52 protein-coding genes (2 of these 52 only partly in view) are annotated in these 56,742 nt (G+C 74.4%); 22 read left to right on the top strand and 30 right to left on the bottom strand.

Going from position 1 to position 56,742, the window contains the following annotated elements; translation table 11 throughout:
* The 5 genes from proC to ABEA04_RS06555 all read right to left on the bottom strand — a co-directional run.
* Nucleotides 1–59, bottom strand: the 5' end (the start) of a protein-coding gene (gene proC / locus ABEA04_RS06575) for a pyrroline-5-carboxylate reductase (protein WP_345455952.1). 742 nt of this gene lie to the left of the window's left edge; only the first 59 of its 801 coding nucleotides appear in the window; the start codon lies at nt 57–59; its stop codon lies off the left edge, out of view.
* 42 nt (nt 60–101) lie between these two features.
* Nucleotides 102–1,049, bottom strand: coding sequence for a proline dehydrogenase family protein (locus ABEA04_RS06570; protein WP_425576989.1), 948 nt, complete (start codon nt 1,047–1,049; stop codon nt 102–104).
* A gap of 51 nt (nt 1,050–1,100) precedes the next feature.
* The gene (locus ABEA04_RS06565; protein WP_345455950.1) at nt 1,101–2,321 is read right to left on the bottom strand and encodes a hypothetical protein; all 1,221 of its coding nucleotides are present in this window, start codon (nt 2,319–2,321) and stop codon (nt 1,101–1,103) included.
* A gap of 76 nt (nt 2,322–2,397) precedes the next feature.
* Nucleotides 2,398–3,198, bottom strand: coding sequence for a sugar phosphate isomerase/epimerase family protein (locus ABEA04_RS06560; RefSeq protein ID WP_345455947.1), 801 nt, complete (start codon nt 3,196–3,198; stop codon nt 2,398–2,400).
* Entirely contained in the window at nt 3,195–4,130 is a 936-nt protein-coding gene (locus ABEA04_RS06555) for a Ppx/GppA family phosphatase (RefSeq protein ID WP_345455944.1), read from the bottom strand. The genes ABEA04_RS06560 and ABEA04_RS06555 overlap by 4 nt, the downstream gene beginning before the upstream one ends.
* Nucleotides 4,131–4,316: 186 nt before the next feature.
* Here ABEA04_RS06555 and ABEA04_RS06550 point away from each other — a divergent pair, with 186 nt between their 5' ends.
* From ABEA04_RS06550 to ABEA04_RS06535, 4 genes are all read left to right on the top strand, one after another.
* On the top strand, nt 4,317–5,093 hold the full coding sequence (locus tag ABEA04_RS06550; RefSeq protein WP_345455941.1) for a DUF3109 family protein: 777 nt from the start codon (nt 4,317–4,319) through the stop codon (nt 5,091–5,093).
* A 164-nt stretch (nt 5,094–5,257) separates the two neighbouring features.
* Entirely contained in the window at nt 5,258–7,276 is a 2,019-nt protein-coding gene (locus ABEA04_RS06545; RefSeq protein WP_345455938.1) for a GTP-binding protein, read from the top strand.
* 69 nt (nt 7,277–7,345) lie between these two features.
* Nucleotides 7,346–7,984: a VOC family protein gene (locus ABEA04_RS06540; protein WP_345455935.1), complete on the top strand. Its 639-nt coding sequence runs from the start codon at nt 7,346–7,348 to the stop codon at nt 7,982–7,984.
* A 40-nt stretch (nt 7,985–8,024) separates the two neighbouring features.
* Entirely contained in the window at nt 8,025–8,735 is a 711-nt protein-coding gene (locus ABEA04_RS06535; RefSeq protein ID WP_345455930.1) for a class I SAM-dependent methyltransferase, read from the top strand.
* Here the strand turns inward: ABEA04_RS06535 and ABEA04_RS06530 are convergent, their stop codons facing one another.
* A complete protein-coding gene (locus ABEA04_RS06530; RefSeq protein ID WP_345455927.1) occupies nt 8,736–9,776 on the bottom strand; it encodes a LacI family DNA-binding transcriptional regulator in 1,041 nt (346 codons plus the stop codon).
* Between the two features lie 135 nt (nt 9,777–9,911).
* Here ABEA04_RS06530 and radA point away from each other — a divergent pair, with 135 nt between their 5' ends.
* Both radA and disA read left to right on the top strand, forming a co-directional pair.
* On the top strand, nt 9,912–11,360 hold the full coding sequence (gene radA / locus ABEA04_RS06525; protein ID WP_345455923.1) for a DNA repair protein RadA: 1,449 nt from the start codon (nt 9,912–9,914) through the stop codon (nt 11,358–11,360).
* An 82-nt stretch (nt 11,361–11,442) separates the two neighbouring features.
* Nucleotides 11,443–12,519: a DNA integrity scanning diadenylate cyclase DisA gene (gene disA / locus ABEA04_RS06520; protein WP_345455920.1), complete on the top strand. Its 1,077-nt coding sequence runs from the start codon at nt 11,443–11,445 to the stop codon at nt 12,517–12,519.
* A 144-nt stretch (nt 12,520–12,663) separates the two neighbouring features.
* Here the strand turns inward: disA and ABEA04_RS06515 are convergent, their stop codons facing one another.
* Complete coding sequence (locus tag ABEA04_RS06515; protein ID WP_345455917.1) at nt 12,664–13,446, bottom strand: hypothetical protein; 783 nt, start codon at nt 13,444–13,446, stop codon at nt 12,664–12,666.
* A gap of 85 nt (nt 13,447–13,531) precedes the next feature.
* On the opposite strand from ABEA04_RS06515, the gene ABEA04_RS06510 reads away from it, so the two are divergent.
* Nucleotides 13,532–14,404, top strand: coding sequence for an HhH-GPD family protein (locus ABEA04_RS06510; RefSeq protein WP_345455914.1), 873 nt, complete (start codon nt 13,532–13,534; stop codon nt 14,402–14,404).
* A gap of 165 nt (nt 14,405–14,569) precedes the next feature.
* On the opposite strand, the gene ABEA04_RS06505 is transcribed toward ABEA04_RS06510, so the two are convergent.
* From ABEA04_RS06505 to ABEA04_RS06460, 10 genes are all read right to left on the bottom strand, one after another.
* Complete coding sequence (locus ABEA04_RS06505; RefSeq protein ID WP_345455911.1) at nt 14,570–17,170, bottom strand: ATP-dependent Clp protease ATP-binding subunit; 2,601 nt, start codon at nt 17,168–17,170, stop codon at nt 14,570–14,572.
* Nucleotides 17,171–17,314: 144 nt separating this feature from the next.
* Complete coding sequence (locus tag ABEA04_RS06500; protein WP_345455908.1) at nt 17,315–17,932, bottom strand: hypothetical protein; 618 nt, start codon at nt 17,930–17,932, stop codon at nt 17,315–17,317.
* A 524-nt stretch (nt 17,933–18,456) separates the two neighbouring features.
* Complete coding sequence (locus ABEA04_RS06495; RefSeq protein ID WP_345455905.1) at nt 18,457–18,810, bottom strand: histone-like nucleoid-structuring protein Lsr2; 354 nt, start codon at nt 18,808–18,810, stop codon at nt 18,457–18,459.
* A gap of 106 nt (nt 18,811–18,916) precedes the next feature.
* The gene (locus ABEA04_RS06490; RefSeq protein WP_345455902.1) at nt 18,917–19,687 is read right to left on the bottom strand and encodes a type III pantothenate kinase; all 771 of its coding nucleotides are present in this window, start codon (nt 19,685–19,687) and stop codon (nt 18,917–18,919) included.
* A gap of 4 nt (nt 19,688–19,691) precedes the next feature.
* A complete protein-coding gene (gene nadC, locus ABEA04_RS06485) occupies nt 19,692–20,609 on the bottom strand; it encodes a carboxylating nicotinate-nucleotide diphosphorylase (RefSeq protein ID WP_345455899.1) in 918 nt (305 codons plus the stop codon).
* Nucleotides 20,606–22,264, bottom strand: coding sequence for an L-aspartate oxidase (locus ABEA04_RS06480; RefSeq protein WP_345455896.1), 1,659 nt, complete (start codon nt 22,262–22,264; stop codon nt 20,606–20,608). The genes nadC and ABEA04_RS06480 overlap by 4 nt, the downstream gene beginning before the upstream one ends.
* A gap of 9 nt (nt 22,265–22,273) precedes the next feature.
* Nucleotides 22,274–23,131, bottom strand: coding sequence for a pantoate--beta-alanine ligase (gene panC, locus ABEA04_RS06475; RefSeq protein ID WP_345455893.1), 858 nt, complete (start codon nt 23,129–23,131; stop codon nt 22,274–22,276).
* 5 nt (nt 23,132–23,136) lie between these two features.
* Nucleotides 23,137–24,054: a Rossmann-like and DUF2520 domain-containing protein gene (locus ABEA04_RS06470; protein WP_345455891.1), complete on the bottom strand. Its 918-nt coding sequence runs from the start codon at nt 24,052–24,054 to the stop codon at nt 23,137–23,139.
* 338 nt (nt 24,055–24,392) lie between these two features.
* Nucleotides 24,393–25,343, bottom strand: a complete 951-nt coding sequence (locus tag ABEA04_RS06465) for a glycosyltransferase family protein (protein WP_345455889.1) — start codon at nt 25,341–25,343, stop codon at nt 24,393–24,395.
* Nucleotides 25,340–26,485 (bottom strand): sulfotransferase family protein, encoded by a 1,146-nt coding sequence (locus ABEA04_RS06460; RefSeq protein WP_345455887.1) that lies wholly within the window; start codon nt 26,483–26,485, stop codon nt 25,340–25,342. The genes ABEA04_RS06465 and ABEA04_RS06460 overlap by 4 nt, the downstream gene beginning before the upstream one ends.
* 35 nt (nt 26,486–26,520) lie before the next feature.
* On the opposite strand from ABEA04_RS06460, the gene ABEA04_RS06455 reads away from it, so the two are divergent.
* A complete protein-coding gene (locus ABEA04_RS06455) occupies nt 26,521–27,645 on the top strand; it encodes a glycosyltransferase family 2 protein (protein ID WP_345455885.1) in 1,125 nt (374 codons plus the stop codon).
* 159 nt (nt 27,646–27,804) lie between these two features.
* Here the strand turns inward: ABEA04_RS06455 and ABEA04_RS06450 are convergent, their stop codons facing one another.
* The 3 genes from ABEA04_RS06450 to ABEA04_RS06440 all read right to left on the bottom strand — a co-directional run bounded on the left by ABEA04_RS06450 (nt 27,805) and on the right by ABEA04_RS06440 (nt 30,576).
* On the bottom strand, nt 27,805–28,857 hold the full coding sequence (locus tag ABEA04_RS06450; protein WP_345455883.1) for an ABC transporter substrate-binding protein: 1,053 nt from the start codon (nt 28,855–28,857) through the stop codon (nt 27,805–27,807).
* Nucleotides 28,858–28,945: 88 nt separating this feature from the next.
* The gene (locus ABEA04_RS06445; protein ID WP_345455880.1) at nt 28,946–29,806 is read right to left on the bottom strand and encodes an ABC transporter permease; all 861 of its coding nucleotides are present in this window, start codon (nt 29,804–29,806) and stop codon (nt 28,946–28,948) included.
* Nucleotides 29,803–30,576 (bottom strand): ABC transporter permease, encoded by a 774-nt coding sequence (locus ABEA04_RS06440; protein WP_345455877.1) that lies wholly within the window; start codon nt 30,574–30,576, stop codon nt 29,803–29,805. Before ABEA04_RS06440 ends, ABEA04_RS06445 begins: the two co-directional genes overlap by 4 nt.
* Before the next feature lie 3 nt (nt 30,577–30,579).
* Between ABEA04_RS06440 and ABEA04_RS06435 the strand changes: the two genes are divergently transcribed.
* Nucleotides 30,580–31,593: an ABC transporter ATP-binding protein gene (locus tag ABEA04_RS06435; protein ID WP_425576988.1), complete on the top strand. Its 1,014-nt coding sequence runs from the start codon at nt 30,580–30,582 to the stop codon at nt 31,591–31,593.
* A 267-nt stretch (nt 31,594–31,860) separates the two neighbouring features.
* On the opposite strand, the gene ABEA04_RS06430 is transcribed toward ABEA04_RS06435, so the two are convergent.
* Nucleotides 31,861–32,961, bottom strand: a complete 1,101-nt coding sequence (locus tag ABEA04_RS06430; RefSeq protein WP_345455874.1) for a GNAT family N-acetyltransferase — start codon at nt 32,959–32,961, stop codon at nt 31,861–31,863.
* 184 nt (nt 32,962–33,145) lie between these two features.
* On the opposite strand from ABEA04_RS06430, the gene ABEA04_RS06425 reads away from it, so the two are divergent.
* From ABEA04_RS06425 to ABEA04_RS06400, 6 genes are read left to right on the top strand one after another with little or no spacing between them, the layout of a single operon-like run.
* The gene (locus ABEA04_RS06425) at nt 33,146–33,697 is read left to right on the top strand and encodes a SigE family RNA polymerase sigma factor (protein ID WP_345455872.1); all 552 of its coding nucleotides are present in this window, start codon (nt 33,146–33,148) and stop codon (nt 33,695–33,697) included.
* Complete coding sequence (locus ABEA04_RS06420; protein WP_345455869.1) at nt 33,694–35,799, top strand: beta-propeller domain-containing protein; 2,106 nt, start codon at nt 33,694–33,696, stop codon at nt 35,797–35,799. Before ABEA04_RS06425 ends, ABEA04_RS06420 begins: the two co-directional genes overlap by 4 nt.
* Before the next feature lie 29 nt (nt 35,800–35,828).
* A complete protein-coding gene (locus ABEA04_RS06415) occupies nt 35,829–36,425 on the top strand; it encodes a hypothetical protein (RefSeq protein ID WP_345455866.1) in 597 nt (198 codons plus the stop codon).
* Nucleotides 36,426–36,479: 54 nt separating this feature from the next.
* Complete coding sequence (locus tag ABEA04_RS06410) at nt 36,480–37,118, top strand: hypothetical protein (RefSeq protein WP_345455863.1); 639 nt, start codon at nt 36,480–36,482, stop codon at nt 37,116–37,118.
* A gap of 24 nt (nt 37,119–37,142) precedes the next feature.
* Entirely contained in the window at nt 37,143–37,412 is a 270-nt protein-coding gene (locus ABEA04_RS06405; protein WP_345455860.1) for a DUF2277 domain-containing protein, read from the top strand.
* Nucleotides 37,409–38,338 carry an NAD-dependent protein deacetylase gene (locus ABEA04_RS06400; protein ID WP_345455857.1) on the top strand — a complete coding sequence of 310 codons (930 nt, stop codon included), beginning with the start codon at nt 37,409–37,411 and terminating at the stop codon, nt 38,336–38,338. The genes ABEA04_RS06405 and ABEA04_RS06400 overlap by 4 nt, the downstream gene beginning before the upstream one ends.
* 49 nt (nt 38,339–38,387) lie before the next feature.
* Here the strand turns inward: ABEA04_RS06400 and ABEA04_RS06395 are convergent, their stop codons facing one another.
* A complete protein-coding gene (locus ABEA04_RS06395) occupies nt 38,388–39,074 on the bottom strand; it encodes an iron-dependent transcriptional repressor DtxR (RefSeq protein ID WP_345455854.1) in 687 nt (228 codons plus the stop codon).
* Nucleotides 39,075–39,141: 67 nt separating this feature from the next.
* On the opposite strand from ABEA04_RS06395, the gene ABEA04_RS06390 reads away from it, so the two are divergent.
* Genes ABEA04_RS06390 through ABEA04_RS06380 form a run of 3 tightly spaced genes read left to right on the top strand, consistent with a single transcriptional unit; the run spans nt 39,142 to nt 42,810 of the window.
* On the top strand, nt 39,142–40,479 hold the full coding sequence (locus ABEA04_RS06390) for a cryptochrome/photolyase family protein (protein WP_345455851.1): 1,338 nt from the start codon (nt 39,142–39,144) through the stop codon (nt 40,477–40,479).
* Nucleotides 40,480–40,489: 10 nt separating this feature from the next.
* Nucleotides 40,490–41,209 (top strand): hypothetical protein, encoded by a 720-nt coding sequence (locus ABEA04_RS06385; protein WP_345455848.1) that lies wholly within the window; start codon nt 40,490–40,492, stop codon nt 41,207–41,209.
* On the top strand, nt 41,206–42,810 hold the full coding sequence (locus ABEA04_RS06380; protein ID WP_345455846.1) for a glycoside hydrolase family 13 protein: 1,605 nt from the start codon (nt 41,206–41,208) through the stop codon (nt 42,808–42,810). The genes ABEA04_RS06385 and ABEA04_RS06380 overlap by 4 nt, the downstream gene beginning before the upstream one ends.
* A 172-nt stretch (nt 42,811–42,982) precedes the next feature.
* Here the strand turns inward: ABEA04_RS06380 and ABEA04_RS06375 are convergent, their stop codons facing one another.
* Both ABEA04_RS06375 and ABEA04_RS06370 read right to left on the bottom strand, forming a co-directional pair.
* On the bottom strand, nt 42,983–43,426 hold the full coding sequence (locus ABEA04_RS06375) for a MarR family winged helix-turn-helix transcriptional regulator (protein WP_345455843.1): 444 nt from the start codon (nt 43,424–43,426) through the stop codon (nt 42,983–42,985).
* 10 nt (nt 43,427–43,436) lie between these two features.
* Entirely contained in the window at nt 43,437–45,056 is a 1,620-nt protein-coding gene (locus tag ABEA04_RS06370; RefSeq protein ID WP_345455841.1) for an MDR family MFS transporter, read from the bottom strand.
* 512 nt (nt 45,057–45,568) lie between these two features.
* On the opposite strand from ABEA04_RS06370, the gene ABEA04_RS06365 reads away from it, so the two are divergent.
* Complete coding sequence (locus ABEA04_RS06365) at nt 45,569–47,218, top strand: PKD domain-containing protein (protein ID WP_345455839.1); 1,650 nt, start codon at nt 45,569–45,571, stop codon at nt 47,216–47,218.
* On the opposite strand, the gene ABEA04_RS06360 is transcribed toward ABEA04_RS06365, so the two are convergent.
* Genes ABEA04_RS06360 through pdxH form a run of 4 tightly spaced genes read right to left on the bottom strand, consistent with a single transcriptional unit; the run spans nt 47,202 to nt 52,266 of the window.
* Nucleotides 47,202–49,187 carry an ABC transporter ATP-binding protein gene (locus tag ABEA04_RS06360; RefSeq protein ID WP_345455836.1) on the bottom strand — a complete coding sequence of 662 codons (1,986 nt, stop codon included), beginning with the start codon at nt 49,185–49,187 and terminating at the stop codon, nt 47,202–47,204. The two genes, ABEA04_RS06365 and ABEA04_RS06360, sit on opposite strands and share 17 nt — an antisense overlap.
* Complete coding sequence (locus ABEA04_RS06355; protein ID WP_345455833.1) at nt 49,184–50,923, bottom strand: ABC transporter ATP-binding protein; 1,740 nt, start codon at nt 50,921–50,923, stop codon at nt 49,184–49,186. The genes ABEA04_RS06360 and ABEA04_RS06355 overlap by 4 nt, the downstream gene beginning before the upstream one ends.
* A complete protein-coding gene (locus ABEA04_RS06350; RefSeq protein WP_345455830.1) occupies nt 50,923–51,534 on the bottom strand; it encodes a TetR/AcrR family transcriptional regulator in 612 nt (203 codons plus the stop codon). The genes ABEA04_RS06355 and ABEA04_RS06350 overlap by 1 nt, the downstream gene beginning before the upstream one ends.
* A 57-nt stretch (nt 51,535–51,591) precedes the next feature.
* Nucleotides 51,592–52,266, bottom strand: a complete 675-nt coding sequence (pdxH, locus tag ABEA04_RS06345; protein WP_345455827.1) for a pyridoxamine 5'-phosphate oxidase — start codon at nt 52,264–52,266, stop codon at nt 51,592–51,594.
* 72 nt (nt 52,267–52,338) lie between these two features.
* Here pdxH and ABEA04_RS06340 point away from each other — a divergent pair, with 72 nt between their 5' ends.
* Nucleotides 52,339–53,442 (top strand): citrate synthase 2, encoded by a 1,104-nt coding sequence (locus ABEA04_RS06340; RefSeq protein ID WP_345455824.1) that lies wholly within the window; start codon nt 52,339–52,341, stop codon nt 53,440–53,442.
* On the top strand, nt 53,430–54,488 hold the full coding sequence (locus tag ABEA04_RS06335; RefSeq protein ID WP_345455821.1) for a GNAT family N-acetyltransferase: 1,059 nt from the start codon (nt 53,430–53,432) through the stop codon (nt 54,486–54,488). The genes ABEA04_RS06340 and ABEA04_RS06335 overlap by 13 nt, the downstream gene beginning before the upstream one ends.
* A 12-nt stretch (nt 54,489–54,500) precedes the next feature.
* Here ABEA04_RS06335 and ABEA04_RS06330 read toward each other — a convergent pair whose 3' ends face one another.
* Both ABEA04_RS06330 and ABEA04_RS06325 read right to left on the bottom strand, forming a co-directional pair.
* On the bottom strand, nt 54,501–55,121 hold the full coding sequence (locus ABEA04_RS06330) for a VldE C-terminal domain-containing protein (RefSeq protein WP_345455819.1): 621 nt from the start codon (nt 55,119–55,121) through the stop codon (nt 54,501–54,503).
* Between the two features lie 128 nt (nt 55,122–55,249).
* Nucleotides 55,250–55,753 (bottom strand): GNAT family N-acetyltransferase, encoded by a 504-nt coding sequence (locus ABEA04_RS06325; protein ID WP_345455817.1) that lies wholly within the window; start codon nt 55,751–55,753, stop codon nt 55,250–55,252.
* A 46-nt stretch (nt 55,754–55,799) separates the two neighbouring features.
* Here ABEA04_RS06325 and serC point away from each other — a divergent pair, with 46 nt between their 5' ends.
* Nucleotides 55,800–56,742, top strand: partial view of a phosphoserine transaminase gene (serC, locus tag ABEA04_RS06320; RefSeq protein ID WP_345455813.1) — the 5' portion only. The gene runs 185 nt beyond the window's last position; the window shows 943 of its 1,128 coding nt (coding positions 1–943); the start codon lies at nt 55,800–55,802; its stop codon lies off the right edge, out of view.

The following is a 56,742-nucleotide window of genomic DNA, read 5'->3' as shown; positions in this document are numbered from 1 at the left end:
ACCAGGCCCGAGAGCAGGGTCTCGCCCATGACGCCGGCCCCGATGATCGCTGTGCTCATGGGGCGAAACTACGCGCCCGGCGCCGCCGGGTCGCGCGCGTCCTACTTCTTCGAGACCAGCGAGCGCAGGAAGAAGGTGAGGTTCTGCGGACGCTCGGCGAGGCGGCGCATCAGGTAGCCGTACCACTCCTCGCCGTAGGGCACGTAGACCCGCACCGTCTCGCCGGACGCCGCCAGCCGGCGCTGCTCCTCGGGCCGGATGCCGTAGAGCATCTGGAACTCGTAGCTGCCGGCCGCGCGGCCGAAGCGGCTCGCCAGCGAGGAGGCGATGGCGATCATGCGGGGGTCGTGGGTGGCCACCATCGGGTAGCCCTGGCCGCCCATGAGCACCTTGAGGCAGCGCACGTAGGAGCGGTCGACCTCGAGGCGGTCGGTGAAGGCGACGTCCTCGGGCTCGTTGTAGGCGCCCTTGCACAGCCGCACCCGCGAGCCCTCGTGGGCGAGGGCCCGGCAGTCGGCCTCGGTGCGGCGCAGGTAGGCCTGCAGCACCGCGCCGGTCTCGGGGAAGTCCTTGCGCAGGTCGCGCAGCGTCGCGAGCGTGCGGTCGGTGGTGGTGTGGTCCTCCATGTCGAGGGTCACCGTGGTGCCGGCGTTGCGGGCGGCGCGGCAGATCGTGCGCGCGTTCTCCAGCGCGATCTTGTCGGCCTGCGCCTCGGTGCTGTCGGGCAGCGCCTGCCCGACCGCCGACAGCTTGACCGAGACCTCCGCGCGGCGCGCGAGCCCGCGGCGTCCGAGCTGGCGCAGCACGTCGACGTAGGCGGCGACGGTGGCGTCGGCCTGCTCGACGTCGAGGGTGTCCTCGCCGAGGAAGTCGAGCGTGACGTGCAGTCCGTCGTCGACGAGTCCGACGGCGGCCTCGACGACGGACTCGGTGGTCTCGCCGGGCACGTAGCCGGTGACGATGCCCGACGTCACCGGCAGCGTGCTGACGAGCCGCTTGACGCCCTCGCTACGCGAGAGCAGCAGGATCGGCTGGCGGAGCAGGGACATGCCGCCAGGCTATGCCTGGGACGTGCGCCCGGCCGAGTCCCGGGCGCAGGATCACCCGGCGGCCGGCAGGGAGCCGAAGGTGGCCGTCCGCTGGCCCGGACCGACCGGGCCGGGGACGCCGGGCTCGCCGGGAACGCCCTCGCCCGGCGTGCCCTGGCCCTTCCCGAGGAAGGGCAGGACGGCCTCGGTGGTGAGGATGACGCCCTCGCTGCGCTTGAACCCCTCGGTCTGCGGGACGAACTCCACCGTGAAGGTGCACGACGAGCCGGGCTCGACGGTCACCGGTCCGTCACCGGCGCAGGTGAAGCGGCGGGTCCCGAAGCCGGTGAAGGTGAAGTCGCGCTCGTTCTGGAGGAAGCCGGTGAACACCTGCGCCTCGGTCTCGCCGTCGTTGACCACGCGGTAGGTGAAGGCGTCGGCGTCCCCGACGGCCACCTGTCCCGTCTCGCCCCCGAACTCGTGCCGCAGCGGGACGACGCGCAGCGGCGGCGTGAGCGCGACCTCGAGCACCGAGCCGCGCAGGCCGCGGACGACGAGCTCGGCGGTGCCGCCCGGGTTGCCCTCGGCGGTGCGCGAGACGTCGACGGTGCAGCTCTGGCCGGCGGCGAGCGAGGCGCCGCAGGTGGTGGCGTCGACCTCGTAGTCCAGCGACGGCGCGCGCCGCAGCGAGCGGATCTCACCACCTCGCCGCACGGGGACGAAGCCGAAGGACCGGACGGAGGTCTGCAGCGGGCCGCTGCGGGCCTGGCCGGTGTTGACGACCCTGATGCGCACCGACGACGTCTCGGGCACGACGACGCCGGGCGTCGGCGAGGTCAGGTCGGACGGCAGGATCGTGACGTCGGCCCGCTTCGAGATCGAGCAGTCGGCGCCGGGCAGGCGCGTGTAGCAGACCCGGGTGCGGTAGTCGCCCTCGACGATGCGCGGTCCGACGACCTGGTTGCGGAAGAAGGTGCGGGTCTCGCCGGGGGCGAGGGCGGGCACGGAGGCGCTGCCGAGCAGGCGCTGGGTGCCGCCGTCCGCGGAGACGAGGAAGAACTTGGCGCGGCGAGGCTGGGTGCGGCCGCTGGCGGTGTTCTCGAGCTGGAACGACACCCCGACGCGGGTGCCACCTCGGGTGGGCTGCCAGCCGGCGGTGACGTTCGAGACCTTCACCTTCGTCTCGGCGATCGCGGCGCCGGCGTGGTCGGCGCCCAGGCCGGTGACGGCGGCGACGGGGAGCAGGGCGGTCAGGGCAAGGGTGGCCGTGGCGGCACGGGAGCGGATGCGCACGGTCGCAGCAGAGCACCGCAGCGGGTCGGCGTCCGGCGAACGACCGATCCGGCCGGACCGGTCTGGACCAGTCGGGTCAGGTGGCGGGGACGGTGAAGTGCTCGCGGGCGAACTCGAGCGACTCGCGCAGGTCGGCCTCGCGCTCCTCGCGGGTGTCGCAGCGGCGGGTGTTGATCTCGACCACGATGTCGCCGGCGAAGCCGGTGGTCGCGAGGTGGTTCAGCAGCGCGGCGGCGCCGGTGGCGCCGCGGCCCGGCACGAGGTGCTCGTCCTTGGCCGTGCCGCTGCCGTCGGTGAGGTGCACGTGGCTCAACCGGGTGCCGAGCCGCTCGGCCAGCGCGATCGGGTCGGTGCGCGCCGTCGCGGCGTGGGAGAGGTCGAGGGTGGTGTGGGCGTAGGACTCCTCGGAGGGGTCCCAGCCCGGCAGGTACATCTCGGCGCCGCGCCGCTTCGTGGCCCGCCAGGGGTACATGTTCTCGACGGCGAAGCGGATGCCGGTGCTGCTCTCGAGCGCCACGATGCCGTCGACGAACTCGCGGGCGTAGTCGCGCTGCCACCGGAACGGCGGGTGGACGACGACCAGGTCGCAGCCGACCTCGTGCGCCATCTCGGCCGAGCGCTCGAGCTTGCCCCACGGCTCGGTGCCCCAGACCCGCTGGGTGAACAGCAGGCACGGCGAGTGCACCGAGCAGATCGGCAGGCCGTGGTGCTCGGAGAGCTGCTTGACCGCCGAGACCTGCTGGCTGAGCGCGTCGATGCCCACCATCACCTCGACGGCGTCGTAGCCGAGGGCGGCCGCGTAGGCGAAGGCGTGCGCGGTCGACTCGGGGTAGACCGACGACGTGGAGAGGCCGAAGCGGGTCGGGCGGCGGGTCACGCGAGCAGACCGCCGAGCCCGTCGATGCGCTCGAGGATGACGCCCTCGCGCAGCGCCCACGGGCAGATCTCGAGCTCGGCGAGGTCGAAGATGTCCATGCAGGCCTCGGCGACGAGCGCCCCCGGCACGATCTGGTGGGTGCGGCTCGGCGAGACGCCGGGCAGCGAGGCCAGCTCGTCGGCGCGCATCTCGACCAGCTTCGGGATCCAGGTGCGCAGCTCGGCCAGGGGCAGGCTGCGTGGCGCGAGCGGCCCCTCCCCCGACGGCGCCGCGCCGCAGATGCGGGCCAGCGAGCGGAAGGTCTTGGACGTCGCCGCCGCCCGGTGCGGCGTGCCGGCCCGCAGCAGGTTGCCGGCGTCGCGGGCGATCTCGGTGCGGATGCGCTTGCGGACGGCCTTGAGGCCGGCCTCGTCGGGTGCCGTGGCGAAGTGGCTGCGGGCCAGCCGGGCGGCCCCCAGCGGGAGCGACCAGGCGACGTCCGGGCGCTCGTCGCCGCCGCCGGCGATCTCGAGCGAGCCGCCGCCGATGTCGAAGACGGCCAGCCGCCCGGCCGACCAGCCGAACCAGCGCCGCACGGCCAGGAAGGTCAGGCGGGCCTCGTCCTCGCCGGAGAGCACCGCGATCGCGACGCCCGTGCGCTCCTGCACCGCGGCCAGGACGTCGTCGGCGTTGGCGCTCTCGCGCACCGCCGAGGTCGCGAACGGCAGCATCGCCTCGCAGCCCTTGTCGTCGGCCACCACGAGCGCCTGGGCGGTGAAGGCGGCCAGCGCGTCGATGCCGGCGGCCGTCACCGCACCGTCGCCGTCGAGGTGCTCGGCGAGCCGCAGCGGCTGCTTGTAGCTGAACGCCGGCAGCGGCGCGGCCCCGCCGTGGGCGTCGACCACCAGCAGATGACCGGTGTTCGAGCCGATGTCGAGGACGCCGAGGCGCATGGGTCCCACGCTACCGGTGCCACCCGGACCCTCCCGGGTGGTTCGGTGGGCGGGCGGCGGCAGGAGTCACCGGTGATCCGGTGACTCCTGTCGTTCTCGGCCGTTGCACCGGCCGAGAAGGTCAGGAGCCGGCTGAGAAGGCCGGGGCGAGACGCGCGGCACGAGCACGGCCGTACGCTGGCGGGCGTGCCCGAGGTCGACCTGGTCTTCCCCCGCGCCTACGTGGAGTTCGCGAACCCGGCCGACGACGGCGAGGTGATGCGCTGCGACCTCACCTGGCTCACCAGCAGCTACACCTGCATCTTCGGCAACGGCTGCCAGGGCATCTACGCCGACGCCCCCGACACCGGCTGCTGCACCCTCGGCGCGCACTTCGCCGACGAGGACGACGAGAAGCGGGTCGCCGGGTACGTCGAGATGCTCGACCCCGACCTGTGGCAGTTCCACCCCGGGCGCACCGTCAAGAAGAAGGACTGGATCGAGACCGACGCCGACGGCGAGCGCAAGACCCGGGTGCTCGACGTCGACGGCCAGAGCGCCTGCGTCTTCCACAACCGGGTCGACTTCGCGCCCGAGGGCGGCGAGGGCGGCGCCGGCTGCGCCCTCCACTCGCTCGCGCTCGTGCTCGGCCGCAACCCGCTCGAGACCAAGCCCGACGTGTGCTGGCAGCTGCCGATCCGCCGCACCTTCCGCGACGTCGAGCGGCAGGACGGGACGTCGTACACCGAGGTGAGCATCGGCGAGTACGACCGGCGCGGCTGGGGTCCCGGCGGCCACGACCTCGACTGGTACTGCTCGGGCAACACCGAGGCCCACGTGGCCCCCGAGCCGGTCTACCTCACCCACGAGCCCGAGCTCGTCGCGCTGATGGGCCGCGCCGCCTACGACGCCCTCGTGCCGCACTGCGAGGAGCACCTGCGCAAGCGGTCGCTGCTGACCCTGCACCCTGCGTCGCGTCCCTGACGGACCCTGAGCCCGTCGAAGGGCCCGCCGTCCACGCAAAACCCCTCGCCCGACGTCCACCCGCCGTGCCAGCCTGCCGGGGACCGACCCCGATCGAGGAGATCCCGGCATGCGCGCAGCTCCCACCGCTCAGACGACCGTCCGTCCAGCGCTGGAGCCCCGCCGTGTCCCTCGACCGCACCCCCGCACGTCCCGATGCACCTGCTGACCCCGACCCCGACCGGCTGAACCTGGGCGTCGTCGCCCACGTCGACGCCGGCAAGACCAGCCTCACCGAGCGCCTGCTGTACGACGCCGGCGCCGTCGCGACCCTCGGCAGCGTCGACGCCGGCACCACCCGCACCGACGCGCTCGACCTCGAGCGCCGACGCGGCATCACCATCCGCGCCGCCGTCACGTCGTTCGCCCTCGACGGCGTGACGGTCTCGATCCTCGACACCCCCGGCCACCCCGACTTCGTGGCCGAGGTCGAGCGGTCGCTGGCGGTGCTGGACGCCGCCGTGCTCGTGCTCAGCGCGGTCGAGGGCGTGCAGCCGCAGACCGTCGCTCTCTGGCGGGCGCTGCGCCGGCTCGGCCTGCCGACGCTGCTTTTCGTCAACAAGCTCGACCGCGCCGGCGCCGACCTCGACCGGGTGGTGGCGCAGGTGCGCACCCGCCTGGACGCCGACGCCGTCCCGCTCGTGCGCGCCCGCGGCCAGGGCGCCCGCGGGGTGGCCGTCGAGTCGCTGCCCCTGACCGACGACGCCGTCGTCGCCGCCGTCGCCGAGCACGACGACCGGCTGCTGCGCCGGTGGGTCGACGGACGGGCGCGCGCGGGCGACGTCCGGCGGGCGGTACGGGCGCGGCTGCGGCCCGACGGCGTCGTCCCGGTGCTGGCCGGGTCGGCGATCACCGGGGCCGGTCTCGACGAGCTGCGGGCGGCGCTCACCGGCCTGGTGCGCCGGCCGCGGCCACGCACCCCCGAGCTCGCCGCGACCGTCTTCGCCGTCGACCGCGACGACGCCGGACGGCGCGCCTGGGTGCGGGTCTGGTCGGGCGAGCTCGCCCGGCGCGACCGCCTGGCTCTCGGCGACGGCGTCCCCACCCCGGTCACCGCCGTCGAGGTCAGCGAGCCGGCCGGCCTCGTGCCGCGCTCGCGGGCGCGGGCCGGCGAGGTGGCCGTCGTGCGCGGCCCCGCCGCCCGCGTCGGCGACACCGTCGGCCGACCGCCGCGCCGGCCGACCCACCGGTTCCCGCCCGCGACGCTGCAGGCGCTGGTCGAGCCGGTCGACCCGCGGCGGCGTGGCGCGCTGTTCACCGCGCTCACCGAGCTGGCCGACGAGGACCCGCTCATCGACCTGCGGCTCGACGAGCACGACGGCGAGGCCGCGGTCAGCCTGCACGGCACCGTGCAGCAGGAGGTGGTCGCGGCGCTGCTGGCCGAGCGGTACGGCGTCGGGGCGCGGTTCCGCGACCTGTCGGTGGTGCACCTCGAGCGCGTCGTGGGCACCGGCGCGGCGTCGGAGGCGATCCGGCGCCGGGGCAACCCCTACCTGGCCGGCGTCGGGCTGCGCGTCGAGGCGGCGCCGGTCGGGCACGGCGTCGCGTTCTCGCCCGGCGTCGAGCGCGGCAACCTGCCGCCGGCGTTCGTCACCGCCACCGAGGAGGGCGTGCGGCGGGCGCTGCGGCAGGGCCGGCACGGGTGGCCGGTCACCGACTGCACGGTGACGATGACGTCGTCGGACTACTGGCCGCGGCAGAGCAAGCCGCACCAGGTCTTCGACAAGTCGATCTCGAGCGTGGCGGCCGACTTCCGGCTGCTCGCGCCCGTGGTGCTGATGGCGGCGCTCGAGCAGGCCGGCACCCGGGTCTGCGAGCCGGTCGAGCGGTTCGAGCTGTCGGTGCCGGACGACGTCCTCGGCCCGGTCGCGGCGCTGCTCGGCCGGCTGCGCGGGGCCGCGGACGACGCCGTCGCGGAGTCGCAGCGGGCCGGCGCGGGCCGCACCGTGCTGCGCGGCTGCCTGCCGACGGCGTCGGTGCCCGACCTCGCCGCCCGGCTGCCCGACCTCACCAGCGGCGAGGCGGTGCTGTGGCACGAGCTCGACCACCACGCACCGGTCGGCGGCACCCGCCCGCCGTCGCGCCGCCGCACCGACCTCGACCCGCGCGAGCGCGAGGCCTGGTTCCGGGGCAAGCCCCGGTGAGGTGCCTCGACGTCAAGACAAGGCGACCCCGGTTTTCCGCCTCACCCCTCCGATGTCGACAATGAGGTCATGCGCCTCGACCACCTCTCCTACGCCGCCGGACCCGACGGTCTCGACGCGACCGCCGAACGCCTCGGCGCGCTGCTCGGCCGGGAGTTCGACGACGGCGGCGTCCACCCGAGGTTCGGCACGCGCAACCGCACGCTGGCCATGGCCGAGCACACCTACCTCGAGGTCGTCGAGGCGCTCGACCACCCGGCGTCCGACAAGGCGCCGTTCGGCCAGGCCGTCAAGGCCCGCTCCGCCCTCGGCGGCGGCTGGCTGGGCTGGGTCGTCGCGGTCGACGACATCTCCATCGTCGAGCAGCGCCTGGGCCGCGCCGCCGTGCCCGGCAACCGGCACCGCCCCGACGGCACCGAGCTGCGCTGGAAGCAGATCGGCGTCAACGGCCTGATCTCCGACCCGCAGCTGCCGTTCTTCCTGCAGTGGGACGTCCCGGCCGAGCTGCACCCCTCCGCCGGCGCCGACGGCACCGTCTCGCTGGCCTGCCTCGAGATCGCCGGTGACCCGCAGCGGGTCAGCGAGTGGCTCGGCGAGACCGTCGAGGCCCCGCTCGAGGACGTCAAGGTCGAGTGGGTCGCCCCCCACGGCACCCCCGGCATCCTGGCCGCGCAGGTCCAGACCCCGAACGGCCTCGTCCGCATCTGAGGTCGATGTGGTCGACCCGACGCGTGGTCGGGGCCCTCGCATGAGGTCGGCGTTGAAGGGCGCGGTGCCCAGCCCGAACATCTGGCAGCACACCGCCACCTACGAGGTCGAGAACCGAGCCGTCGACCCCGACGGCCGCCTGTGGACGACGCTCGCCGGGCTGGCCGGTCCCGACGGCTGGCGCGGGCGCCGGGTGCTCGACCTCGGCTGCGGCACCGGGTTCCACCTCCCGCTGTTCGCGGAGACGGCCGGGCAGGTCGTCGGCGTCGAGCCGCACCACGACCTGCTGGCCCTCGCGGCCCGCCGCACCCGTCGGCTGCCCCACGTGACCACGCTCGCCGGCACGGCGCAGGCGGTGCCGCTGCCCGACCGGTCGGTCGACGTCGTCCACGCGCGGTGGGCCTACTTCTTCGGTCCCGGCTGCGAGCCCGGGCTCGCCGAGCTCGACCGGGTGGTCGCGCCGGGCGGCGTCGCGCTGGTCGTCGACAACGACGGGTCGCGCTCGACGTTCGGCGCGTGGTTCCGCCGCGGCTACCCGCACCTGCCGGCACCGTCCGAGATCGAGCGGTTCTGGGCCACCCGCGGCTGGACGCGCACGCCGGTCGACATGGGCTGGCGGTTCGAGAGCCGCGCCGACCTCGAGGCCGTCGTCCGCATCGAGTTCAACGCCACCGTGGCCGAGGAGGTCCTGCGCCACCACGAGGGCCTCGAGGTCGACTACGCGGTCAACGTGTGGTCGCGGCGCTACTGATCACGCGGTGCCGCGGACCACGAGGGTCGGGCTGAGCAGCAGGCCGTCGGCGACCTGCGAGGGCGTGGCCAGCAGGTCCTCCAGGGAGCGGACGACGGCGATCGCGACCTCCTCGAGCGGCTGCCGCACCGAGGTGAGCCCGGGGTGGACGAGCTGGGCGACCTGGGAGTCGTCGAAGCCGACGACCGCGACGTCGCGGCCGGGGTGCAGGCCGCGGTCGGCCAGGGTGTGCAGCACCCCCATGGCCAGGGTGTCGGAGGCGCAGACGAACGCCGAGGGCTGCGCCTCGTCGAGCAGGTGGGCGCTGGCGTCGCGGCCGCTGCCGAGGGAGTCCTCGACCCGGGAGGCCAGGCCGGTGGTCGACAGGCCCCGCTCGTGCATCGCGCGGCTCCAGCCGGAGCGGCGGTCCTCGCCGATGCGGGAGTCCTTGCGCCAGCCGATCCAGGCGACCTTGGTGTGCCCCCGGTCGAGCAGGTGGCGGGTGGCGAGCTCGGTGCCGGCGGCGCCGTCGACGTCGACCCACGGGTGGCGGGCCTCGACGTCGTCCCACGGGCGGCCGAAGGCCACGAAGGGCGCGCGCCGCTCGCGCAGCCACACCGCCTGCGGGTTGCCGAGGTAGGTGTCGGTGACGACGAAGGCGTCGACGGCGGTGGAGCGCAGCAGGTCGTCGTAGCCCTCGAGCGGGTCGGGACCCTCGCCCGAGAACAGCAGCACGTGGTAGCCGGCCTCGCGCGAGGTCCACACCAGCGAGTGCACGAAGCGGTCCATGACGGTGGTGGCGACGCCCTCGAGCACCGGGCTCATGCGCAGGCCGACGAGGTGGCTGGCCCGCGTGCGCAGGTTGCGGGCGGCGCGGTTGGGCACGTAGCCGAGCTCGCCGATGGCGCGCTGCACCCGCAGCAGGGTGTCGGAGCGCAGCAGGTCGGGGTTGTTGACGGCGTTCGAGACCGTCTGCCGCGAGACCCCGGCACGCTCGGCGACGTCGGCCAGCGTGGGGGCGTTGACAGGGATGCGGGTGACGGTGCGGCTGCGGCTGTCCACGGCCCCTCCCCTCTCGCCGAGCGGTTCCTCTGGATCGATCCAAGTCCGGGTGTGGCCGGAGTCTACGACGGCCGGATCCGGCTCGCCGACCCTGCGAGCAGGTGAATGTCGGTGGCCTCGCCTAGCGTTCGCGCCATGGCCTCCTCCACCCTCGGCGCCCGCTCGGGCCGGTCCCAGCGCCCCCACTACCGGTGCGCCGAGTGCGGGTGGCAGACGGCCAAGTGGGTGGGCCGCTGCGGCGAGTGCCAGGCGTGGGGCTCGGTCGCCGAGGCGGCCGCGCCCACGGTGCGCGCCGCCCCCGCCCCCGTCACCTCGGCGGCCGTGCCCATCGGGCAGGTCTCGGGCTCCGAGGCGGCCTTCCGGCGCAGCGGCGTGGCCGAGCTCGACCGGGTGCTCGGTGGCGGGCTGGTGCCCGGCGCCGCCGTCCTGCTGGCCGGCGAGCCGGGGGTCGGCAAGAGCACGCTGCTGCTCGAGGTGGCCGCCCAGACCGCGCGCGAGGGGCGCCGCGTGCTCTACGTGACCGGTGAGGAGTCGGCCGGTCAGGTGCGGCTGCGCGCCGACCGCACCGGCGGCGTCCACGACGAGCTCTACCTGGCCGCCGAGACCGACCTGGGCGCCGTGCTCACCCACGTCGAGCAGGTGCGGCCCGACCTGCTGGTCGTCGACTCGGTGCAGACCATCGGCGCCGCCGGGGTCGAGGGCGTGCCCGGCGGGGTCACCCAGGTCAAGGAGGTCTCGGCCGCGCTGGTGCGCGTCGCCAAGACCCGCGGCATCGCCACCGTGCTCGTCGGCCACGTCACCAAGGACGGCGGCATCGCCGGCCCCCGCGTGCTCGAGCACCTCGTCGACGTCGTGCTGCACTTCGAGGGCGACCGCAGCTCGCGCTTCCGCATGCTGCGTGCGGTCAAGAACCGGTTCGGCCCGGTCGACGAGGTGGGCTGCTTCGACCTCGGCGCCGACGGCATCAGCGCGGTCGCCGACCCGAGCGGGCTGTTCGTCGAGCACGTCGGCGGGCGGGTGCCGGGCACCTCGGTGGCCGTCACGATGGAGGGACGCCGCCCGCTGCTGGCCGAGGTGCAGGCGCTGGTGGCGCCGTCCGCGGCCGAGCGTCCGCGCCGCACCGTCTCGGGGCTCGACGGCTCGCGCCTGGCGATGGTGCTCGCCGTCCTGCAGCAGCACTGCGGCATCCGGCTGCACGGCCACGACGTCTTCGCCTCCACCGTCGGTGGGGCGCGACTGTCCGAGCCGGCCAGTGACCTCGCCGTGGCGGTCGCGGTCGCCTCGGCCACCTACCTCACGCCGCCGCCCGTGGGCGTGGTCGCGCTGGGCGAGATCGGCCTGGCCGGCGAGCTGCGCCGGGTGCGCGACCTGCCGCAGCGGCTCGCCGAGGCGGCGCGGCTCGGCTTCTCGATGGCCGTGGTGCCCGCCGGCCGGCAGAGCCCCGACGGGCCGCGCTCGGCCGGGTCCGACCGCACGGTCGAGGGCCTGCGGGTCGTCGAGGCGCGCGACGTCCTCTCCGCGCTGCGGCTGCTGCAGGTCGGCTCGCGCCAGAAGCCGTCGCTCGAGGTGGTCGAACCCCAGTGAGTCCGCGCGTGAGTCCGCGCGGCGGGCGGCCCATCACGGATAAGGTGCACTCGCCCGTCGATTCCCGGGAGGAGGGGCGCACGTGAGTGATGGCCGCGGCGACGAGCAGCTGCGCGCGACGTTGGCGCGCACCGCTCCCGGCACCGCCCTGCGCGACGGCCTCGAGCGCATCCTGCGCGGCCGCACCGGCGCGCTCGTCGTGCTGGGGCACGACCGCACCGTCGAGTCGATCGCCACGGGCGGGTTCGTGCTCGACGTCCCCTTCACCGCCACCGGCCTGCGCGAGCTGGCCAAGATGGACGGCGCGATCATCGTCGACCACAACCTCACCCGCATCATCCGGGCCGCGGTGCACCTGATGCCCGACCACACGATCCCCTCGGAGGAGACCGGCACCCGCCACCGCACCGCCGACCGGGTCGCCAAGCAGACCGGGTTCCCGGTGATCTCGGTGTCGCAGTCGATGCAGATCATCGCCGCCTACGTCGGCGCGACCCGGCACGTGCTCGAGGACTCCGGCCAGATCCTCTCGCGCGCCAACCAGGCCCTCGCCACGCTCGAGCGCTACAAGCTGCGCCTCGACGAGGTCTCCAGCACGCTCTCGGCGCTCGAGGTGGAAGACCTCGTCACGGTCCGCGACGTCGCCGTCGTGGCCCAGCGGCTCGAGATGGTCACCCGCATCGCCCGCGAGATCGAGGACTACGTGCTCGAGCTCGGCACCGACGGCCGGCTGCTCTCGCTGCAGCTCGAAGAGCTCGTCACCGGCGTCGACACCGAGCGCGAGCTCGTCATCCGCGACTATGTCCCGCCCGGACGCCGCAGCAAGAGCCCCGAGGTGCTCCTCGGCCGGCTCGAGGCGCTCTCCCCCACCGAGCTGGTCGATCCCGCCTCGGCGGCGAAGGTGCTGGGCCTCGGCACCGCCGAGCATCTCGACGGCGCGGTCGCGCCGCGCGGCTACCGGCTGCTGACCAAGGTCCCGCGGCTGCCCCCCGCCGTGGTCGACCGGCTGGTCGAGCACTTCGGCACGCTGCAGAAGCTGCTCTCGGCCGGGGTCGAGGACCTCCAGGCCGTCGACGGCGTCGGCGAGCTGCGGGCCCGCAGCGTCCGCGAGGGCCTGTCCCGCCTCGCCGAGTCCACCATCCTCGAGCGCTACGTCTGATCCTGACGGCCCGGTACGAGCGAGGCGCGAGCTCGTGCCGGACGCCGGCGGGTCGAGCAAGCCGTCACGGGCTGAGCCTGCGAAGCCCGTGAGCCGGCGTGACGAGACCTCGTGACGCGACGACCACCTGGCCCCGGGCCAGAACTAGTCCCGCAGCGACCAGAACGACTGCGCGTGAGCCCCGTCGTCCTCAGGATCCGGCTCGGGCTCGGGCTCCTCGGGCACCACGGCCGGGTCGATGAGGGTGAAGGTGACCGGGTCGGACGGCTCGCCGCCGAGCGCGGCGGTGCGCACGCTGTAGTCGCCGGGGCCGACCGCCGGGGCACCGCGCCGGCAGTCGGGCAGCGACGCGCGGCCGTCCCACACGACGTCCACGGTGGCGGGCTGGTCGCGGCGGGCCACGACGTCGACCGACGGCAGCTGCTTGCCGCACACGCTGCTCGACCAGACCTCCTGCCCGGCGTCGCTGATGGCGAGGGCGAGGCTGCTGCGCTCGAGGGTCCAGTAGCACGCCGGCGTCTCCAGCGTGCCGACCAGGAGCCGGAAGGTCACCGGGCCGCCGGCCACGGCAACCGGCGCGGACGGCGTCACCACGACGTCGCGCGGCTCGCAGGGGCCGCTGGGCTCGGCGGGCGGCTCGGGCTCGGGCGTGGGCGTGGGGGTCGGCGTGGGACGCGGGGCGCGGGGGCCCGGCCGCTGGCCGCCGCGGCCCGGACGACCTGCGTCGGTCGGGGCCGTGGACGGCGTCGCCGACGGCGCGGTCGCGGACTCGCCGGCGAGCCGGGCGGCGTCGTCGGCGGGGGCGTCGTCCCCGCCGCCGCGCACCAGATTCACCGCCAGCAGCACCAGGGCGGCGACGGTGCCGAGCACGAACAGCCGGCGCCGCCAGTAGACCCCGGAGGGCAGCGGTGGACGGCGGTTCGACACGGGTCACGACGCTAGCCAGCCGAGCGCCCGCGGTGGCGGTGCCACTCCGTGCGCGGCCCGACCCGACGCGCGAGAGACTGTCCGCGTGCCCGACTCGACCCTCCACGAGCCGGTGCTGGCCTGGTACGCCGAGCACCAGCGCGACCTGCCGTGGCGCCGGCCGGAGGCCTCGGCGTGGTCGGTGCTGGTCTCCGAGCTGATGCTGCAGCAGACGCCGGTGGCGCGGGTGCTGCCGGTGCACGAGGCGTGGCTGGAGCGCTGGCCGACGCCGGCCGACCTGGCCGCGGAGCCGACCGGCGAGGCGGTGCGCGCCTGGGGGCGTCTCGGCTACCCGCGGCGTGCGCTGCGGCTGCACGCGGCCGCCGTCGCCATCGTCGAGCGGCACGACGGTGTGGTGCCCGACGCCTACGACGACCTGCTGGCGCTGCCCGGCGTCGGCGACTACACCGCCGCGGCGGTGGCGAGCTTCGCCTACGGACGTCGTCACGTCGTCCTCGACACGAACGTGCGGCGCGTGATCGCCCGCGTGGTGGGCGGCGTCGAGCACCCGCCGGCCTCCCTCACCCGGGCCGAGCGCGACCGGGCCGCCGCGCTCGTGCCGGACGACGACGCCACCGCCGCCACCTGGGCCGTCGCCGTCATGGAGCTCGGCGCGCTGGTGTGCACCGCGGCGAACCCGCGCTGCCCCGCCTGCCCGCTGGCGTCGGCGTGCGCCTGGCGCGCGGCCGGCTGCCCGCCGCACGACGGCCCACCCCGCCGCGGCCAGGCGTGGGCCGGCACCGACCGGCAGTGCCGCGGGCGCCTGCTCGCCGTCCTGCGCGAGGCCGACGGCGCCGTCCACCGCAGCAGCCTCGAGGCCGTCTGGGACGACGTCCCCCAGCGCGAGCGCTGCCTGGCCGCCCTCGTCACCGACGGCCTCGCCACTCGCACCGGCCCCGACACCTACGCCCTCCCCTGACGCCGACCCGTCAGACATGTCCGACGGGTCAGCGTGAGATCCGCGTCGACCCGTCAGACATGTCTGACGGGTCAGCGTGGGATCACACTTGGCCTGCCATCGCCGGTCGCCTGAAAAACGACGCTGACCCGTCGCTTACAAGCGACGGGTCAGCGTGGGGATCGATCAGGCGGTGCCGGTGGCGCCACCCTCGCCCTCGGCGGGCGGGGCCTTCTTGATGTCGACCGGGCCGTCGTCGGTCGACTGACCGAGGTCGACGCCGCCGACCTCGGCGGTCTCGAACGGCGGCAGGTCGGGCAGCTCGCCGACCTTCTGGCCCTCGAAGGTGAAGGTCGCCGTGGGGCCCTCGCCCTCGACGCCCACGAGCACGATCTGGCCGGGGCCGACCTCGCCGTAGAGCATCTTCTCGGCCAGGACGTCCTCGATCTCGCGCTGCACCGTGCGCCGCAGCGGACGGGCGCCGAGCACCGGGTCGAAACCACGCTCGGCCAGCAGGTTCTTGGCGTCCTGCGTGAGCTCGATGCGCATGTCGCGGTCGCGCATGCGCAGCTCGACCGAGGCGATCATGTTGTCGACCATGTGCACGATCTGCTCGCGCGAGAGCGGCGGGAAGACGATGACCTCGTCGACACGGTTGAGGAACTCGGGCCGGAAGTGCTGCTTGAGCTCGTCCTGCACCTTGTTCTTCATGCGCTCGTAGGAGCCCGCCGCGTCGCCGCTCTGGTTGAAGCCCAGGTGCACCGACTTGGCGATGTCGCGGGTGCCGAGGTTGGTGGTCATGATGATGACGGTGTTCTTGAAGTCGACCACCCGGCCCTGGCTGTCGGTCAGGCGCCCCTCCTCCAGGATCTGCAGGAGGCTGTTGAAGATGTCGGGGTGGGCCTTCTCGACCTCGTCGAAGAGCACGACGGAGAACGGCTTGCGGCGCACCTTCTCGGTGAGCTGGCCGCCCTCCTCGTAGCCGACGTAGCCCGGGGGCGAGCCGAAGAGCCGCGAGACGGTGTGCTTCTCGCTGAACTCCGACATGTCGAGCTGGATGAGGGAGTCCTCGTCGCCGAACAGGAAGTCGGCGAGCGTCTTCGACAGCCACGTCTTGCCGACGCCTGAGGGCCCGGCGAAGATGAACGACCCGCCGGGACGCTTGGGGTCCTTCAGACCGGCGCGGGTACGTCGGATCGCCCGCGACAGCGCGGCCACGGCGTGGTCCTGACCGATGACCCGCTTGTGCAGCTCGTCCTCCATCTTGAGCAGCCGGGTCGACTCCTCCTCGGAGAGCTTCACGATCGGGATGCCGGTGGCGACGGCGAGGACCTCGGCGATGAGCTCCTCGTCGACCTCGGCGACCTCGTCCATGTCACCCGCGCGCCACTGCTTCTCGCGCTCGGCCTTGCGCAGCGTGAGCTGCTTCTCCTCGTCGCGCAGCCGGGCGGCGGCCTCGAAGTCCTGACCGTCGATGGCGGCCTCCTTGCGCGAGCGGACGTCGGCGATCTTGTCGTCGTACTCGCGCAGGTCGGCGGGGGCGGTCATGCGGCGGATGCGCAGCCGCGAGCCGGCCTCGTCGATGAGGTCGATGGCCTTGTCGGGCAGGAAACGGTCGGAGATGTAGCGGTCGGCCAGCGTCGCCGCCGAGACCAGCGCCTCGTCGGTGATGGTGACGCGGTGGTGCGCCTCGTAGCGGTCGCGCAGGCCCTTGAGCATCTCGATGGTGTGCGCGATCGAGGGCTCGGCGACCTGGATCGGCTGGAAGCGGCGCTCGAGCGCGGCGTCCTTCTCGAGGTACTTGCGGTACTCGTCGAGGGTGGTGGCGCCGATGGTCTGCAGCTCGCCGCGGGCCAGCATCGGCTTGAGGATGCTGGCGGCGTCGATGGCGCCCTCGGCCGCACCGGCGCCGACGAGGGTGTGGATCTCGTCGATGAACAGCACGATGTCGCCGCGGGTGCGGATCTCCTTGAGCACCTTCTTCAGGCGCTCCTCGAAGTCACCGCGGTAGCGGCTGCCGGCCACCAGCGCGCCGAGGTCGAGGGTGTAGATCTGCTTGTCCTTCAGCGTCTCGGGCACGTTGCCCTTGACGATGTCCTGGGCCAGGCCCTCGACGATCGTGGTCTTGCCGACGCCGGGCTCGCCGATGAGCACCGGGTTGTTCTTCGTGCGGCGCGAGAGGATCTGCATGACCCGCTCGATCTCCTGCCCACGACCGATGACCGGGTCGAGCTTGCCCTCGCGGGCGTCCTGGGTCAGGTTGCGGCCGAACTGGTCGAGCACGAGCGAGGACGACGGCGCGTCGCCGCCGCCGGTGGCCGCGGCCGCCTGCTGGCTGGACTCCTTGCCCTGGAACCCGCTGAGCAGCTGGATGACCTGCTGCCGCACGCGGTTGAGGTCGGCGCCGAGCTTCTGCAGCACCTGGGCGGCCACGCCCTCGCCCTCGCGGATCAGGCCGAGCAGGATGTGCTCGGTGCCGATGTAGCTGTGGCCGAGCTGCAGCGCCTCGCGCAGGCTCAGCTCGAGCACCTTCTTGGCGCGCGGGGTGAACGGGATGTGCCCGCTCGGCGCCTGCTGGCCCTGGCCGATGATCTCCTCGACCTGGGCGCGCACCGCCTCGAGGCTGATGTCGAGGCTCTCGAGCGCCTTGGCGGCGACGCCCTCGCCCTCGTGGATGAGACCGAGCAGGATGTGCTCGGTGCCGATGTAGTTGTGGGAGAGCATGCGGGCCTCTTCCTGGGCCAGCACGACAACCCGGCGTGCACGGTCGGTGAACCGCTCGAACATTCGCCACTCCTCTTAAGTCTGTGGGGCCGTCCTCCACGCCGGGCGTGGGGGACACGAGAGTTCCAACCCCGTTGCAACCCTACGCGTTCCCGAACACACCCGGTCGGCGTCCGCTATCAGCGAACGCGCCCACCGTCGGGCGCGTCACGGCACGCGGACGACGGCGCCCTGCGCCGGCGTGGTCGTGCGGGCCCCGGCGTCGTCGATCGTGACGACGTCGCCGAGCCCGGCCTCGGCCAGGACGGCGCGGTAGTCGTCCTCGGTCGCGGCCCCGGCCGGCCAGAACGGCACCGTCGTCCAGCCGTCGGGCAGCCGGAGGGTCGGCGGCGGGTCGCCGGCGACGAGCGACGGGTGCTGCGACCCGACCAGGAACGAGACGTCGTCGAGCCGCCACACCTCGGGGCAGCGGTCGGCGAGGCACGGGTAGCCCCCGACGCCGGGACCGTCGGCGCCGTGGATCTCGAGGAAGCGCGGCTGCTCGGTGCCCGGCTCGGTCACGGGGCACTCGACACCGGGCGGGTCGGGCTGGGCGAGCCAGTAGGCGTCGGCCGCCGTCCCGCCGCAGAGCGGGTCGGACGCCGGCGCCCAGGCCTCGGGCACGGCCGCCACCACCCCGTCGACCCCGACGTAGACCATCCCCGCCGGCGGCACCGGCTCGTCGGCCCGGTCGTCGGCAGGCTCGTCGTCCTCGCCGCTGCACGCGGTCAGCGCGAGCGCGAGGAGCGTCGGGAGGAGCGTCGGGAGGACGAGTCGGCGGAGCACGGGAACAGGCTAGGTGCGGCGTCCGATCCGGGAGGGCCCTTCGACAGGCTCAGGGTCCGTGGGGGTGGCTCGGCCTCGGACGGCCAGCGGTCTCGAGGCTCGTCGCCAGAGCTCCTCGCACCTCGGCCACCGTGTGGAGCGGCCCTACGACGAGCAGAGGGTCCGTGAGGGTGGCTCGGCCTCGGAAGGCCAGGGGCCGTGTGGAGCGGCCCTTCGACGAGCTCAGGGTCCGTGGGGGTGGGCGGCCCTTCGGCAGGCTCAGGGTCCGTGGGGGTGGCTCGGCCTCGGAGGGCCAGGGGTCTCGAGGCTCGTCGCCAGGGCTCCTCGCACCTCGACCACCGTGAGGAGTCCGTGTTCGTGGGTCGACCCTGGAGGCGCCCCGAGTCGAGCCGGAGCCGACCACAGGGCGCACGGAGCGGAGGAGCCGGCCCGTGTGTCAGGCCCCTCGCCGGGCCAGGCCGGCGGGAGCCCTCAGAGAACGAGGCGAGGGGATGACACAGGCCGGCCCGCAGCGACCAAAGGACTCAGCGAGCGGCGTCGAACGCGTCGCGGACCTCGCCGGGGATGCGGCCGCGGGCGGGGACGTCGTAGCCGTTGGAGCGGGCCCAGTCGCGGATCTCGCGGGCGCTCGGGCCGCTGCCGTTGGACGACGCCGCGGCGGCGGAGCCGTTGGACGCGCTCGCGCGGCGGGCGCCGGTCTTGCGGCCGACCTTGCGGGCGTTGCCGACGTAGCCGGCGAGGACGTCGCGCAGGGCGGCGGCGTTCTTCTCGTTGAGGTCGATCTCGTAGGAGGTGCCGTCGAGACCGAAGGCCACGGTCTCGGAGGCCTCGCTGCCGTCGATGTCGTCGACGAGGACGATATTTACTTTCTGCGCCATGACTGAATGTGTCTCTTTCTACGCTGGGGAAGTCGGGCGGGATTCCGAGAGAGCACCCGAGGAGAAAAGTAGCGGATTAGTCCACCGCGGCCAATTACGGCGTAAGTCACACGTTGCGTCTAAAGACGAGCTCGAGCCCTTTCAATGTCAACCACGGGTCGTGGTCGGTGAAGCAGGCGCACTCCTCGATCACGAGCGGGGCGAGATATCCGGTGGAGACGACGCGCAGGTCGTCGGGGTCGCCGAGCTCGCGGGCCATGCGGGCGACGAGGCCCTCGACCTGCGCCGCGACGCCGAACAGCAGCCCGGACTGCAGCGCCTCCACGGTGTTCTTGGCGATCACCGAGCGCGGCCGCGCGGGCTCGACCTGGCGCAATTGAGCGCCGCGCTCGCCGAGGGCGCGCAGCGAGATCTCCATGCCGGCGCTGATGCAGCCGCCGACGTAGCGGCCGGTGGGGTCGACGACGTCGAGGATCGTGGCGGTGCTGCCGAAGTCGACGGCGATGGCCGGGCCGCCGAACCGGTCGACCAGCGCCACCGAATTCGCGATCCGGTCGGCGCCGATCTCACGCGGATTGTCCATCTGCATCGCCAGTCCGGTGCGCACGCCGGGCTCGAGGACGACGTGCGGGACGGCGTCGAAATGGCGAGCGAGCATCTCCCGGGCGGTGCGGGTGACGGCCGGCACGGTGGAGCCGAGCGCGATGCCGTCGACGTCGGCGAGGCGTCGTCCGAGCAGGCCGCGCAGCAGCACCGCCCACTCGTCGGCGGTGCGCCGCTCGAGCGTGGCGACCCGCCAGTCGCCGCTGACCGCGCCGCCGTCGATCAGGCCCAGCACGGTATGGGCGTTGCCGACGTCGACGGCGAGCAGCGGCACCGGGTCAGGCCCCGGTCTCGTCGAGGTCGAGGCCGAGGTCGAAGACCTTCACCGAGTGCGTGAGCGCGCCGACGGAGATGAAGTCGACGCCGGTGAGCGCGACCTCGCGCGCGCGCTCGAGGGTGAGCCCGCCGGAGGCCTCGAGGCTGGCGCGGCCCGCGGTGATCGCCACCGCCTCGGTCATCGTCGCCGGGCTCATGTTGTCGAGCAGGATCTCGGTGCAGCCGGCCTCGAGCAGGGCGCGCAGCTGGTCGAGGTCGGTGACCTCGACCTCGACGGGCAGGTCGGGGTAGGCCGCGCGCACGGCCTCGAAGGCGGGGACGACGCCGCCGGCGGCGATGACGTGGTTGTCCTTGACCATCGCCTTGTCGCTGAGCCCGAACCGGTGGTTGACGCCCCCGCCACATCGGACGGCGTACTTCTGCAGCGCGCGGAAGCCGGGCAGCGTCTTGCGCGTGTCGAGCACGCGAGCGCGGGTGCCCTCGAGCGCGTCGACCCACGCGGCCGTGGCCGTGGCGACCCCGGAGAGGTGCGAGGCGAAGTTGAGCGCGGTGCGCTCGGCGGTGAGCAGCGAGCGGGTCGGCCCGCTCACCCGCAGGACGACGTCGCCGGCCGCGACGCGGGTGCCGTCCGGCACCCGGTCGGTCACCTCGACGGCGTCGCCGCCGACGAGGGCGAAGACGAGCGCGGCGACGCCGAGGCCGGCCACGACGCCGGCCTCGCGCGCGGCGAAGACCCCGGTGGCCCGCGCGTCGGCGGCGATGGTGGCCTGCGAGGTGGCGTCGACCGTGCCGTGCGGCAGGTCCTCCTGCAGCCCGCGTACGACGTGGTCGACGACCTCGCCGACGTCGAGGCCGGCCTGCTGCAGCTCGCGGCTCAGGTCGGAGGGGGGCGGCAGGTGGAACGCGCTGCCGCCGCTCACGCCAGGCCTCCGTCGGTGGCGGGCGAGGGGGTGAAGGAGACCTCGGCGACGCCGTCGACCAGCGTCGTCTCGACGTGACCGGCCCAGGTGTCGTCGTCGCGGTCGGGGAAGTCGTCGCGCCAGTGCGAGCCGCGCGTCTCCTCACGGAGGGTCGCCGCGGCGGTGAGGGCGGCGGCCACGGTGAGCAGGTTGGTGGTCTGCCACGCCTCGAGGTCGACCACCTCGGCGTCGCGCCCGGCGAGCTTGTCGAGGACGGCGGCCGCCTCGGCGAGCCCCGGCGCCCCCCGCAGCACGCCGACGCGCGCCGTCATGACGTCCTGCAGCTCGGGCCGGACGTCGCCCGCCACCAGCGCGGGCGCTCGCTCGTCGGGGGCGGGCTCGGCCCAGGGCCGCAGCTCGGCGGGCAGCGCCTCGGCGATGCGCCGGCTGAACACCAGGCCCTCGAGCAGGGAGTTCGACGCCAGCCGGTTGGCGCCGTGGACGCCGCTGCACGCGACCTCGCCGGTGGCGTAGAGCCCGGGCACGTCGCTACGTCCGTGCAGGTCGGTGCGCACGCCGCCGGAGACGTAGTGGCACGCCGGCGCGACCGGGATGAGCTGGGTCACCGGGTCGACGCCGTGCCCGCGGCACACGCCGAGGATGGTGGGGAACCGCCGCTGCCAGGTCTCGGCGCCGAGGTGGCGGGCGTCGAGCCACATGTGCGGCCGGCCCGTCTCGAGCATCCGCCGCATGATCGCCTTGGCCACGACGTCGCGGGGGGCGAGGTCGCCCATCGGGTGCACGCCGTCCATGAGGCGCGCGCCCTCGTCGTCGACCAGCACGGCGCCCTCGCCGCGCACCGCCTCGCTGATCAGCGGCTGCTGGCCGGTCGAGTCGGGGCCGAGATACATGACCGTCGGGTGGAACTGCACGAACTCGAGGTCGCGCAGGGTGGCGCCGGCACGCAGCGCGAGCGCCATGCCGTCGCCGGTGCTGACGACCGGGTTGGTGGTCTGGCTGAAGACCTGCCCGAGCCCGCCGCTGGCGAGCACGACGGCCCGGCAGCGCACGGCGCCGACGCCGTCGCGCTGCCCCTCCCCCATCACGTGCAGCGTGAGGCCGGCGACCCCGCCGTCGGCGTCGAGCATCAGGTCGACGGCCAGCGCGTGCTCGACGACCTCGATGTCGGGCGCGGCGTGCACGGCCGCCACCAGGGCGCGCTGGATCTCGGCGCCGGTGGCGTCGCCGCCGGCGTGGGCGATGCGGTCGCGGTGGTGACCGCCCTCGCGGGTCAGCGACAGGACGCCGTCGGGGTCGTGGTCGAACATCGCGCCGAGCGCGATCAGCTCGCGGACGGCGTCCGGCCCCTCGTCGACGAGCACCCGCACCGCCTCGGCGTCGCACGCCCCGGCGCCCGCGACGAGGGTGTCGACGGCGTGCTGCTCGGGCGTGTCGCCGGGGCCGAGCGCGGCCGCGATGCCGCCCTGCGCCCACTGGGTGGAGCCCGCGGCGATCTGGTCCTTGGTGACGACGAGGACCTTGTCGACGGACTCGCGCAGCCGCAGTGCGGCGGTGAGGCCGGCGATGCCGGAGCCGACGATGACGACGTCGGCCTCGGTGGTCCAGCCGGGCTCGGGGGCGGTCAGCCGCGCGGGCAGCCGCAGGTCGAGGGCCATTCGGCGAGGCTAGCCGGTGCCGACGCCGAGGCTCAGTGCGGTGTTGTCGATCAGGCGCGTGGTGCCCACCCGGGCCGCGACCAGCAGCCGGGCCGGGCCGGTGGCGTCCGGTGCCAGCGGCGCGAGGTCGGGGTCGCGCAGCTCGAGGTAGTCGACCTCGGCGCCGGGGACGTCGGCCAGCTCGGCCCCGGCCGCGGCGCGCGCGGCCTCGGGGCCGGTGCGGGCGGCGTCCTGGCCGGCGTGCAGGGCGCGCGAGAGGACGGCAGCCACGCGCCGCTGCTCGTCGTCGAGGTAGCGGTTGCGGCTGGAGAGGGCGAGGCCGTCGGGCTCGCGGACGGTGGGCGCGCCGCGCACCTCGACCCGCAGGCACAGGTCGGCGGCCATGCGGCGGATGAGCACCAGCTGCTGGTAGTCCTTCTCGCCGAAGACGGCGACGTCGGGGCGGGCGAGGCCGAAGAGCTTGGCCACGACCGTGAGGACGCCGGCGAAGTGGCCGGGGCGCACGGCCCCCTCCAGCTCGGCGCCGAGCGGGCCGGGGTCGACCGTCACCTGCGGGTCGCCGCCGGGGTAGACCTCGGCGACGGTGGGCGCGAAGACGACGTCGACACCCTCCCGCTCGGCCAGGGCCAGGTCGGCGTCCCAGGTGCGGGGGTAGCGGTCGAGGTCCTCGCCGGCGCCGAACTGCAGCGGGTTGACGAACACCGAGGCGACCACCACGCCACCGTCGCCGACGACGGCCCGGGCCGCGCCCATCAGGCTGGCGTGGCCCTCGTGCAGCGCGCCCATGGTGGGCACGAGCGCGACCCGGCCGCGGGCGGCAGCGACGGCGGCGCCGAGCTCGGCACCGGTGCGGACGACGTCGGTCACGCGGGTCAGGTGGTGCGGCGCAGGGCGGGGTCGACAGCGGCGGCGCGCTCGGCGGCGTCGAGCACCTGCCGGATGGCGTGGGCCCGGATGGGCAGCAGCCGGCCGTCGATCACGGCCCGGCTCAGCGTGGCCCGGGCCAGCGCGAGGTAGCTGGGCAGCGTGGTGGGGGCCTGCTCCGCCAGGTTCGCGAGGTGGGCGCGCACGGTGCCGACGTCGCCGCGCACGATCGGGCCGGTGAGGGCGGCGTCCCCGTGCTCGAGGGCGTTGTCGAGGGCGGCGGTGAGCAACGGCCGCAGGGTGGCGGCCGGGTCGTCGGCGCCGGAGGCGGCCAGCAGCTCCATCGCCTCGGCGACGAGGGTGACGAGGTGGTTGGCGCCGTGCGCGAGCCCGGCGTGGTAGAGCGCGCGGCGGGTCTCGGGCACCCAGGCGGTGCGCCCGCCGACGTCGGCGACGAGCGAGGCGGCCAGCTCGCGCTCCTCGGGCTCGGCGGTGAGGCCGAAGACGCAGCCGGACAGGCGCTCGAGGTCGACGGCGGTGCCGGTGAAGGTCATCGCGGGGTGCAGCGCGATCGGGCGCGCGCCCAGCGCGATGGCCGGCGCGAGCACCGCGAGGCCGTGGCGGCCGGAGGTGTGGGCGACGACCTGTCCCTCACGCAGCGCGCCGCTGTCGGCCAGCACCTGCACCACGTTGCCGAGCATGTCGTCGGGCACGGTGAGCAGCAGCAGGTCGGCGGCGCGGGCGACCGCGCTCGGCTTGGCGACCCGGACGCCGGGCAGCAGCGCCTCGATGCGGCTGCGGGAGGCGTCGGACTCGCCGGCGACCGCGACGATCTCGTGGCCGGCGTCGCGCAGCGCGCGGGCCAGGACGGCGCCGACGCGCCCGGCGCCGATCACGCCGATGCGCTGCGGGGAGGGGTGGGTCATGGGGACCGGACCTTTCGTTCCAGTCCCTCCGACCACCCGTCGCTCGCGCGGCGGGCCGGTGTGGGTACCGGACGGTGTGCTCGTGGTGTCGTCACCAATGTAACGGCGTGGCGAGGCCCGTCGATACGCCCGCGGGGAGTGACCCACGCCACGCCCCGCGTCGGTTCAATTGAACGGGTCGGGTGGCGGTCCCGGGCGAAGGGGGACCGCGAATCGTTCGATTGAACGGTTCAGACGGCGATCCCGGCCCGATCCGGCCCCGAACCGTTCAATTGAACGCAACCGGACCGCTCAACCAAACCGAACCGAGCACGGGCGGGCAGCCCGGCGCGAGGCGGTCAGGCGCGCTGGTCGTCGGAGGTGACGACGGTGCCGACCTGGAGGGGGCGGGGGGCCTGGGGCAGCCAGGTGCGGGTCACGTGGTCGACGACGTGGACGCCGTCCGGGGCGGTGATCTCGTGCACGCCCTCGGGCACCTCGCCGGCCTGGAGCGCCTGGTAGACCGCCCACTCGCGCCGCTTGCGCTTGTTGCGGTAGCTCGTGGCGAACGAGGCGGGGTCGGTCCAGTGGGCGAACTCGTCGCCGTCGAGGTACTTCAGCTCGACGCACAGCCCGTGGGGCAGGCCGATCGAGCGCACCGGCTTCGGCGTCGTCCGCACCTCCCACTCGAAGGCCTTGGTGAAGAGGAAGTCGGGGCCGATCGGGAAGCCCCACTCCTCGGCGTTGCGCAGGCCGAGGTCGAGCCAGCCGCGCTGCGGCTGCGTCGAGTCGAGGTAGAGGCCGTGGCGCGGCACGCGGATGATCGTCTGGGCGTCGCCGACCTGCCAGGCGAGGTCGCCGAGCGAGGTCTCGCCCTCGACAGTGAGCACCATGTCGCCGTCCCACTTGAAGGAGTAGCGGGTGCGCACCAGCGAGAAGCACCAGTTGTAGAAATAGCTCAACGAGTGCACCGACAGCTCGTGGACGGCGCGGTGCTCGGCGCCCGCGCGGGCGACCGCGAACGGGTAGGACGCCTTGGTGAGCCGGTGGGCCAGGCCCGCCCGCTCGGCGGTCTCGGCGACCACCTCGGGGGTGCCGTCGGTGGAGCCGTTGTCGACGACCACGACGTGGTCCATCGAGCGCAGCAGCGGCGGCAGCACCCACGGCAGCGACGGCGCCTCGTCCTTGACCCGCAGGACGGCGGTGCTGCCGGCGCGCAACGGCTCCTCACGCGCCCACGGCCAGGTGACGTCGAAGTCGGCGTGGCCCTCGAGATTGCGGATGCCGGTGGGCCCGGCGTGCGCCGTCACCGCTGCTTGCCGACGAGCTTGCGCAGGCCGGTGCGCACCTTGGGCGGCACCAGGGCGCGCACCGAGTGCGGCACCTTGTCGGCGGCGAACTGCGCCTCGGGACGACGACCCGGCCCGCCCTGGGCGGCCGGCCCGGGCGCTCCGCCGCCGGCGGGGCCACCGCCGGGCTTGCGCTCGCGGCGCACGCGGTGCTCGGCGGCGACCACCGAGGAGCGCGAGACGGCCTCGGCCTCGGCGTAGAGGTCGCTGTAGGCCTGGCGCAGCTCGTCGAGGTGGGTGTGGGCCTGCTCGGTGTCGCCGCCGGGCTCGGCGAGCGCGTTCAGCTGCTCCCAGGTCTCGCCGACCAGCTCGTGCAGCCGCGGCGGCAGGCCGAGGTCGGCCAGCGACTGGCTCATGCGGCGCAGGCTGGGGTCGACGAAGCGGTGGCCGTCGCGGATCTGCTCGGAGTTGGCGTGCAGCACGTGCTGCAGGCCGAGGCGCTCGCCGACGTCCATGGTGGTGCGGGTCCAGTCGTCGAGCAGGTCGGCGTAGCGCACGAAGACGCGGCCGCTGCCCTGCTCGGGCCCGGCGACGGTCTCGCGGGTGCCGCGCTCGGTGTGCAGCAGCATGTTCAGCCACGACGCGGCGAGGTGGGCCGAGCCGAGCTTGTTCGCGTAGTAGGTCTGCTTGCTGCCGACGACCTCGGCGGGCTCGCGCAGCATGGTGACGAAGACCGGCGTCGCGCCGGTGCGCACGGCTGCCACCCGCCACAGTGAGAGGAACCAGCTGAGCCGCGGGTCCTTCACGACCAGCTCGGCGTGGCCGCCGTCGGCGGTGAAGTGGCTCTCGAGCCACTCGGCGGTGGCGATGCGCTCGGGCTCGCGGGTGCTGACGCGGCCGGTCTCGAACCACGCCTCGGGGCGCGAGTCGCTGACCTGGACGACGGCCTCGCGCAGCAGCCGGGTGTGGTGGTCGACCACCCACTGCGGCTCGGCGAAGCCCTTCGGGTTGGTCTCGTCGGGCGTGACCTCGGGCTGCGGCACGTGCAGGCCGAGGATCTTCATCAGCCCGGCCATCGTGCTGGTGCCGCTGCGTCCGGCGCCGGCCACGAACAGCACCTTGCGCGGGTAGTCGCTCGGGTCGACGGCGCTGGGGTCACTCACGTCGCCCGACCCTACTAACGACTAGCGTTTCGACCATGTTCCGGCGGCGTGCGCGCGCAGGCATCAGCGTGGTCGTCCCGGCGTACGGCGTCGAGGACTACCTGCCCGCCTGTCTCGACAGCCTGCTCGCGCAGTCGGTCTGCGCGGCCGGCCACGACCTCGACGTCGTGGTCGTCGACGACGGCTCCCCCGACCGCTCCGGTGAGATCGCCGACGCCTACGCCGCCCGCGACGGGCGCGTGCGCGTCGTCCACACCGAGAACCGGGGGCTCGGCGCCGCACGCAACGAGGGACTGCGGCACACCCGCCACGGGCTGGTCGCCTTCGCCGACTCCGACGACGTCGTCCCGCCCGACGCCTACGCGGCGCTGCTGCGCCAGCTCGAGCGCACCGGGGCCGAGCTGGCGGTGGGGTCGGTGTCGTGGTGGCAGGCCGGCACCCACCGCACGCCGCCGTGGATGAGGCGGGTGCACGCGAGCCGGGCGGCGCTGTCGATCGAGCAGGAGCCGCGGCTGCTCGGCGACGTCTTCGCCTGGAACAAGCTGTTCCGTCGCGACTTCTGGGACGCCGCCGGGCTGAGCTGGCTCGAGGGCCACCGCTACGAGGACCAGCCGACCACCACCCGCGCCTACCTTGCCGCGCGGCGCATCGCGGTGGTGCCCGACGTGGTCTACCACTGGCGCATCCGCGACGAGGGCACCTCGATCACCCAGCAGCGCGGCACGGTCGACGACCTCACCGACCGCTGGCTCACCAAGCGGCTCAGCCGCTACGCGGTGCTCGCCCACGGCTCGGCGTCGGTGACGAAGGTCTTCGAGGAGCGGGTGCTGCCCGGCGACCTGCCGCGCTACTTCGCGCTCATCCCCGGCTGCGACGACGACTGGTGGGCGCTGCTGGTGAGCGGGGTGCGCGAGCTGTGGGGCGAGCGGTCGCTGGTGCGCGCCCGCATCGCGCCGGTGCACCGACTGACCGGCTGGCTGGTCGAGCAGGACCGACGCGAGGACGCCGCCCACGTGGTGGCGACCGTCGCCGCGCTGCCGCCCGGTGAGCGGGTGCCGCGCACGGTCGACCGCACCGGCCGCCCGCGCATCGACGTCCCGGGACTCGACCCGGCGTCCGTCGACCCCGCCGCCCTGGCGTTGCGGGACGACGAGGTCTGACGGCGCTGGGGCCCGGCGGGCCCTTCGACAGGCTCAGGGTCCGTGGGCCCGGTCTGCATCCGAGGGCCGGTGGTCTCGAGGCTCGTTGCCAGGGCTCCTCGCACCTCGACCATCGTGGAATGACGACGGTCGAGGTGCGAGGGCCTTGGCCCTTCGGGGCTAGAGCAGGCCCTCGGAGGTGAGGAAGTCCTCGGCCACGTCGGCCGACTTCTCGCGGTTGACGCTGACGCGGCCGTTGAGCTCGGTGAGGTTCTCGGTGGTGAGCGCGGCCATCAGCGGGTTGAGGACGTCGGCCAGGCCCGGGTCGGCGTCGAGGGTCTCGGTGGAGACCGCCGGCACCAGGTTCTGCGCGGGCTGGATCTGCTTGTCGTCCTCGAGGAGGACCAGGCCCTGCTGCTCGAGCGTGCCGTCGGTGGTGGAGGTCTCGCCGAGCTCGACCTCGCCGCTCAGCACGGCCTGGTAGGTCTGGTCGCTGGCGTAGCCGAGGGGCTCGACGCTCTCGACGTCGATGCCGTACTCGTCGCTCAGGCCGCCCTCGCAGTCGAGGCGACCCTCGCAGTCGGGGGCCGCGGCGAGCGTGACGGTGACGCCCTCGAGGTCGGAGAGGGTGGTGACGCCGTTCTCGTCGGAGTACTCCTGGGTGACGAAGAAGGCGTTGGTGTCGGTGGCCTCGGAGAGGTCGAGCAGCGTGATGCCGGCGTCGTCGAGCAGCTGCTGGCCGTCGCTGGCCAGCTGCGCGCCGTCGCCCGCCTCGAACGGCTCGGCGTCGTCGCCGTTCTCACGGGTGTTGAGGAAGTTGACGATGCCGCCGACGTACTCGGGCACGACGTCGACGTCGCCCGGGAAGGTCGACATGTAGGCGTCGCGGGTGTCGACGAGCTTGACGTCGACGGTGTAGCCGGCGTCCTCGAGCAGCAGCTTGTACATGTCGGTGACGAGCGCGGCCTCGGGGAAGCTCTGGCTGGCGACGGTGATGTCACCGCCGGCGGCGCCCTCGCTGCCGCCCGACTCGGACGCCGACTCGCTGGGCGCGGCCGACTCGGAGCCGGTGTCGGAGGAGGCCGAGGTGTCGTCGTTCGCGTCGTCGTCGCTGTCGAGGTCGTCGCCGGCGCAGGCGCCGGTGACCAGCAGCAGGCCGACGGTGGCCGCGGCCGCGAGGGACCGGCGGGCGGTGGGACGCGGCAGCGCGCGCGTCAGGGGTCGGAGAGCCATCGGGTAGATCCTTCTGTGTCCCGCGGTGGAGCCGCGCGTGTCCGGAACGGGCGGCCGACCGAGAGCCGCTCGTCGAGGTTGGGGTGCCTCAGCGAGGCGGGCCGACGTCGTCGGCCGCGCTCACTGTAGGCCCGGCCGCCGACTTTTCCCTCCCCCTGGCCGGAGAGCCACCCGATGGGGCGGGCCTCGGCACCGGGTCGAGCACCCGCTGCACCAGACCGGCCACCAGCTCGAGCACCAGGGCGACCAGGGCCACGACCAGCGCACCGGCCAGTCCCTTGCCGTAGTTGCTGCGGAAGAAGCCGTCGGTGATGACCCGTCCGAGGCCCGGTCCGGCGACCAGGGCCGCGATGGTGGCGGTGGCCCACACCTGCACGAGCGCGAGGCGGGCGCCGCTGAGCACCACCGGCATCGCGAGCGGCAGCTCGACGCGACGGAAGCGCTGCCAGCCGCTCATGCCCATGCCGGTCGCGGCCTCCTTGACCTCGGCCGAGACCTCGCGCATCGCCACGTAGGCGTTGGTGATGATCGGCGGCAGGGCGAACAGCGCGAGCGCCACCAGCGTGGCCGCACCGGCCCGGCCGTAGGGACCGAGCTCCATCGTGCCGGGGAAGGAGTCGAACGAGATCGGCAGGTGGTCGGGCAGCCAGCCCACCTGGTCGCCCCACGGCACCGGGATGCCGTCCTTCCACGCGTCGGCGGTGACGAACAGCCCCAGCAGCGCGAAGGTGGGCACCGCGCGGCCGACGTTGGAGATGTTGATGGCCAGGAAGCCGCCGCGGCCGAGGTGGCCCAGCCACAGCGCGATCGGCTGGCCGACGGCCAGCGCGATGGCCAGCGCGGTCACCGTCAGCAGCAGCTGCTGGAACAGCAGGGCGAGCATGCCGCCCTCGCCGGTCCAGTTGGCCCAGGTGGTCAGGTACTCGACCATGTCGCGCAGCACGATCACGACGCCACCGCCTCGCGTCGCGCGGCCTGCGCCGAGGGGTTCGGACGTCGTCGCCGCCGGTGGGTCCACGGCGTCAGCGCGTACTGCCCCGCCACCAGCAGGACGTCGAGCACGATCGCCAGCAGGACGCACAGCCCGGCCGCGGCCAGCAGCTCGGCGCGGAAGTTGTTGACCACGCCGTCGCGGATGAGGTTGCCCAACCCGCCGTAGGCGACCAGCGAGCCGATGGTCGTGAGCGCCACCGTCGAGACGGTGGCGACCCGCACGCCGGCCATGATCACCGGCAGCGCCAGCGGCAGCTCGACGCGGAACAGCAGCCGGCCGGCGCCGAAGCCGAGACCACGGGCCGACTCGCGCACCTCGTCGGGCACCGCGCGCAGCCCGTCGAGCATCGCCCGCACCAGCACCGTGAGGGCGTAGAGCGCCAGGCCGATGACCACGGTCGTCTTCGACAGGCCCGTGAAGGGCACCAGCAGCGGCAGCAGGGCGAGCGAGGGGATGGTGTAGACGCCGGTGGCCACCGCGAGCAGCGGCGTCTCGAGCCGGCGCCAGCGCCGGGCGGCCAGCGCCACCGGGAAGGCGACCAGCACCGCGATCACCACCGAGACCACGGTGATCTGCACGTGCTGCACCGTGGCGTCGACCAGCTCGCTGCCGCGGTCGCGGAAGTAGTCGCTGCACAGCCACTCGTTCTCGAGCCGGCTGTAGCAGGGGGCCTCGAAGGCCGCGCTCGCCAGAGGCGCGCCCGGCGGCGCCACCAGTAGGGTCACCGCATGGAACCTACCGGCTCGCAGGCCGGCACCCAGCACGCCGCGTCCGAGCCGATGATCCGGCTCACCGGCATCGGCAAGACCTACCCCGACGGCACGGTCGCCGTCCACGAGCTCGACCTCGAGGTCGGGCGCGGTGAGCTGGCCGTGCTGGTCGGTCCGTCGGGGTGCGGCAAGTCGACGACGCTGAAGATGATCAACCGGCTCATCGAGCCGACGACCGGCACCATCGAGATCGACGGGGACGACGTCACCCGCCGCGACCCGGTCGAGCTGCGGCGCGGCATCGGCTACGTCATCCAGGCCGTCGGGCTGTTCCCGCACCAGCGCATCACGGCCAACGTGATGACGGTGCCGCTGCTCTACGGCGAGTCCAAGCGCACCGCCCGCCAGCGGGCGGAGGAGCTGCTCGACCTCGTCGGGCTCGACCCGAAGACGTACGGCGGCCGCTACCCGCACGAGCTGTCGGGCGGCCAGCGGCAGCGCGTCGGCGTGGCACGCGCCCTCGCCGCCGACCCGCCGGTGCTGCTGATGGACGAGCCGTTCGGCGCCGTCGACCCGGTGGTGCGGGTGCGGCTGCAGGAGGAGTTCCTGCGGCTGCAGCGCGACCTGGGCAAGACCGTCGTGCTGGTGACCCACGACATCGACGAGGCGGTCACGATGGGCGACCGCGTCGCGGTGTTCGCCGAGGGCGGCCGGCTGGCGCAGTACGCCACTCCGGCCGCGCTGCTCGCCCACCCGGCCGACGACTTCGTGGCCGACTTCGTCGGCGCCACCCGAGGCCTCCGGCGGCTCAGCGTCACCCGCCTCGACCCCGCGCACCTCGAGCCGATGGACGACGTGAAGGCCGGCGAGCTCGGCACCGCCATCGACCTCGACTCCACCCTCGAGGAGGCCCTCGCGGCCATGCTCCGCGACGACCGCCCCATGGTCGGGGTCAAGGACGGCGCCCGCTTCGTCGGCGTCCTCACCCCCGCCGGGGTGCACCGCGCGCTGCGGGCCTCGCTGGTCGAGTAGGGCCCTTCGACAGGCTCAGGGTCCGTCGTCGGGTCTCCGTCGAGCTCCGGCGGTCTCGAGGCTCGTCGCCAGGGCTCCTCGCACCTCGACCATCGTGGAGCGGCCCTGACGGTGGTCGAGGCGGGAGGCCGGCGTGGGGCGACCCTGACGGTGGTCGAGGTGCGAGGTCGTCGTGGAGCGGCCCTGACGGTGGTCGAGGTGCGAGGCCGGCCACGGCCGAGCCTCGAGACCCCGCAAGGACCACGCGAACGCGTCCCTTCGACCGGCTCAGGGTCCGTGCGCCCCGTCGATCGTCACGTCGCGGTGCCAGCTCTCGGTGACCCAGCGGGTCTGCCAGCCGAGGGAGAGGTAGAGGCCGTCGGCGCCGGTGCCGGAGTCGGCGTCGACCTCGAGGCCGACGCGGTCGCGGCCGCGGGCGGCGGCGTCCGCGATGATCGTGTTGAGCAACCGCTTGGCCACGCCGCGACCCCGGGCGGCCTCGCGCACGCCGATGTAGCTGACGTAGGAGCCGTCCGGGCCGGACGCCGACTCGCTCACCGTGCCGACGAGCGCCCCGACCGGCTCGCCGCCGTCCAGCTCGGCCAGCCACCAGTGGTCCCAGCGGTGGCCGGGGTCCTCGCGCAGCCGGTGCAGGAACTCGTCGAAGGTCTCGACCCAGGAGTTGAAGTGGTCGCGGAAGGCCTCCTCGAGCACGTCGTGGACGGCGCGCAGGTCGGCCTCGTCGGGCAGCCCGTCGCCGGCGCGGCGCACCAGCCGCACCCGCACCCCGCCGTCGCTCCAGTCGTCGGACGACGGCACCAGCCCGGCCTCGTCGGGCGTCACCGGGCGGCTCATCTGCCACCAGGTGCGCACCCGCTCGAACCCGGCGGCGCCCAGCCACGCCGCCTGCCGCTCGTCGCCGGCGAAGGCGCCGGTGTCGATCTGCTGCACCGCCAGCCCGCGGGCCGCGCCCACCGCCTGCGCCTGCCCCACCGCCCACTCCACCAGCACGTCGGAGCACGCCCGGCCGACCTGCGGGTCGAGGTCGCGCTCGACGACGTGCCCGAACAGCATCCGGCCGCCCGCGCGGTCGTGCACGCTGCCCCACGCCCGCGCCTGGCCGTCGGCGTCGCGCACCACCACGTTCTCGCGGGTGCGCAGCCCGGCCTCCGAGACCTCCACCAGGACGTCGTCCTCCCCGGCACCGGGCCACCCCCGGCCGGCCCGCTCGTGCTCGCGCAGCAGCAGCGTCAGCCGGGCCACCTCGGCGGCGTCGTCGGGGTCGGGCGTGCCGACGCTCCAGTCGGCCGGGAGGCCCGGGTGGTCGTCGACGAGGTCGCCGACGAGCTCGTCGGGGTCGGACTCGAACCGGGACTCGTGGGGGATCACGCACCGATTCTGCCGGGTGGCCGCGGTGCGCGGATCGCGGGACATCGGCGCGCGTCCGGTGGAACCTCGACGCAGGGCCACCCCGTCGTACGCCCGAACCACCACCGCACCTCCACCGCACCACCACCGCACCACCACCGCACCACCACCGCACCTCCCGGCACGACCCGAGCCCGAGAGACCGATGCAGACCGACGACGACTTCGCCGACTACGCCCGTGAGACGTGGACCTCGCTGGTGCGCGCCGCGGTCTTCCTCGGCTGCTCGCCGCACGAGGCCGAGGACCTCGCCCAGACCACGCTGGTGCGCTGCTACACCGCCTGGCCGAGCGTCGTCCGCGCCGACAACCGCACCGCCTACGTCTACCGGATGCTGCTCAACTGCCTGCGCGACAGCAAGCGCCGGCGCTGGTGGGGCGAGCGGCCGGCCGAGCGGCTGCCCGAGCCGCGCGACGGCCGCCGCGACGAGACCGCCGCCGTCGACACCGCGGACGCCGTGCACCGCGCCCTCGCCTCGCTCGCCAAGGCCGCCCGCGACGTCGTCGTGCTGCGCTACTTCGCGGGCCTGAGCGAGCGCGAGACGGCCGAGGCGCTGGGGGTGCCGGTCGGGACGGTCAAGAGCCGCCTCTCGCGCGCGCTCGCCCAGCTCTCCGCCGACGCCCACCTCACCGACCTGCGGCCCGGGTTCACGCCCGCCCCCGCCCGCTCCGACGCCCCCGCCCGGGAGACGACATGACCGACCTCGAACGCCAGTGGGACGAGCTGCCCGTCGGCCCCGCCCCCGTCGACGCCATCCTGCGGGAGGCCCGCCGCACCCGGACGACGCGCCGCCGGGCCGCGCTGCGCCGTCCGCTGCTCGGCGTCGTCGCCGTCGGGGCCGTCGCCGCCGCGTTCGTGGCCGGCGGCGTCGTCACCCAGCCGCCGCCGGGCCCGGCCACGCCCGGGGAGGCCGGCAGCGGGAGCGGCGCGGACGCCGCGCCGCCCGGGTCCGACGCCTCCCCCGCCGCGTTCTTCGGCGAGCTGCAGGCGCCGGACTCGTGCGACGACCTGCTCGACCACTACGTCGGGCGCGGGCTCGACCTGGTCTCCCGCTACGGGTGGGACGGTCCCGACGTCTACCCGCAGTGGTACGCGTTCGCCGAAGATGAGAGCGCCGAGATGGCGCTTCCGGCCGCCCCCCTGTCGATGAGCCGAGACGCGCAGGCCTACAGCGCGCAGGTCGAGGGCAGCCACGCGAGCGGCACCGGCACCAACGTGCAGGAGGCCGGCGTCGACGAGCCCGACGCCGTCAAGACCGACGGCCGGTTGCTGGTGCGGCTGCGCGAGGCCGAGCTGACCGTCTACGACCTCACCGGCGGCCCCGACGAGCCGGTCACCGAGCTCGGCAGCCTCGACCTCGGCGACCTCCACGACGGCGAGATCCTGCTCGCCGGCGACCGCGTGGTCGCCCTCGGCAACGACGGCACCCGCGCCCGCCGCTCGACCAACCCGTACTCCTACTACTCCGGCTCTGACCTGCCCTCACCGCAGACCCGGGTGCTCACGGTCGACATCTCCGACCCCACGAGCCCGGCCCTCGGGCAGACCGTCGACTACGACGCCGAGCTGGTGGCGGCGCGGCAGCACGGGGACGACGTCCGCCTCGTGCTGAGGAAGGGTCTGCCCGACCTCGACTTCGAGCGTGGGGCGGGCGCCGGCGCGGCCAACCGGGACGTCGTGGAGTCGAGCACCCTCGACGACTGGCTGCCGCACGTCTCGGTCGACGGCGGCGAGCCGACCGACCTGCTCGACTGCGACCGGGTCGCCGTCCCGCGGGCCGACCTCGGGCTGGCCACGATGGCCGTCGTCGGGTTCTCGGCGAGCAGCAGTGACGACGGGGGCACGGCAGACGCGCTCGGCCTGGCCGGCGACGCGCCGCTGACCTACGAGTCGGCCGGGCACCTCTACCTCGCCGCCAGCGGCGACCAGTCGATGCTCTGCTTCGACTGGTGCGGCCTGCCCCCCACGACCACCGCCGGGTTCGACGGCACCACCCACGTCTACGACTTTGCCCTCGACGGCACCGGCGCCACCTACGTCGGCGCCGGCGAGGTCGAGGGCACGGTGCGCGACCGCTGGTCGATGGACGAGGTCGACGGCGTCCTGCGCCTGGCGGTGGGGCCGTCGTCCGAGACCGGGTCGTGGAACTCGATCGTCACGCTGCGCGCCGACGGCGACGAGCTCGTCGAGGTCGGGCGTCTCGACCGGCTAGGCATCGGCGAGGACGTCAAGGCGGTGCGCTGGTTCGACGGGCTCGCGCTGCTCGTCACCTTCCGCCAGGTCGACCCGCTCTACGCCGTCGACCTCACCGACGCCGCGCGGCCGCGGCTGCTCGGCGAGCTCAAGATCCCCGGCTTCTCCAGCTACCTGCACCCGCTCGGGCCCGTGCGGGTGCTCGGCCTCGGCACCGGCCCGCAGCCGGGCGGCGGCTCGGGCGCGCAGGCCGGGCTGTTCCTCACCCGCGACCTCACCGACCCGCGGCGGGTCGACGTCGAGTCCTACGGCCGCGGCACCTACGCCCGGGCCGGCGACGACCCGCGCCAGTTCACCTGGCTGCCCGACCAGCGCGTGGCGCTCACCGTGGTCGCCCGCGGCCGCACCGGCTGGGTCTCCACCCTCACGCTCGAGAACGGCCGCATGAGCAGCCGGATGACGCGGGTCGAGTACGGCAGCGACGTCGACGATGTCCGCCTGGTGCCGGTCAGCCCGCCCGACGCCCCCGCGGGCCCCGACGCCGACCCCGATCGGCGGGTGGTGCTGGTGACCGGTGAGGACGTCGCCTGGTTCCCGCTCGCGTAGCGGGGCCCGCCGGCGGGTAGGCGTGGGGCATGCGCCGCACCGTGCTCCTCGCCGCTCCGCTGCTCGTGCTGCTCGGGGCCTGCAGCTCCTCCCCCGACGGTGAGGACCTCGTCGGCCCCTTCGAGGACGGCGCCGAGCAGGCCTACGAGGACCAGGGCGTCGACCGCAGTGACACCACCAACCTCTCCCGCGGTGTGCAGGTGGAGGACTGCTGGGTCGTCGACGCCGACGGCGTGCAGGCCATCGGCGAGGCCGCCTACGGCGACGGTGACTACGCCGTCGAGACCACCGGCGCGCTGTTCGGCCAGGTCGGCCAGGAGCAGCTGTCGTGCCCCATCGGCCGCGACGGCGAGCCGGGCCTCGGGTTCAGCGTCGCGACCACCGATCGCAGCCTCGACGACCTCGCCGCGCTGCGCGAGGAGGCGGGTTATGAGGTGGTCGAGACGCCCGACACCGACCTCGACGAGGACGCCGTCCTGCTGACCGGGAACGACGAGGGCACCGCGGCGGTGTGGCTCGACGGCGGTCTGCTCGTCGGCGTCGGCGGCCGGGACCTCGACGCGGAGGCGGCCGTGGGCGCCCTCGAGGCGGCCGTCGACGCCGTCTCGGAGCACCTGGGCGACTGACCACCACCCCCTCGACCCCTCGCGCCGAGCACGGAGAGCCGGTAGACCGGACCCATGCGTCCCGCCCTCGCCGCGCCCGTCGTCCTCGCCGCCGTCCTGCTGCTCGCCGGCTGCGGAGGGGACGGCGGTGACGGCGGCTCCGGCTCAAGCGTCTCGGGCGCCGACCTCGTCGGTCCCTTCGAGGCCCAGGCCCAGCAGGCCTATGACGACCAGGGCGCCGACCGCGACGACGCGGTCGCCACCGAGGCCGGTGTGGCCGTCGCGGAGTGCTTCGCCGTCGACGCCGCGGGCGCCCAGAGCATCGGCGAGGCCACCGGCCAGGACGGCGAGTGGACCACCGGCACCGACGGCGAGCTCTCCGGCCCGCCGGGCGAGGAGTCGCTCAGCTGCTCGCTCCAGCGTGACGGCGAGCCCGCCGACCTCGACGTCGACCTCAGCACCACCGCGCTCGACCGCGACGGCCTCGTCGGCATCCTCACCGAGCGCGGCTACGTCGAGGTCGACGCGACCGGCACCGACCTCGACCCCGACTCGGTGCTGGTGCTCAACAGCGAGCAGGGCGCCGGGATCCTGGCGATCTGGGTCGACGGGGGCTTCCGGGTCTCGGTCGCCGGCACCGGACTCGAGCGTGACCAGGCGGGCGCGGTGCTGCAGGCCGCGGTCACGGCGGTCTCGGAGCACCTGGAGCAGTGACGACCCGCGCGTAGCCTGGTCGCCATGTGCCGCAACATCCGCCCGCTCAACAACTTCGCGCCGCCGGCGACGAACGACGAGGTGCACGCCGCCGCCCTGCAGTACGTGCGCAAGGTGGCCGGCACGACCAAGCCGTCGGCGGCCAACCAGGCGGCGTTCGACCGCGCCGTCCACGAGATCGCCCACCTCACCCGCCACCTGGTCGACGAGCTCGTGACCACGGCGCCGCCCAAGAACCGCGAGGTCGAGGCCGAGAAGGCGCGGGCCCGGGCGCGGGTGCGCTACGGCGCGTGAGGGCCGCCCTCGACCTGCTCGCCGGCCGGCGGCTCGTCGTCCTCACCGGGGCGGGGCTGTCGACCGACTCCGGCATCCCCGACTACCGCGGGCCGCGACCCGACGGCACCGTGGCCGTGCGCACCCCGATGACCTACCAGGAGTTCGTCTCGGGCCCCGAGGCCCGGCAGCGCTACTGGGCCCGCTCGCACCTCGGGTGGGGCCGCATGCGGCGCGCCGAGCCGAACGCCGGCCACCGGGCACTGGCCGCGCTCGACCCCGAGCTGCTGATCACCCAGAACGTCGACGGGCTGCACGAGGCGGCCGGCTCGCGACGGGTCGTCGCGCTGCACGGCCGCATCGCGGACGTCGTGTGCCTCGGCTGCCGGGTCGTCTCCTCGCGCCGGCGGCTGCAGGCGCGGCTCGAGGAGGCCAACCCCGGCTTCGTGCGGCGCCACGCGGGCGCCGCGATCAACCCCGACGGTGACGTCGAGCTCGACGACCCGGAGGCGGTGGCGCGGTTCGTCGTCCCGGCGTGCGAGGCGTGCGGCGGCGTCCTCAAGCCCGACGTCGTCTACTTCGGCGAGAACGTGCCCAAGCCGCGCGTCGAGCGGTGCTACGCCGCGGTCGACGCGCTGGCCGCGCCCGAGCCCGGGCCCGACGGGGCCGGTGCCCGAGGGGCGCTGCTGGTGGTCGGCTCGTCGCTGGCGGTGATGAGCGGGTTCCGGTTCGTGCGGCATGCCGCGAAGGCCGGCACCCCGGTCGTCATCGTCAACCGTGGCGCCACCCGCGGCGACGACCACGCGACCGTCAAGCTCGAGGCGGGCTGCAGCGAGTTCCTCACCGCGCTGACCGCGCTGACGGTGCCGACCGCGCCGACCGCGCCGAACGCGCCGGCCGACCCTTCTCGGCCGGTTCCTGACGTTCTCAGCCGGAGCACCGGCTGAGAACGTCAGGAGTCACCGGATCACCGGTGACTCCTGCCCCGGCCCGGCCCTAGAGCTTCTTGACGAAGATGTGCGCGGCGGCGTCGGGGAAGATCTCGGCCGTCTCGCCGCCGGAGCCGACCAGCACGCCGGCCTCGGTGCTGACGATGGTGACGGTCTTGTCGGGCATCGCGCCGGCGCGCCGCATGGCGCTCATCAGCACCTCGTCCTTCTGCATCTCCTCGGAGATGCGGCGCACCAGCACCCGCCCCTCGGTGTCGGACGCCGCGGACGACAGCGGCTCGACGTCGGACATGAAGGCCTCCTCGACGGTCTCCTCGCCGAGCTCGTCGAGGCCGGGGATCGGGTTGCCGTAGGGCGAGGCGGTGGGGTGGTCGAGCAGCTCGACGAGGCGGCGCTCGACCGCCTCGGAGATGACGTGCTCCCAGCGGCAGGCCTCGACGTGCACGAGCTCCCAGTCGAGACCGATGACGTCGGAGAGCAGCCGCTCGGCGAGCCGGTGCTTGCGCATGACGCGGGTGGCCAGCGAGCGGCCCTCGTCGGTGAGCTCGAGGTGGCGGTCGCCCTCGACGGTGAGCAGCCCGTCGCGCTCCATGCGCGCCACCGTCTGCGACACCGTGGGCCCGCTCTGGTGCAGCCGCTCGGCGATGCGCGCCCGCAGCGGGGTGATGCCCTCCTCGACCAGCTCGTAGATCGTGCGGAGGTACATCTCGGTGGTGTCGATCAGGTCACTCACGATCCCATTGTCCCCCATCGCCCACAGGGGGGACAGCCAGGAGAGGCTCGGCTGACACAGTGGCCGCATGGCCGAGACGACCGCCGTCATGTGGTTCCGCCGCGACCTGCGGGTGCGTGACAACCCGGCGCTGCGCGCGGCGCTGGACGACGGCCCCACGCTGCCGTTGTTCGTGCTCGACCCGCACCTGTGGGGCCCCGCCGGGCCGTCGCGCCGCGCCTACCTGGTGGCGAGCCTGCAGGCGCTGCAGGACGACGTCCCGCTGAGCGTGGTGCGGGGCGACCCGGTCAACCAGGTGGTCAAGGCCGCGAAGGAGGTCGGCGCGAGCCGCGTGCACGTGGCGGCCGACTTCGGGCCCTACGGCCACCAGCGCGACCTCGACGTCGAGGAGGCGCTGCACGACGCCGGCATCGAGCTGGTGCGCACCGGGTCGCCGTACGCCGTCGCGCCGGGCCGCGTGGTCAACGGCAGCGGCGAGAACTTCAAGGTCTTCACCCCGTTCTCGCGCGCCTGGGCCAAGCACGGGTGGCGCGAGCCCCCCGCCAAGCCACGCGACCCGAGCTGGCGGCACCTGAAGAAGACCGTCGACCTGCCGACGGTGCGGCTGCCGAAGGACCTCGAGCTGCCCGAGGCCGGCGAGGACGCCGCCCGCACGGCCTGGCGCGCCTTCCTCGACGGCCCCCTCGGCGACTACGACGCCCAGCGCGACCGGCCCGGCGTCGAGGGCACCTCGCGGATGTCGCACCACCTGAAGTACGGCGAGATCCACCCGCGCACGCTGCTGGCCGACCTCGCCGGCAAGCACGGCAAGGGCCCGACCACCTACCGGCAGGAGATCGCCTGGCGGGAGTTCTACGCCGACGTCCTCTACGCCCGGCCCGACAGCGCCCGCGAGTACTACAAGCCCGAGTTCGGCACGATGCGCTATGCCCGCGCCGGCACGCAGCTCGAGGCCTGGCAGGAGGGCCGCACCGGCTACCCCATCGTCGACGCCGGCATGCGCCAGCTGCGCGCGACGGGCTGGATGCACAACCGGCTGCGCATGATCACCGCCAGCTTCCTGGTCAAGGACCTGCACGTGGAGTGGCAGCACGGCGCCGACCACTTCCTGCACTGGCTGGTCGACGGCGACCTGGCCTCGAACAACCACGGCTGGCAGTGGACGGCGGGCAGCGGCACCGACGCCTCGCCCTTCTTCCGGGTCTTCAACCCGACCACCCAGGGCCGCAAGTTCGACCCCGACGGCACCTACGTGCGCACCTGGGTGCCCGAGCTGGCCGACGTGGACGACCCGCACGAGCCGTCGTCGGAGGACCGCGAGGAGGCCGGCTACCCCGAGCCGATCGTCGACCACAAGGCCGAGCGCCAGGAGGCGCTCGACCGGTACGCCGAGATCAAGAAGTAGCGTGCGCGTCGTGCCGGACGACGCCTCCACCCTGACCGTGCCGGCCCTGTTCTGCGGGCCGCCCACCTCCGGCAACGGCGGGTGGACGTCGGGCGCGCTCGCCGCCGTCCTCGACCCGTCGGGCGAGGCGCCGGTGCGGGTGCGGCTGCGTCGTCCACCGCCGCTCGACGTGCCGCTCGGGCTGGTCGCCGACGGCGCCGGGCTCTCCGCCCGCCACGGCGAGGACGTCGTGGCCGAGGCCGTGCGGGCCGACGTGGCGCCCGAGACGGTCGAGGCGGTGCCGGCCGACGTCGCCCGCGCGGCCGAGGCGAGGTACGCCGGGCTGACCTCGCACCCCTTCCCCACCTGCTACGTGTGCGGCACCGGCCGCGCGCCCGGCGACGGCATGCGGATCTTCCCGGGCCGCGTCGACGACGACACCGAGGGCCGGGTGCGGGTCGCCGCCACCTGGACCCCCGAGCAGGACGCCGACCCGGCCACCGCCTGGGCCGCCCTCGACTGCGTCGGCGGCTGGGCCGGCGACCTCGGCGAGCGGCTCATGGTGCTCGGCACCATCACCGCGCAGGTGCGCGAGCTGCCTCGCGCCGGCGTCGAGCACGTCGTGGTGGGCGGCGCCCGGGGCGCCGAGGGCCGACGCACCTCCACCGCGTCCACGCTGTGGGCCGAGGGCCGCCCGATCGCCACCGCCGAGCACGTGTGGGTGGCCGTCGCGCCGGAGGCCGTGCGATGACCGGCGGGGGCGCGCCGTGGTGGCGTGACGCCGTCGTCTACCAGATCTACGTGCGCAGCTTCGCCTCCTCGGGCACCCGCGGCGGCGCGGCCGAGGGCGTCGGCGACCTGCCCGGCATCACCGCCCGGCTGCCCCACCTGGCCGCGCTCGGCGTCGACGCGGTCTGGCTGACACCGTTCTACCGCTCGCCGCAGCACGACCACGGCTACGACGTCGCCGACTACCTCGACGTCGACCCGCTGTTCGGCACGCTCGACGACGCCGACGCGCTGCTCGAGACCGCCCACGGCCTCGGGCTCAAGGTGATCGTCGACCTGGTGCCCAACCACACCTCCAGCGAGCACCCCGCGTTCCGGGCCGCGCTGGCCTGCGGCCCCGGCAGCCCCGCCCGCGAGTTCTACCTCTTCCGCGACGGCCGCGGGCCCGACGGCGCCGAGCCGCCCAACAACTGGCGCTCGGTCTTCGGCGGCATCGCCTGGACCCGCGTGCCGGACGGCCAGTGGTACCTGCACCTGTTCGACGACAGCCAGCCCGACCTCGACTGGCGCAACCCGGGCGTCGGCGACCGGTTCGAGGGCGTGCTGCGGTTCTGGCTCGACCGGGGCGTCGACGGCTTCCGCGTCGACGTCGCGCACGGCCTGCTCAAGGAGGCCTCGCTGCGCGACCAGGAGGACGCCAACCTGCCCGCCCCCGGCGGCGAGCCGGGCTCGATGGTCGAGCGGACGGCGGTCGACGAGCCGATGTGGGACCAGCCCGAGGTGCACGACGTCTACCGCCGCTGGCACGAGGTGCTCGCCGAGTACGACGGCGACCGGATGCTGGTGGCCGAGGCCTGGACCCGCGCGCCGGAGTCGATGGCGCGCTACGTGCGACCCGACGAGATGCAGCAGGCCTTCAACTTCGCCTGGCTGCTCGCGCCGTGGTCGGCCCGGGCGTTCGCCGACGTCGTCACCGGCACCTTCGCCGCGCTCGACCCGGTGGGCGCCTCGCCGACGTGGGTGCTGAGCAACCACGACGTGGTGCGGCACGTGACCCGCTACGGCGGCGGCGCGGTGGGCCTGGCGCGCGGCCGCGCGGCGGTGGCGGCCATGCTGGCCCTGCCGGGCTCGGCCTACCTCTACCAGGGCGAGGAGCTCGGCCTCGCGCAGGCCGACGTCCCGCCCGAGGCCCGCCAGGACCCCGCCTGGCGCCGGGGCCACCTCCACGGCGACAACGTCGGTCGTGACGGGTGCCGGGTGCCGGTCCCGTGGTCGGGCCGGGCGCCGACGTACGGGTTCGCGCCCGAGGGCACCGACGCGTGGCTGCCGCAGCCCGACGACTGGGCCCACCTCACCGCCGAGGCCCAGACCGGCGACGACGCCTCGACCCTCGAGCTCTACCGGCGGCTGCTCGCCGCCCGCCGGGCCCTGCCGCCCGCCACCTCCGTCGCGGTCGAGGTCGACGGCGACGTGCTCACCCTGCGGCGTCCGGGCGCGGTCGTCGTCCTCAACGCAGGCGCGGACGCCGTCGCGCTGCCGGCCGGCGAGGTGCTGGTGGCCACCGGTCCGCTCGACGCCGACGCCCTCCCGCCCGACACCGCCGTCTGGCTTGCCGACGCCTGAGGTCGGCGCGCCGGGCCGGTGGTCTCGAGGCTCGTCGCCGGGGGTCACGACCTCCACGGTGGTCGAGGCGCGAGAACGCCACTTCCACGGTGGTCGAGGTGCGAGGCCGGCCACGGCCGAGCCTCGAGACCCCAGGACGACGACAGCCGACCCGACCCCGCGGACCCGGCGACTACTCCAGCGCGTTGAGCGAGGCGTTGTAGCGGCCCAGCTGGTCGACGAAGCCGGCGAGCTCGTCGTCGGACCAGTCGGCCAGGCGCTCGTCGACCATCTTGCGGCGGTGCACGACGACGTCGGCCATGCGGGTGCGGGCCTCGTCGGTCACCGAGAGCAGGCTGGCGCGGGCGTCGTCCGGGTCCTTCTCGTGGCTGAGCAGGCCGAGCGAGACCAGGTGCTTGACCTGCCGGCTCACCGCGCCCTTGTCGACGTCGAACAGCTCGGCGATGGCCGAGGCGCGCACCGGCTCGCCCTGGGCGACGTTCGCCAGGATCAGGTAGGACGCCGGCTGCAGGTCGGGGTGCACGGCCGAGGCGCGCTCGGCGATGACGCGCCGCACGCGGCGGATCAGCACGCCGACCTCGTGCTCGAGCTCGGCCAGCGAGTCGGAGCGGCTCATCACGTCGGCCTCAGTCGCGCGGGGCCGCGGGGACCGGGACGGTCGAGCCGTTGCCCTCGGCGACCTTCTCGGGGGCGGCGTCGAGGGTGGTGCGCAGGGGCACCTCACGGATGAACAGCACGCTCACGAGGGCCAGGATGGCAAACGGCACCGCGACCAGGAAGATGTGGCCGGTGGCCGAGCCGAAGGCGTTCTCGTAGAGGTCGCGCCACGGGGCGGGGAGCGCCGACAGGTCGGGGATCGAGCTGGTCTGGTGACCGCCCGCCTGGCCGGCCGGCGGGGCGACGCCGTCGCGCACGAGCGCGGCGCCCCCGGTGCGCACCTGGTCGGCGACCTGGTGCGAGAGCAGCGCGCCGAGCACGCTGACGCCGATGGAGCCACCGAGCGAGCGGAAGAAGGCGACCGACGAGCTCGCGGCGCCCAGGTCGGCCTGGCGGGTGCTGTTCTGCACCGCGAGCACGAGGTTCTGCATGCTGGCGCCGAGGCCGGCGCCGGTGATCGCCATGAAGGCGCCGACGGCGACCAGCGAGGTGTCGGCGTCGATGGTGCCGAGCAGCGCCAGGCCGACGACGGCCGCGGAGAGGCCGGCCACGAGCCAGCGCTTCCAGTAGCCGGTGCGGCTGATGATGCGGCCGCTGACGATGCTCGAGACCAACAGTCCGCCGACCAGCGCGACCGACATCAGGCCGGCCTCGGTGGGGCTCATCCCGCGGGAGAGCTGGAAGTACTGGCTGAGGTAGACGGTCGCGGCGAACATCGAGACGCCGACCATGGCCGAGGCGAGGGTGGCGAGGGCGACGGTGCGGTCACGGAACAGCCGCAGCGGGACGACGGGCTCGGTGGCCACCCGCGCCTCGACGTAGATCGCCGCCGCGATGACGACGACGCCGCCCACGACGAGCAGGGCGCTGGTGGTCGAGATCCAGTCGAACGACGCACCGGCGAGCGAGACCCAGACGAGCAGCAGGCTGACGCCGCCGACGATGAGGGTGGCGCCGAGGTAGTCGATCTGCACGTCCTTCTTCACCACGGGCAGGTGCAGGCGGCGCTGCAGCACGAAGAAGGCGGCTACGGCGAACGGCAGGCCGACGAAGAAGCAGCCGCGCCAGCCGAGCGGGCTGTCGACGACCAGGCCGCCGATGAGCGGCCCGCTGACGGTGGCGGTGGCGAAGACGGCGCCGATGTAGCCGGAGTAGCGGCCGCGCTCACGCGGGCTGACCATCGAGGCGATCACGACCTGCACCAGCGCGGTGAGGCCGCCGACGCCGAGGCCCTGCACCACCCGGCCGCCGATGAGGACGCCCATGCTCGGCGCGAGCGCCGCGATGACCGAGCCGATGCTGTAGATGACCAGCGCGCTCTGCACCAGCAGCTTCTTGCTGAACAGGTCGGCGAGCTTGCCCCAGATCGGCGTGGTGGCCGTCATCGCCAGCAGGGTGGCGACCACGACCCAGGTGTAGCCCGACTGCGTGCCGTCCAGGTCGGTGACGATGCGCGGCAGCGCGTTGGTCACGACGGTGCTCGACAGCATCGCCACGAACATCGCGAGCAGCAGGCCGCTCAGCGCGACCAGCACCTCGCGGTGGGTCATCGGCGCCTCGGCGCTGGTCGTCGGGCTCTGCTGGCTCACGGTTGTCTGCTCCACGGGGACTAGAAGGTTGTCGAGATCAACGATATTCCCACGTCGTTGACACCCTCAACCAATCCTCGGGGTGAGGCCCACCACGCCGGCGCCGCGGGACGACGTCCGCGGGGGCGAAAAATGGACGATCCGCAGGCGTGACCCGGATCCTCGAGGGATCCGTGTGGGCCGCACCCGGGGACGTGATTCCGGGTTCGCCTGCGGATCGGGCGACTGCTTGGGATTCACCAGCAGCCTCGCCGGGTGATGCCACCCGACGTGATGCTGGGCTGCTAGCGGGCAGCCACCTCACGCGTCCTAGAAGAATGCATTTTTCTGGACCACCTCCTTTCCCGTGTACGACGAGCGTAGGTCGTGGGCGGGGGCCCGACAAGCGGTTAACGCCGACGTCCGCCGGATTCGGGAGGCCTCCCGACGTCGCCGCACGGGCCGGCCTCAAGGTCGGCGCAGGGCCGGTGGATTCGGCGGACAGGGCGGCCGGGGCTGCCTAGCCTCGGCCCGTGCTCCCTCGACCCGCGCTCCTCGCCCTGCCCGCCCTCCTGCTCGCGCCGCTGGCCGGCCTCGCCGCCCCGGCCCACGCGGCGGCGTCCACCGACCACGACCGCTGGCTCGAGCCGGCGCCGCTGGTGCCGCTCGACGAGCCCGTCTACGGCTACCACCGCGACCCGGCGGTCGCGACCAACGCGCGCGGCGACTCGGTCGCGGTCTACGTCGTCGACCCGCCGAGCGACGGCGTCCCGACCGGTGAGGTGCGGCTGACGCGCCGTCCCGCGGGCGGCACGTGGAGCTACCCGGTCGAGGTCTCGGGCGGGCGCGACTACGGCACCGACGGCGTCGCGGTCGGCATCGACGCCGCGGGCCGCGCGCTCGTCGCGTGGTCGCGCCCCGCGTCACGGTTCAACCCGGTGAACGACGAGGTGCTGGTGCGCACCGTGGCGGCCGACGGCACCCTCGGCGTTACCCGGCGACTCTCGGCCGACCGCGCCGAGGGCACCGACCCGGCCGTCGCGGTCGCGCCCGGCGGACGTGCGGTCGTCACCTGGCTCGACGGCGGCGACGTCCGCGCGGCGACCGGCACCACCGCCGGTCTCGGCACGCCGGTCACCGTCGCGGAGGGCGCGGGCGGGCAGTCCTCCCCCACCGTCGCGATCGCGCCGACGGGCGACGCCGTGCTGGCCTGGGACGCCGCCGGCGCGGGCGCCGACGCGGGTCGCGTCGTCCGCTCGTGCACCTGGGCCGCCGCGGCCGGCGGCTGCGGGCCGGTCGCCGACGTCGACGGCGGGACGTCGTCCGCCTCGGCGCTCGACCCCGCGGTGGCGGTCGGCGACGGGGGTGACGCCGTCCTCTGCTACGGCCTCGACGCCGAGGTCGACGGGCTGCGCTACGCCGTGCGGCCCGGCGGCGGGGACTGGTCGACGCCCGCCGAGGTGACCGCGGCCGCCCCGCCCGCGCTCGGCTCCTGCCAGGTGGCGCTGCGACCGGACGACGCGCTGGTCGTCGGCCACGCCGACCGCGACGGCCGCACCTACGTGGCGGTGCGCGGCGACGTGGTCGACGGACCGCGGGGCCCGGTCGGCGCCGGACGCCGGCTCAACGGTCCCGACGACGGCTTCCGCGGCTTCTCGCTCGACGCCGGCCGCGCCGGCGACGTCGCGGTGGTCGTCAGCGGCCGCAGCCGCCTGCTCGCCACCACCGTGCCGCGCACGGCACGGCAGGCCACGGCCGTGCAGCGCCTCGAGTTCCCCGAGCCCGGCTCGGGCTACGGCGCGACCCTCGCCGCGGTGGGCGTCGACGGGCAGGGCAACGCGTACGGCCCGGCCGTGAACGACTCGTGCCCGGTCACCTACTGCGCCAACCCGCAGTGGCGGCCCTGGACGATCACCCTCGACGCCGCCGCCCCCGCCCTCGAGGGCGTCGCCGGACCCCGCGCGGCCACGGTGGGCGACGTCGTCCGGCTGCGGGCCGTCGGCGTGCGCGACCTGGCCTCGGCGGTGACCGCGACGTGGCGGTTCTCCGACGGCTCGACCCGCACCGGGACGAGCGTCAGCAAGGTGGTGCGTCAGCCGGGCAGGCTGGTGGCCCGGCTGCAGCTCGTGGACGCCGCCGGCCACCGCACCGTGCAGCAGGTGGTCGTCACGGTGACTCGCTGAGCCCCGCCCCGACCGCGAACTGCGCCGCGTGCAGGCGGGCGTAGGCCCCGCCCGCCGCGAGCAGCTCGGCGTGCGTGCCCTGCTCGACGATGTCGCCGTGCTCCATGACCAGGATCAGGTCGGCGTCGCGGATGGTGGAGAGCCGGTGCGCGATGACGAACGACGTGCGGTCGGAGCGCAGCGCGGCCATCGCCTGCTGCAGCAGCAGCTCGGTGCGGGTGTCGACCGAGCTGGTGGCCTCGTCGAGGATCAGCAGAGCCGGGTCGGTGAGGAACGCCCGCGCGATGGTGACCAGCTGCCGCTCGCCCGCCGAGAGGTTCGAGCCCTCCTCGTCGACCACGGTGTCGTAGCCCTCGGGCAGCGAGTGCACGAAGCGGTCGACGAAGGTGGCGCGCGCGGCGGCCAGCACCTCCTCCTCGGTGGCACCCGGGCGGCCGTAGGCGATGTTGTCGCGGATGCTGCCCTCGAAGAGCCAGGTGTCCTGCAGCACCATGCCGATGCGCCCGCGCAGCCGCGCGCGTGGCATCGCGGCGACGTCGACGCCGTCGATCGTGATGCGGCCGCCGTCGACGTCGTAGAAGCGCATGACGAGGTTGACCAGCGTGGTCTTGCCGGCGCCGGTGGGGCCGACGATGGCCACCGTCTGGCCCGGCCGGGCCACCAGCGACAGGTCGGTGATCAGCGGGCGGTCGGGGTCGTAGGAGAACGAGACGTGCTCGAAGACGACCTCGCCGCGGTCGGTGCGGTCGGTGCCGTCGGTGCCGTGGCTCGGGCCGGGCTCGGCCGGGACGTCGGCGGCGTCGGCGGGCTCCTCGTCGGCATCCAGCAGCTCGAAGACCCGCTCGGCGGAGGCGACGCCCGACTGCAGCAGGTTGGCCATCGAGGCGACGGTGGTCAGCGGCTGGGTGAACTGGCGGGTGTACTGCACGAAGGCCTGCACCTCGCCGAGGGTGAGCGCGCCGCTGGAGACCCGCAGCGCGCCGACGACGGCGACCACGACGTAGTTGAGGTTCCCGATGAACATCATCGTCGGCATGATCAGGCCGCTGACGAACTGCGCGCGGAAGCTGACGTCGTACAGGCCCTCGTTGTGCTCGTCGAAGGTGCGCTCGACCTCGGCGCGGCGACCGAAGACGTTGACGAGCGCGTGGCCCGAGAAGGCCTCCTCGACGTGGCCGTTGAGCTGGCCGGTGCGGCGCCACTGCTGCACGAACTGGCCCTGCGAGCGCTTCATCACCGCGCGGGTGGCCAGCAGCGAGACCGGCACGCTGACCAGGGCGACGAGCGCCAGCAGCGGTGAGATCCACAGCATCATCCCGAGCACGGCGAAGACCGTGAGCAGCGAGGTGAGCAGCTGGCTCATCGTCTGCTGCAGGGTCTGCGAGACGTTGTCGATGTCGTTCGTGACGCGGCTCAGCAGCTCGCCCCGGGGCGAGCCGTCGACGTAGCCGAGCGGCAGCCGGTGAACCTTGTCCTCGACGTCCTGCCGCATGCGGCGCACGGTGCGCTGCACGACGCCGTTGAGCACGAAGCCGGCCAGCCAGGCCAGCGCCGAGGCGGCGACGTACAGCACGAGCACCAGCAGCAGGGTGCGGCCGACGGCACCGAAGTCGACGCCCTGGCCGGGCACCACGTCGAGGCCGCGGACGGCGTCGGGCAGCTGGTCGCGCGGCGTCCCCTCGGGGGTGCTGCGGCCGACGAGCCCGGCGAAGACCTGGTCGGTGGCGTGGCCGAGCACGCGGGGGCCGATCGACATCACCACGACGCTGGCCACGGTGACGGCGAGCACGAACGAGACCGCGAGCCGCTCGGGCCGCATGCGCGCGACCAGCCGCTTGGCCGAGGGGCCGAACGTCATGGCCTTCTGGCCGACCTGGCCGCCGCCCATCGGGCCGCGGCCGGGTCCGCCGGTGGGCGCCTCGATGCGCTCGGTGGCCTCGAGCTTCTTCGGCTTGGCCTGCTCGCTCATGCGGACACCTCCTCGGCGGTCAGCTGGGAGGCGACGATCTGCTGGTAGGTCTCGCAGCCCTCGAGCAGCGTCTCGTGGGTGCCGTGGCCGACGACGCGACCGTCGTCGAGCACGACGATCTCGTCGGCGTCGCGGATGGTCGTGACCCGCTGGGCCACCGTGATGACGGTGGCGTCGGTGGTGACCGGTCGCAGCGCCGCCCGCAGCCGGGCGTCGGTGGCGACGTCGAGCGCGGAGAAGCAGTCGTCGAACAGGTAGACCGCCGGACGCCGCACCACGGCCCGGGCGATGGCGAGCCGCTGCCGCTGCCCGCCGGAGAAGTTGGTGCCCCCCTGCGAGACCGGCGCCTCGAGCCCCTCGGGCAGCGCCTCGACGAAGTCGCGGGCCTGGGCGACCTCGAGGGCCTCCCACAGCTCGGCGTCGGTGGCGTCGGGCCGGCCGTGGCGCAGGTTCGAGGCGACGGTGCCGGTGAACAGGTAGGCACGCTGCGGCACCAGGCCCACCTGCGACCACAGCGTCTCGGCCTCGAGGTCGCCGACCGGCACGCCGCCGACGCGCACCTCGCCGCCGGTGGCGTCGAAGAGCCGGGGCACCAGGTTGACCAGCGTGGTCTTGCCGGCGCCGGTCGACCCGACCACGGCGAGGGTGCGGCCCGGACGGGCGGCCAGCGTGACGTCGTCCAGCACCGGCTGCTCGGCGCCGGGGTAGGAGAAGACGACGTGGTCGAGGTCGACGTGGCCGCGGCGGGCCGGGTCGAGCGGCCGCGGCTGCGCCGGCGGGACGACGCTGCTGCGGGTGTCGAGCACCTCGGCGACGCGGTCGGCGCACACCGCCGAGCGCGGCACCTGCATGAGCATGAAGGTCGCCATCATCACCGACATCAGGATCTGCATGAGGTAGGAGAGGAAGGCGGTGAGCGCGCCGACGCCGGTGAGGCCCTCGTCGACGCGGTGGGCGCCGAACCAGATGACGGCGACGCTCGCCACGTTCACCACCAGCATCACCAGCGGGAACATCGTGGCCAGCCAGCGCCCGGCCCGGGTGGCGACGTCGGTGAGGTCGTCGTTGGCCCGGCCGAACCGCTGCGCCTCGTAGGGCTCGCGCACGAACGCCCGGACGACGCGCAGCCCGGTGATCTGCTCGCGCAGCACGCGGTTGACCTCGTCGATGCGGGCCTGCATCAGCCGGAAGCTCGGCACCATGCGGCTGATGACGAACCCGACGGCGAGGAACAGCGCCGGGACGACGACGGCGAGCACCCAGCCGAGGCCGGCGTCCTCGCGCAACGCCATGACGACGCCGCCGACCATCATGATCGGGGCGGACGCCGCGATCAGGCAGGTCATCAGCACCAGCATCTGCAGCTGCTGCACGTCGTTGGTGCCGCGGGTGATGAGCGAGGGCGCGCCGAACTGCTGCAGCTCGCGCATCGAGAACGACCCGACGCGGGCGAACAGGTCGCGCCGCAGGTCGCGCCCGAACGCCATGGCGGTGCGCGAGCCGAACCAGGCGGCGCCGACCGAGCCGACCACCTGCAGCACCGAGACGCCGAGCATGATCGCGCCGAGGCGCCAGATGGTGCCGGTCTCGCCCCGGGCGATTCCCTCGTCGATGATGCGGGCGTTCAGGCTCGGCAGGTAGAGCATCGCCAGCACGCTGGCCAGCTGCAGCACCACCACGGCGCCGATCCAGCGGCGGTAGGGCACGAGCCGTTCGCGCAGGAGCGTGATGAGCATCAGGGGCTCACCTCCTCGGTGTCGTGGTCGAGGACCCCGTGCAGCACCACGTCGACGATCGCCTCGGGCGACATCGGCTGCTGCCGGTGGTTCAGGTGGGGGTGGGTGGCGGCGAAGGTGAGCAGCCGCAGGACGTCGACCGCCTCCGCCACCGGCAGCCGCAGCCGCGCCGCGTCGGGCTCGAGCAGCCGGGTCAGGCCGCGGTCGGCGAACCGCTCGCGCTGCTCGTCGTGGCGCGGGTCGTCGGGCGGCTTCGGGGCGCCGGCGGCGGTGAGCAGCGCGAAGATGCCGGCGAAGCGCTGCTGCAGCGCGGTGGTGCCGAGCACCAGCCGCTGCCGCAGCGGCAGGTCGGGGTCGATGCGCTCGATGAGCCGGAAGAACGGCTCGGGGTCCATCTCCCGGGCGAAGACGGCGGCGACGAGGTCGTCCTTGGTCGCGAAGGTGCGGAAGATCGTGCCCTCGGCGATGCCGGCCGCCTCGGCGATGAGCCGGGTGGTGGCGCGTGGGCCGTGCTCGACCAGGATCGGCCGGGCGGCGTCCAGGATCGCCTCGCGCCGCTCCTGCGCCGACAGCCTCGGAGCGCGGGCGCGCCCCGGTGTCTCCGTCCCCACGATCGACCACCGTAAGTGAGTGAGCACTCACTCACAAGCGGTGTGCGGGGCGGAGGGTCAGGGCTGCAGGCGTCGGGTCGACCAGGGGGCGTCGGCGTCGGGGCGGTGGTAGACGAGGCGGTCGTGCAGGCGGCCCTTGCGGCCCTGCCAGAACTCCACGGCGGTGGGGACGACGAGGTAGCCGCCCCACTCCTCCGGCACCGGCAGCTCGTCGTCGGGGACGCCGTCGAAGCGCGCCTCGACGGCGGCGTAGGCGTCGTCGAGCGCGGCGCGGCCCTCGGCCGGCTGCGACTGGTGCGAGGCCCAGGCGCCCAGCTGCGAGCCGCGGGGGCGGGCGTGGGCGTAGGCCTCGACGTCCTCGCGCGGGAGCGGCTGGGCGACGCCGTCGATGCGCACCTGCCGCTCGAGCAGGTGCCAGGGGAACAGCAGCGAGCAGCGGGGGTTCGCGGCGAGGTCGGCGCCCTTGTGCGAGGCGGTGTTGGTGAAGAAGCGGAAGCCGTCGTCGGCGAAGCCCTTGAGCAGCACCATGCGCGAGGACGGCGACCCGTCGGCCCCCACGGTGCTGATCACCATCGCGTTGGGCTCGTGCAGGTTGACCCGCCGGACGTCGTCGAACCAGCGCTCGAACATCGCCACCGGGTCGGCCGCGAGGTCGGCCTCGGCGAGCCCGCCGGCGGCGTACTCGTGGCGCATCGCGGCGATCTCGGCGTCGTCGTGCGTGTTGTCTCCCACGCCCCCAACCTAGAGCGGCGCCCACGCACCGGAGGGTGAGCGCCGCCCGCGCCGTGCGGCATGATCCGCAGCATGACCGAGGTGCACCACGGGCTCGAGGGAGTCGTCGCGTTCGAGACGGAGATCGCCGAGCCCGACAAGGAGGGGTCGGCCCTGCGCTACCGCGGCGTCGACATCGAGGACCTCGTCGGGCGGGTGCCGTTCGAGAACGTGTGGGGCCTGCTCATCGACGGCAGCTACGCGCCGGGCCTCGCGCCGGCCGAGCCCTACAACCTGCCGGTGCACACCGGCGACGTCCGCGTCGACGTGCAGGCCGCCGTCGCGATGCTGGCGCCCGCCTTCGGGTTCGGGCAGACCTACGACATCACCGACGAGCAGGCGCGCGACGACCTCGGGCGGGTGGCCGTCATGGTGCTCAGCTACGCCGCCCAGTCGGCCCGCGGGCTGCACCAGCCGGTGGTGCCGCAGCGCGAGGTCGACGAGGGCCGCACGCTCGCCGAGAAGTTCCTCATCCGCTGGAAGGGCGAGGCCGACCCGAACCACGTCAAGGCCGTCGACGCCTACTGGAGCAGCGCCGCCGAGCACGGCATGAACGCCTCCACCTTCACCGCGCGCGTCATCACCTCCACAGGCGCCGACGTGGCCGCCGCGTTCTCGGGCGCCATCGGCGCGATGAGCGGCCCGCTGCACGGCGGCGCCCCCTCGCGCGTGCTCGGCATGATCGAGGACGTCGAGCGCTCCGGCGACGCCGAGGGCTACGTCAAGGGCCTGCTCGACAACGGCGAGCGGCTGATGGGCTTCGGCCACCGGGTCTATCGCGCCGAGGACCCCCGGGCCCGGGTGCTGCGCCGCACCGCCCGCGAGCTCGACGCCCCCCGCTACGAGGTGGCCGAGGCGCTCGAGAAGGCCGCCCTCGCCGAGCTGAAGGCACGCCGTCCCGACCGGGTGCTCGAGACCAACGTGGAGTTCTGGGCCGCCATCGTGCTCGACTTCGCCGAGGTGCCGGCGCACATGTTCACCTCGATGTTCACCTGCGCCCGCACCGGCGGCTGGTCGGCGCACATCCTGGAGCAGAAGCGCACGGGTCGGCTGATCCGACCCTCGGCCGTCTACACCGGTCCCGCGGCCCGCCCGGCCGACGAGGTCGAGGGCTGGCAGAGCGAGTGGGCGGGCTGACGCTCCCCGAGCTGACCACCGGGCGACTGCGGCTGCGGCCGGCGTCCGAGGCCGACCTGCCCTCGTTCGAGGCCCTCAACGGCGACCCCGAGGTGATGCGCTTCGTCCTCGGCCGCGCGGCGACCCCCGAGGAGACGCGCGCGGAGTGGCGCGAGCGCCTGACGGTGCGCACGGACGCCGGGCGGGGGCTCGGCTACTGGGTGGGCGAGGTCGACGGGGCGTTCGTGGGCTGGTGGTCGGCCAGCTCGTTCGCCGACGACGACGCCGTCGCGGGCCTCGGCTACCGGCTCGTGCGCTCGGCGTGGGGTCGGGGCCTGGCGACCGAGGGCGCGATGGTGGTGCGCGACCACGCCTTCACCGTGCCGGGGGTCGGGCGGGTCGTGGCCTCCACGATGGCGGTCAACACCGGCTCGCGCCGGGTGCTCGAGAAGGCCGGCCTGCGCCACGTCGACACCTGGGTCGGCACGTGGGACGACCCGCTGCCGGGCGCCGAGGAGGGCGAGGTCGAGTACGCCGCGGTGCGGCCCGTCGTCCTCACCACCGAGCGGCTGCGGCTCGAGCCGCTGCGGCCCGACCACGCCGAGCTGCTCGTCGAGCTGGACGCCGACCCCGCGGTGCTGCACCACATCTTCCGCCGGGCGCTGGCGCGCGAGGAGGTGCTGGAGACCTTCCTGCCGCGGCGGCTGGCCGCCGGCGTCGGCGGGCTCGGGTTCTGGGCCGGCTTCGAGGGCGAGGAGTTCGTCGGCTGGTGGTGCCTGATCCCGGACGACGGCGCCCGCAGCGCCGAGATCGGCTACCGGCTGCGCCGGGCAGCGTGGGGCCGCGGTCTGGCCACCGAGGGCGGCCGGGCGCTGGTGCGGCACGCGCTCGACGTCGTCCGGCTCGAGCGGCTGTGGGCCGACACGGCGCGCACCAACACCGGCTCGCAGCAGGTGCTGACCAAGCTGGGCCTGCGCCTGGTCGGGCCGCAGACCGACCGGTTCCCGCCCCCGCACGACGACCTCGAGCGCGACGACCTGCGCTACGAGCTGGGCACCCTCGGCTGAGGCCGGGAACGCTCAGCCACGGCCGGCGCGGCGCTCGAACCACGACGTCCGGCCCTGCGCGGCGGCGCGGGTGAGCGAGACGTGCACGTGGTCGCGGTGGCGCAGGGTGGCCGAGCAGCGCCGGCGCGACGGGCAGCTCGAGCTGAGGTAGGGCTCGCCGCGGAAGGCGTCCCAGGCGGCGTACATGCGGTCGTCCCAGATCACGTACATCACGCCCATCCGGCGGGCGCGGGCGTGCTCGTTGCCGGCCGGGTCGGTCGCGAACAGGTCGTCGAGCAGCGCGCGGGCGGCGCGTCGTCCCTGCGGGGTGCGGGCGTCGACCATCCAGTCGAGGGCGCGGCCCTCCTGGTGCTCCGAGGTCACGCGGGTGCGCCGGGTGCACGAGCGCGAGACCGGCCCGGCGCGACCGCCGTAGGTGCGCACGACGAAGCGCAGCAGGGTGCGGGTGCCGGGCTTGGCCGCGGGGGCGCAGCGGGTGGCGGGCTGGTAGGCCGCGTAGTCCTCGATCGGCGCACCGGCCACCGGTTGCCCGGCGCCGGCCGTGGCGGCCGGGGGGAGGAGGAGCAGGGCCACACACAGCACGGCGCCGAGCAGTGGGGGTCGCGCGGAACCGTGGGGGGCTGTGGGGGGCACGCGCCTCGACGCTAGGACGCCGGCACGCGGTCTGGCCATCCCCCCGGGCCGATCGTGACCGGTCGGTCGGTCGATCTGGCCCGGGTGGGTCAATCCCAAAGGGTGGGGGTCGCCGGGCGGGTGGCGGCTCAGGCCGACGGGGTCAGCCGGCGTCCGTAGTAGCGGCTGAGCGGTGAGTCGCGGTAGAGGCCGAAGCCCGCGACCGGCACGTAGCCCGCCGACTCGTACAGCGCGATCGCCTCGGGCTGGGCCTCGCCGGTCTCGAGCACGAGCGCATCGACGCCCGCGGCGGCCGCGGTGGTCTCGAGGTGGGCCAGGACGGCGCGTGCGTGACCGCGGCCGCGGGCCGGCGGGACGACGTACATGCGCTTGATCTCGGCGGGGTCGGTGGCGCCGAGCGCGGGCACCTCGCGCCGCCGCCACGCGCCCATGGCGACCGGCTCGCCGTCCTCGTAGCCGACGAAGAAGCTGCCGGCGGGCGGCACGAACATCAGCGGGTCGAGCGGCGTCTCGTCGGGGCCGCCGTAGCGCTCGACGTACTCCTCCTGCACCGCCGCGACCAGCCGGACGACGTCGGGGTCGCCGTAGCCGGCCTGCTCGATGCGCAGCAGCGCCCGTCGGGTCTCGCCCACCGCCGGCCCTCCTCCCACCTCGTTCGGCCGCTGCCAGACTAGGGAGGTGAGCCAGAGCCTGCGCATCCCCCTCGACCTCCTGCCTGCCGACGGCCGCTTCGGGTCCGGGCCGTCGAAGGTGCCGGCCGGTCGGCTCGAGGCACTGGCCGCCACGGGCGACACGCTCATGGGCACCTCGCACCGGCAGGCACCGGTGCGCGAGCTGGTCGGGCGGGTGCGCGAGGGGCTGGGCTCGCTGTTCTCGCTGCCGGACGGTCACGAGGTCGTGCTCGGCAACGGCGGCGCGACGGCGTTCTGGGACGTCGCCACCCACGGCCTGGTCGAGCGGCGCTCGCAGCACCTGACCTTCGGTGAGTTCAGCTCGAAGTTCGCCTCGGCGGCCGCGGCGGCGCCGTGGCTGGAGCAGCCCAGCGTCGTCGCCGCCGAGCCCGGCTCGCGGCCCGAGCCGCACGCCGAGGACGGCGTCGACGCCTACGCCTGGGCGCACAACGAGACCTCCACCGCGGTCATGGCGCCGGTGGTGCGGCCGGCCGGCACGTCGTCCGAGCAATCGCTGGTGCTGGTCGACGCCACCTCGGGCGCGGGCGGCCTGCCGGTCGACCTCACCGAGTGCGACGTCTACTACTTCGCCCCGCAGAAGAGCTTCGCCTCCGACGGCGGGCTGTGGATCGCGCTGATGTCACCGGCCGCGATCGAGCGGGCCGAGCGCATCGCGGCGTCCGACCGGCACGTGCCGGCGTTCTTCGACCTGCCCACGGCCATCGACAACAGCCGCAAGAACCAGACCTACAACACCCCCGCCATCGCCACGTTCTTCCTCATGGCCGAGCAGCTCGACTGGATGCTCGACCACGGCGGCCTGGCCGGCATGGTCGAGCGGACGACGGCCTCGTCGTCCGCGCTCTACGGCTGGGCCGAGGCGGCGTCGTACGCCCGGCCCTACGTCGCCGACCCCGCCCACCGCTCGCTGGTGGTCGGCACCGTGAACC

The organism is Nocardioides marinquilinus, assembly GCF_039543705.1.
Classification (GTDB): domain Bacteria; phylum Actinomycetota; class Actinomycetes; order Propionibacteriales; family Nocardioidaceae; genus Nocardioides; species Nocardioides marinquilinus.
This window is presented reverse-complemented; position numbering and strand designations above follow the sequence as displayed.

What these genes read in the sequence shown, in the direction of transcription:
- ABEA04_RS06355 (WP_345455833.1), bottom strand. Translation starts at nt 50,923, where the DNA reads ATGCTCATCACGCTCCTGCGCGAACGGCTCGTGCCCTACCGCCGCTGG.
- ABEA04_RS06425 (WP_345455872.1), top strand. Translation starts at nt 33,146, where the DNA reads ATGCAGACCGACGACGACTTCGCCGACTACGCCCGTGAGACGTGGACC.
- ABEA04_RS06390 (WP_345455851.1), top strand. Translation starts at nt 39,142, where the DNA reads ATGGCCGAGACGACCGCCGTCATGTGGTTCCGCCGCGACCTGCGGGTG.
- ABEA04_RS06410 (WP_345455863.1), top strand. Translation starts at nt 36,480, where the DNA reads ATGCGTCCCGCCCTCGCCGCGCCCGTCGTCCTCGCCGCCGTCCTGCTG.
- ABEA04_RS06420 (WP_345455869.1), top strand. Translation starts at nt 33,694, where the DNA reads ATGACCGACCTCGAACGCCAGTGGGACGAGCTGCCCGTCGGCCCCGCC.
- ABEA04_RS06375 (WP_345455843.1), bottom strand. Translation starts at nt 43,426, where the DNA reads ATGAGCCGCTCCGACTCGCTGGCCGAGCTCGAGCACGAGGTCGGCGTG.
- ABEA04_RS06455 (WP_345455885.1), top strand. Translation starts at nt 26,521, where the DNA reads ATGTTCCGGCGGCGTGCGCGCGCAGGCATCAGCGTGGTCGTCCCGGCG.
- ABEA04_RS06505 (WP_345455911.1), bottom strand. Translation starts at nt 17,170, where the DNA reads ATGTTCGAGCGGTTCACCGACCGTGCACGCCGGGTTGTCGTGCTGGCC.
- ABEA04_RS06435 (WP_425576988.1), top strand. Translation starts at nt 30,580, where the DNA reads ATGGAACCTACCGGCTCGCAGGCCGGCACCCAGCACGCCGCGTCCGAG.
- ABEA04_RS06555 (WP_345455944.1), bottom strand. Translation starts at nt 4,130, where the DNA reads ATGCGCCTCGGCGTCCTCGACATCGGCTCGAACACCGGTCATCTGCTG.
- ABEA04_RS06495 (WP_345455905.1), bottom strand. Translation starts at nt 18,810, where the DNA reads ATGGCGCAGAAAGTAAATATCGTCCTCGTCGACGACATCGACGGCAGC.
- ABEA04_RS06360 (WP_345455836.1), bottom strand. Translation starts at nt 49,187, where the DNA reads ATGAGCGAGCAGGCCAAGCCGAAGAAGCTCGAGGCCACCGAGCGCATC.
- ABEA04_RS06535 (WP_345455930.1), top strand. Translation starts at nt 8,025, where the DNA reads ATGAGGTCGGCGTTGAAGGGCGCGGTGCCCAGCCCGAACATCTGGCAG.
- ABEA04_RS06480 (WP_345455896.1), bottom strand. Translation starts at nt 22,264, where the DNA reads ATGGCCCTCGACCTGCGGCTGCCCGCGCGGCTGACCGCCCCCGAGCCC.
- ABEA04_RS06450 (WP_345455883.1), bottom strand. Translation starts at nt 28,857, where the DNA reads ATGGCTCTCCGACCCCTGACGCGCGCGCTGCCGCGTCCCACCGCCCGC.
- ABEA04_RS06405 (WP_345455860.1), top strand. Translation starts at nt 37,143, where the DNA reads ATGTGCCGCAACATCCGCCCGCTCAACAACTTCGCGCCGCCGGCGACG.
- ABEA04_RS06470 (WP_345455891.1), bottom strand. Translation starts at nt 24,054, where the DNA reads ATGACCCACCCCTCCCCGCAGCGCATCGGCGTGATCGGCGCCGGGCGC.
- ABEA04_RS06340 (WP_345455824.1), top strand. Translation starts at nt 52,339, where the DNA reads ATGACCGAGGTGCACCACGGGCTCGAGGGAGTCGTCGCGTTCGAGACG.
- radA (WP_345455923.1), top strand. Translation starts at nt 9,912, where the DNA reads ATGGCCTCCTCCACCCTCGGCGCCCGCTCGGGCCGGTCCCAGCGCCCC.
- ABEA04_RS06380 (WP_345455846.1), top strand. Translation starts at nt 41,206, where the DNA reads ATGACCGGCGGGGGCGCGCCGTGGTGGCGTGACGCCGTCGTCTACCAG.
- ABEA04_RS06415 (WP_345455866.1), top strand. Translation starts at nt 35,829, where the DNA reads ATGCGCCGCACCGTGCTCCTCGCCGCTCCGCTGCTCGTGCTGCTCGGG.
- ABEA04_RS06540 (WP_345455935.1), top strand. Translation starts at nt 7,346, where the DNA reads ATGCGCCTCGACCACCTCTCCTACGCCGCCGGACCCGACGGTCTCGAC.
- ABEA04_RS06570 (WP_425576989.1), bottom strand. Translation starts at nt 1,049, where the DNA reads ATGTCCCTGCTCCGCCAGCCGATCCTGCTGCTCTCGCGTAGCGAGGGC.